42 protein-coding genes and 1 rRNA gene (1 of these 43 running past the window's edge) are annotated in these 48,375 nt (G+C 72.8%); 16 read left to right on the top strand and 27 right to left on the bottom strand.

Annotated elements, in window-relative coordinates; translation table 11 throughout:
* The 4 genes from LY05_RS08350 to thyX form a co-directional block, all read right to left on the bottom strand.
* Positions 1–146: ribosomal RNA gene (locus LY05_RS08350) — 16S ribosomal RNA — on the bottom strand; the annotation flags it as partial.
* Positions 147–557: 411 nt separating this feature from the next.
* A complete protein-coding gene (locus LY05_RS08345) occupies positions 558–1,391 on the bottom strand; it encodes a glycosyltransferase family 25 protein (protein ID WP_148922808.1) in 834 nt (277 codons plus the stop codon).
* Positions 1,384–2,271, bottom strand: a complete 888-nt coding sequence (locus LY05_RS08340; protein ID WP_148922807.1) for an alpha-1,2-fucosyltransferase — start codon at positions 2,269–2,271, stop codon at positions 1,384–1,386. The genes LY05_RS08345 and LY05_RS08340 overlap by 8 nt, the downstream gene beginning before the upstream one ends.
* A 14-nt stretch (positions 2,272–2,285) precedes the next feature.
* Positions 2,286–3,233 (bottom strand): FAD-dependent thymidylate synthase, encoded by a 948-nt coding sequence (gene thyX, locus LY05_RS08335; protein ID WP_072748285.1) that lies wholly within the window; start codon positions 3,231–3,233, stop codon positions 2,286–2,288.
* 102 nt (positions 3,234–3,335) lie between these two features.
* Here thyX and LY05_RS08330 point away from each other — a divergent pair, with 102 nt between their 5' ends.
* Entirely contained in the window at positions 3,336–3,764 is a 429-nt protein-coding gene (locus LY05_RS08330; RefSeq protein ID WP_211356300.1) for a VOC family protein, read from the top strand.
* A complete protein-coding gene (locus LY05_RS08325; RefSeq protein ID WP_148922806.1) occupies positions 3,748–4,530 on the top strand; it encodes a DUF1194 domain-containing protein in 783 nt (260 codons plus the stop codon). Before LY05_RS08330 ends, LY05_RS08325 begins: the two co-directional genes overlap by 17 nt.
* Here the strand turns inward: LY05_RS08325 and LY05_RS08320 are convergent.
* Positions 4,479–4,862 carry a histidine triad nucleotide-binding protein gene (locus LY05_RS08320; protein ID WP_072748284.1) on the bottom strand — a complete coding sequence of 128 codons (384 nt, stop codon included), beginning with the start codon at positions 4,860–4,862 and terminating at the stop codon, positions 4,479–4,481. The genes LY05_RS08325 and LY05_RS08320 overlap by 52 nt on opposite strands.
* Before the next feature lie 166 nt (positions 4,863–5,028).
* Between LY05_RS08320 and LY05_RS08315 the strand changes: the two genes are divergently transcribed.
* Positions 5,029–5,856 carry a sulfotransferase family protein gene (locus LY05_RS08315; protein WP_148922805.1) on the top strand — a complete coding sequence of 276 codons (828 nt, stop codon included), beginning with the start codon at positions 5,029–5,031 and terminating at the stop codon, positions 5,854–5,856.
* 31 nt (positions 5,857–5,887) lie between these two features.
* Here LY05_RS08315 and LY05_RS08310 read toward each other — a convergent pair whose 3' ends face one another.
* Both LY05_RS08310 and LY05_RS08305 read right to left on the bottom strand, forming a co-directional pair.
* Positions 5,888–7,303, bottom strand: coding sequence for a TadE/TadG family type IV pilus assembly protein (locus LY05_RS08310; RefSeq protein WP_170258901.1), 1,416 nt, complete (start codon positions 7,301–7,303; stop codon positions 5,888–5,890).
* 288 nt (positions 7,304–7,591) lie between these two features.
* Complete coding sequence (locus tag LY05_RS08305; protein ID WP_148922803.1) at positions 7,592–8,572, bottom strand: ABC transporter ATP-binding protein; 981 nt, start codon at positions 8,570–8,572, stop codon at positions 7,592–7,594.
* 223 nt (positions 8,573–8,795) lie between these two features.
* On the opposite strand from LY05_RS08305, the gene LY05_RS08300 reads away from it, so the two are divergent.
* Positions 8,796–8,978, top strand: a complete 183-nt coding sequence (locus tag LY05_RS08300; RefSeq protein WP_072748280.1) for a zinc-finger domain-containing protein — start codon at positions 8,796–8,798, stop codon at positions 8,976–8,978.
* A gap of 4 nt (positions 8,979–8,982) precedes the next feature.
* Positions 8,983–11,835 carry a DNA polymerase I gene (polA, locus tag LY05_RS08295; RefSeq protein ID WP_249041901.1) on the top strand — a complete coding sequence of 951 codons (2,853 nt, stop codon included), beginning with the start codon at positions 8,983–8,985 and terminating at the stop codon, positions 11,833–11,835.
* 20 nt (positions 11,836–11,855) lie between these two features.
* Here the strand turns inward: polA and LY05_RS08290 are convergent, their stop codons facing one another.
* A complete protein-coding gene (locus LY05_RS08290) occupies positions 11,856–13,223 on the bottom strand; it encodes a PleD family two-component system response regulator (protein ID WP_148922801.1) in 1,368 nt (455 codons plus the stop codon).
* Positions 13,224–13,380: 157 nt separating this feature from the next.
* Here LY05_RS08290 and LY05_RS08285 point away from each other — a divergent pair, with 157 nt between their 5' ends.
* From LY05_RS08285 to rpoD, 3 genes are all read left to right on the top strand, one after another.
* Positions 13,381–13,659 (top strand): DUF3572 family protein, encoded by a 279-nt coding sequence (locus LY05_RS08285; protein ID WP_072748278.1) that lies wholly within the window; start codon positions 13,381–13,383, stop codon positions 13,657–13,659.
* A gap of 42 nt (positions 13,660–13,701) precedes the next feature.
* Positions 13,702–15,765, top strand: coding sequence for a DNA primase (dnaG, locus tag LY05_RS08280; RefSeq protein ID WP_148922800.1), 2,064 nt, complete (start codon positions 13,702–13,704; stop codon positions 15,763–15,765).
* A 109-nt stretch (positions 15,766–15,874) separates the two neighbouring features.
* Positions 15,875–17,803 carry an RNA polymerase sigma factor RpoD gene (gene rpoD, locus LY05_RS08275; protein ID WP_148922799.1) on the top strand — a complete coding sequence of 643 codons (1,929 nt, stop codon included), beginning with the start codon at positions 15,875–15,877 and terminating at the stop codon, positions 17,801–17,803.
* Between the two features lie 33 nt (positions 17,804–17,836).
* On the opposite strand, the gene LY05_RS08270 is transcribed toward rpoD, so the two are convergent.
* The 7 genes from LY05_RS08270 to LY05_RS08240 all read right to left on the bottom strand — a co-directional run bounded on the left by LY05_RS08270 (position 17,837) and on the right by LY05_RS08240 (position 23,800).
* On the bottom strand, positions 17,837–18,883 hold the full coding sequence (locus LY05_RS08270; RefSeq protein ID WP_148922798.1) for a GGDEF domain-containing protein: 1,047 nt from the start codon (positions 18,881–18,883) through the stop codon (positions 17,837–17,839).
* Between the two features lie 79 nt (positions 18,884–18,962).
* Positions 18,963–19,727, bottom strand: a complete 765-nt coding sequence (locus LY05_RS08265; RefSeq protein ID WP_072748274.1) for a glycosyltransferase family 2 protein — start codon at positions 19,725–19,727, stop codon at positions 18,963–18,965.
* A gap of 8 nt (positions 19,728–19,735) precedes the next feature.
* Positions 19,736–20,797 carry a threonine aldolase family protein gene (locus tag LY05_RS08260; protein WP_072748273.1) on the bottom strand — a complete coding sequence of 354 codons (1,062 nt, stop codon included), beginning with the start codon at positions 20,795–20,797 and terminating at the stop codon, positions 19,736–19,738.
* Positions 20,797–21,270, bottom strand: coding sequence for a YcgN family cysteine cluster protein (locus LY05_RS08255; RefSeq protein WP_148922797.1), 474 nt, complete (start codon positions 21,268–21,270; stop codon positions 20,797–20,799). Before LY05_RS08255 ends, LY05_RS08260 begins: the two co-directional genes overlap by 1 nt.
* Before the next feature lie 70 nt (positions 21,271–21,340).
* On the bottom strand, positions 21,341–22,285 hold the full coding sequence (locus tag LY05_RS08250) for a bifunctional riboflavin kinase/FAD synthetase (protein WP_148922796.1): 945 nt from the start codon (positions 22,283–22,285) through the stop codon (positions 21,341–21,343).
* A gap of 35 nt (positions 22,286–22,320) precedes the next feature.
* Positions 22,321–22,764, bottom strand: coding sequence for a MaoC family dehydratase (locus LY05_RS08245; RefSeq protein WP_072748270.1), 444 nt, complete (start codon positions 22,762–22,764; stop codon positions 22,321–22,323).
* A gap of 199 nt (positions 22,765–22,963) precedes the next feature.
* Positions 22,964–23,800, bottom strand: coding sequence for a protein-disulfide reductase DsbD domain-containing protein (locus LY05_RS08240; protein WP_148922795.1), 837 nt, complete (start codon positions 23,798–23,800; stop codon positions 22,964–22,966).
* Between the two features lie 560 nt (positions 23,801–24,360).
* Between LY05_RS08240 and LY05_RS08235 the strand changes: the two genes are divergently transcribed.
* Positions 24,361–24,999 carry a YqgE/AlgH family protein gene (locus tag LY05_RS08235; protein WP_282957560.1) on the top strand — a complete coding sequence of 213 codons (639 nt, stop codon included), beginning with the start codon at positions 24,361–24,363 and terminating at the stop codon, positions 24,997–24,999.
* Positions 25,000–25,067: 68 nt separating this feature from the next.
* Here LY05_RS08235 and LY05_RS08230 read toward each other — a convergent pair whose 3' ends face one another.
* From LY05_RS08230 to cysQ, 7 genes are all read right to left on the bottom strand, one after another.
* Positions 25,068–25,760, bottom strand: coding sequence for an SDR family NAD(P)-dependent oxidoreductase (locus LY05_RS08230; protein ID WP_249041900.1), 693 nt, complete (start codon positions 25,758–25,760; stop codon positions 25,068–25,070).
* Between the two features lie 35 nt (positions 25,761–25,795).
* Positions 25,796–27,304: a phosphomannomutase/phosphoglucomutase gene (locus LY05_RS08225; protein ID WP_249041899.1), complete on the bottom strand. Its 1,509-nt coding sequence runs from the start codon at positions 27,302–27,304 to the stop codon at positions 25,796–25,798.
* A 43-nt stretch (positions 27,305–27,347) separates the two neighbouring features.
* Positions 27,348–28,208 carry a 3-deoxy-8-phosphooctulonate synthase gene (gene kdsA / locus LY05_RS08220; protein WP_072748267.1) on the bottom strand — a complete coding sequence of 287 codons (861 nt, stop codon included), beginning with the start codon at positions 28,206–28,208 and terminating at the stop codon, positions 27,348–27,350.
* Between the two features lie 79 nt (positions 28,209–28,287).
* A complete protein-coding gene (gene galE, locus LY05_RS08215; RefSeq protein ID WP_072748266.1) occupies positions 28,288–29,271 on the bottom strand; it encodes a UDP-glucose 4-epimerase GalE in 984 nt (327 codons plus the stop codon).
* 4 nt (positions 29,272–29,275) lie between these two features.
* A complete protein-coding gene (gene galU, locus LY05_RS08210) occupies positions 29,276–30,172 on the bottom strand; it encodes a UTP--glucose-1-phosphate uridylyltransferase GalU (protein ID WP_148922794.1) in 897 nt (298 codons plus the stop codon).
* A gap of 61 nt (positions 30,173–30,233) precedes the next feature.
* A complete protein-coding gene (locus LY05_RS08205) occupies positions 30,234–31,031 on the bottom strand; it encodes a 3-deoxy-manno-octulosonate cytidylyltransferase (protein WP_148922793.1) in 798 nt (265 codons plus the stop codon).
* Positions 31,028–31,810, bottom strand: a complete 783-nt coding sequence (gene cysQ, locus LY05_RS08200) for a 3'(2'),5'-bisphosphate nucleotidase CysQ (RefSeq protein WP_072748264.1) — start codon at positions 31,808–31,810, stop codon at positions 31,028–31,030. Before cysQ ends, LY05_RS08205 begins: the two co-directional genes overlap by 4 nt.
* A gap of 317 nt (positions 31,811–32,127) precedes the next feature.
* Here cysQ and ileS point away from each other — a divergent pair, with 317 nt between their 5' ends.
* Positions 32,128–35,031, top strand: a complete 2,904-nt coding sequence (gene ileS, locus LY05_RS08195) for an isoleucine--tRNA ligase (protein ID WP_072748263.1) — start codon at positions 32,128–32,130, stop codon at positions 35,029–35,031.
* A gap of 303 nt (positions 35,032–35,334) precedes the next feature.
* On the opposite strand, the gene LY05_RS08190 is transcribed toward ileS, so the two are convergent.
* Positions 35,335–36,528: a pyridoxal-phosphate-dependent aminotransferase family protein gene (locus tag LY05_RS08190; protein ID WP_148922792.1), complete on the bottom strand. Its 1,194-nt coding sequence runs from the start codon at positions 36,526–36,528 to the stop codon at positions 35,335–35,337.
* Positions 36,529–36,777: 249 nt separating this feature from the next.
* Here LY05_RS08190 and LY05_RS08185 point away from each other — a divergent pair, with 249 nt between their 5' ends.
* Both LY05_RS08185 and recR read left to right on the top strand, forming a co-directional pair.
* Positions 36,778–38,550, top strand: coding sequence for an ABC transporter ATP-binding protein (locus LY05_RS08185; protein ID WP_148922791.1), 1,773 nt, complete (start codon positions 36,778–36,780; stop codon positions 38,548–38,550).
* 45 nt (positions 38,551–38,595) lie between these two features.
* Positions 38,596–39,228 (top strand): recombination mediator RecR, encoded by a 633-nt coding sequence (gene recR, locus LY05_RS08180; RefSeq protein ID WP_148922790.1) that lies wholly within the window; start codon positions 38,596–38,598, stop codon positions 39,226–39,228.
* 84 nt (positions 39,229–39,312) lie between these two features.
* Here recR and LY05_RS08175 read toward each other — a convergent pair whose 3' ends face one another.
* From LY05_RS08175 to LY05_RS08165, 3 genes are all read right to left on the bottom strand, one after another.
* Positions 39,313–41,334 (bottom strand): asparagine synthase-related protein, encoded by a 2,022-nt coding sequence (locus tag LY05_RS08175; protein ID WP_148922789.1) that lies wholly within the window; start codon positions 41,332–41,334, stop codon positions 39,313–39,315.
* A complete protein-coding gene (locus LY05_RS08170) occupies positions 41,331–41,843 on the bottom strand; it encodes a PqqD family protein (RefSeq protein WP_148922788.1) in 513 nt (170 codons plus the stop codon). The genes LY05_RS08175 and LY05_RS08170 overlap by 4 nt, the downstream gene beginning before the upstream one ends.
* 68 nt (positions 41,844–41,911) lie before the next feature.
* Positions 41,912–43,015, bottom strand: coding sequence for a hypothetical protein (locus LY05_RS08165; protein WP_148922787.1), 1,104 nt, complete (start codon positions 43,013–43,015; stop codon positions 41,912–41,914).
* Positions 43,016–43,171: 156 nt separating this feature from the next.
* Between LY05_RS08165 and LY05_RS08160 the strand changes: the two genes are divergently transcribed.
* From LY05_RS08160 to LY05_RS08150, 4 genes are all read left to right on the top strand, one after another.
* Complete coding sequence (locus tag LY05_RS08160; RefSeq protein ID WP_148922786.1) at positions 43,172–44,638, top strand: hypothetical protein; 1,467 nt, start codon at positions 43,172–43,174, stop codon at positions 44,636–44,638.
* 112 nt (positions 44,639–44,750) lie between these two features.
* Positions 44,751–44,891 carry a hypothetical protein gene (locus LY05_RS15120; protein WP_170258900.1) on the top strand — a complete coding sequence of 47 codons (141 nt, stop codon included), beginning with the start codon at positions 44,751–44,753 and terminating at the stop codon, positions 44,889–44,891.
* 37 nt (positions 44,892–44,928) lie between these two features.
* Complete coding sequence (locus tag LY05_RS08155) at positions 44,929–47,133, top strand: ABC transporter ATP-binding protein (RefSeq protein ID WP_148922785.1); 2,205 nt, start codon at positions 44,929–44,931, stop codon at positions 47,131–47,133.
* A complete protein-coding gene (locus LY05_RS08150; RefSeq protein WP_148922784.1) occupies positions 47,130–47,576 on the top strand; it encodes a lasso peptide biosynthesis B2 protein in 447 nt (148 codons plus the stop codon). Before LY05_RS08155 ends, LY05_RS08150 begins: the two co-directional genes overlap by 4 nt.
* 48 nt (positions 47,577–47,624) lie before the next feature.
* Here the strand turns inward: LY05_RS08150 and LY05_RS08145 are convergent, their stop codons facing one another.
* A protein-coding gene (locus tag LY05_RS08145; RefSeq protein ID WP_148922783.1) for an NAD-dependent epimerase crosses the window boundary here: on the bottom strand, positions 47,625–48,375 show its 3' portion. The gene runs 293 nt beyond the window's last position; 751 of the gene's 1,044 nt are visible here — the last part of the coding sequence; its start codon lies beyond the right edge, outside the window; its stop codon occupies positions 47,625–47,627.

The following is a 48,375-nucleotide window of genomic DNA, read 5'->3' as shown; positions in this document are numbered from 1 at the left end:
AGTTTCCCGGGGCTATTCCGAACCGAAAGGCACGTTCCCACGCGTTACTCACCCGTCCGCCGCTGACCCCGAAGGGCCCGCTCGACTTGCATGTGTTAGGCCTGCCGCCAGCGTTCGTTCTGAGCCAGGATCAAACTCTCAAGTTGAAACGTCGCTCACGCGACGTCCTTGACGTTCGAACCTCTGCACATCGTCACTCTCGACATGCTCAAGTCCCCTCACGGAAAACCCGAGCCGCCAAGCGTGAAGCTGACACCTCATCATCGAGCCAGCCAAAAGCCAGCCCTAGAGGCCGATATCCAGACGTCCGGTCGTCGAAACAACCCAGCCGTCCGCATATCCCTTCCAGTCATAATGTCAAAGAGCGTGGCCCCTTGGGCCGGTCCGCCGGGTCGGTCGCTGCCGCGTCCTCGCCGCCGGTGAGCGCGGTGTATATGGAGGTCCGCGGTCGGCTGCAACAGGAAATTTCCGCCCGTCGCCGATTTTCTGCGCGAAAGGTCGAAATGGAAGAAAAAACAAATGGATAGGCGGTGTTCGCGATGCGGATGCGCGCGCCCTCAGCGGCGCAGGAGGTGGTCTTCGGGCCGCGCTCGGCGACCGCTGACGCGCTTGCGCAGACTCAGCGCGATTCCGCGCCCCATGGCGCGCGCCGCGCCCGCCAGGCCCCATCGGCGCAGCTGCCAACGCCAGGCGGGTTCGCCGCCGAGCCGTCTGCGCGCGGCCTCGAAGCGCCGGCGCGCGGGGGCGTCGCCGCGCGCGCCGGCGGCGTCGATGCTCGATTCGAAGATGTTGAGCTCGGCCAGGCGGGGCAGGGCGACGTAGGAGACGCAGCCATGCTCCCACACGCGGCGCATGTCCTCGTCGATCGGGCGCAGGCGGCGCGGATACGCCGCGATGAAGCGGCGCGCGGCGGCGGGGTTGACCAGATAGGCGCCGGCGTTGTTGGGCACGCGCCAGCACTCGACCAGCGCCAGGGCGCCGTCGCGCGCGACCTCGCGGCATGCGCTCTTGGGCGCGTTGCTCAGGCGCAGAAAGCCCCAGTCGGCCGGCGCCGCGGCAAGAAGCCGGGCGAGCTCGGCGAAGCCGGGAGCGAGGCGCAGGTCGTCCTCCATCACCAGGCCCGGGCGGCCGCTTTCGGCGATCAGGGCCATGACGCTCAGATGCGAGGCGTAGCAGGCGATCTCGCCCGGGCGCAGGGGGGCGTGGGGCGCGCCGGCCTCGTCGAAGAAGGCCGGGCGCAGCGCGGGCGGAATCGCGTCGGGGGTCAGCGCCGCAAAGCGCCGCCAGGCGATGCCGGCGGCGGCAAGCTCGGCGCGCATGTGCGTAAGGCGGCCCGAGTCGCGGTCGAGGTTGATCAGCCAGGCGTCGAAGGGCTGCGCGCGGTCAGACACGGATCCACCCTTCGGGGAACAGGTCGGACAGGTCCATGCCCGCCTGCTTTTCGGGCGCGAACCATTGGCGCGGCGCGACGGTGATCCCGCCCGGCCCCATCCACGCGCCCCACCAGCTGAAGGTCGAGTTGGCGATGACATGGTGCCGGCAGCGCGCCATCAGCGCCAGGTCGGCGGCGCGCGAGCCGCCCTCGACGACGGTCAGATCCAGCCCCGACAGGCGCGCGCGCGCCTCGCGCGGCTGGTCCGAGAAGAGGAAGAAGCGCGCGTCGGGGCGCGCCTCGCGAATGCGCGCGCAGGCGGCGGCGAAATACTTGGCCGGCAGGACGCCGTGGATGCGCGCATTGGCCGGGTCGGCGTAGTCGCCAAGGCGCAGATGCACCGAGACGCTGTCGCCGCTCAGATCCGGCAGCTCGGCGTCGCGGGGCAGGGCGGCTTCGGCGCCGGCGCGCAGATCGGCGCGCAGCTCGTCGGCGATGGCGGCGAAATAGCGCCAGGACTGGAAATACCCGGCCAGATACCAGCTGCCCTGCAGCGTCTCGAAGACGGGATCGTAGGCGAAGCCGCGCTCGCGATGGATGCGGCCGCGCCAGCCCGGCGGCGTCTTGACCACGTCGCGTCCCAGCGCGCGGGCGATCGGCTTGGCCAGGTTCAGCGCCGCGCGCCGCAGCGGCCCTCCATGGCCCGTGCGCATGCGCGGCGTCAGGCCCAACTCGGCCAGGCCCACCGCCTTGATGCCCGCCGCGCCGCGCGCGCGCGGATGCACGCTGAGCTCGGCCCCGAGCCGCGCGGCCAGCGCCCGCCCCGCCGCATACTGGAACAGCTGGTTGCCGAGCCCGCCCTGAAGGCCCGCGCAGATCTCGGGGCGCGTGGGCGCCATCGGCGCGGCGCGGCTCAGGGCAGGCGCCCTTCGGGATCGAGCGCGGCGCGGAACTCGCGCCACTCGCCGGGGCTCATGCCGGAATTCTCCTGCGTCACCCGCTCGCCCGCCAGCATGCGGCGCAGGCACGCCATGCCGGTGCGCGAGAACTGCGCCCCGTGCAGGCGGTATTCCTCGAAGGCGGCCCAGGCCAGCGGCACCCAGTCGCGCACGATGTCGCAGATCGCTTCGGCATAGACGCGGATCTCGTGCTGGGCGTGGGGGTCGGCGCGCAGGCGCAGGAAATGGAACAGGTTGTGAAGATCGGTCTTCCAATACCACTGCGTGTAGATGTTCTGCGTCAGGTTCATGCGCGCCAGCTCGCGCGCCAGCCCCTTGCGCGCCGGGTCCAGGACGCGGCCGTCGATGGTCTGGTTGAGCATGCGCTCGTAATCCTCGTAGCAGCGCGCCGCGTCCTCGCGCAGCAGGCGCAGCACCTCGGCGGCCTCCTCGCCCTCGAGCGCCTCGCCCCGCCCCTGCCGGTTCGTCGCCGCCTGCGCCGCCAGGTGCTCGGGGGCGGGGATGTAGAACTCGCGGTCCATCACCGAATAGCGCGCCGAGTATTCGTTCACGTTCGCCGTGCGGTGGCGGATCCACTGGCGCGCGACGAAGATCGGCAGCTTCACATGCAGCTTGATCTCGCACATCTCGAAGGGCGTCGAGTGCCAATGCCGCATCAGGTAGCGGATCAGCCCCGCATCGTCGCGCGCCTTGCGCGTGCCCGCGCCGTAGCTGACCCGCGCCGCCTGGACGATCGCCGCGTCGTCGCCCATGTAGTCGACCACCCGCACGAAGCCGTGGTCAAGCACGGGCGTGGCCTGATACAGCCTTGCCTCGAGCCCCGGCGCCACGGCGCGCAGCGTCTGGTTCGGGCGCGCGCGCGCCGCGTCGATCTGGGCCTGTTGTTCGGGCGTCAGGGGCATGTCGTGTTCCGCTCGGTGGCTGCCGCGTGTCGGGCCAAGGCATAATGCACATCCGCCCGACGGGCAACGCCGCGCAGGGGCCGCGCGAAAGAGGAGAAGAGAATGAAGATCCGCTACCTGCACGCCATGGTGCGCGTGCGCGACATCGAAGAGTCGAAGCGCTTCTATTGCGACCTTCTGGGGCTGGAGGAGATCCGCCGCATCGAGAACGAGGCCGGCCGCTTCACGCTGGTCTTTCTGGCCGCGCCCGGCCAGCACGACGTGGCGGTCGAGCTGACCTACAACTGGGGCTCGGACGAGGTCTATTCCACCGGCCGCAATTTCGGCCATCTGGCCTTCGAGGTCGAGGACATCTACGCCATGTGCGCGCGCCTGCAGGAAGGCGGCGTGACCATCAACCGGCCGCCGCGCGACGGGCGCATGGCCTTCGTCAAGAGCCCGGACGGCATCTCGATCGAGCTGCTGCAGGCGGGCGGCGCCAAGGAGCCGGCCGAGCCCTGGGTCAGCATGCCCAATGTCGGGACGTGGTGAGGGTGCGCGGCGCCTGATCCGCTGGGCCTCGGCGGCGCTGCTTGCGGCGGCGTCGCCGGCGGCATCGCAGGCGGCGGGGCAGGAGGCGTGCCGCCTCGCCCTGGCGCTGGCGATGGACGTGTCCTCGAGCGTCGATGCCGGGGAATACGCGCTTCAGTCGCGCGGGCTGGCGGCGGCGCTGCGCGACGAGGCGGTGCGCGCGGCCATGTTCGCGCCCGGTCAGGGGCCGGTCGCGCTGGCGATCTACGAGTGGTCGGGCCGCGACCGCGCCGCCATGGTCGCCGGCTGGACGCTGATGCGCGCGCCCGCCGACGCCGACGCCCTGGCCGCGCGGGTTCTGGCCCATCCGCGCTCGCAGACCGAGTTTCCCACCGCGCTCGGTCATGCGCTTGGCGTCGGGGCGGTGCTGCTGCGGCGCGCGCCGCCTTGCGCGCGGCGCACCCTCGACATCGCCTCGGACGGGATCAACAACGCCGGCTTCGGCCCCTCGAGCGCCTACAAGGCCTTCGACTTCGGCGGCGTCACCGTCAACGCCCTGGTCATCGGCGACGATCCGCCGGGCCTGGCCGAGTATTACCGCGCCGAGGTCATCCGCGGCCCCGACGCCTTCGTCGAGACCGCGCGCGACCATGGCGACTTCGCCCGCGCCATGCGCCGCAAGCTGCTGCGCGAGCTGGCGCCGCCGCTGCTGCTGGGCGACGCCGGCGCGGCCGCTCAGTCGGGCACGCGGATCATCCGCCCCAGGAAGCGCCCGGCGAACAGGTGAACATGCAGGTGGGGCACCTCCTGATGGGCGTCGGGGCCGGCGTTCGACAGGATGCGGTAGCCGTTCCCGCCCGCCGCCTGCGCGCAGCCCAGCTCGCGCGCCACCTGGCCCACGGCGCGCACGAAGTCCACGATCTCGGCCTCGGACGCCTCGGCGGCGAAATGGTCGTAGTTCACATAGGGGCCCTTGGGGATCACCAGCACATGGGTGGGCGCCTGCGGGTTGATGTCCCGAAAGGCCAGCGAGTGCTCGGTCTCGAGCACCTTCGAGCACGGGATCTCGCCGCGCAGGATGCGCGCGAAGATGTTCTGGGGGTCGTATTCATAGGCCATCTGCGTCTCTCCTCAACGCTTGCGGCGGGCCGCGCCGCGCGGGGACCCTTCGCTCGATAGCCGCTTGGGGCGCGCCCGTCCACCGGGCCGGCGCGTTGCGCGCGGCGCGCGGTTGCGCTATCGCCAAGGCGCCGCGCCGCCGGGGCGGAGTCCGGAAGGAAGCCCGATGTCCGAACCCATCCATTTCTTCGTGCATGTGCCCAAATGCGCGGGCACCACGGTCGAGCGGCACTTCGACCGCACCCTGGGCGAGGGGTTCATGATCGCCCCGCGCTGGAACAATCCGCTGCGCGACGTGCTGGGCAACCGCGCGCGCATCGACCCCGAGCGCGCGGCGCGGGTGCGGGTGATGTCGGGCCATTCGCTGGCGCGGTCGATGCGGCGCTTCTTTCCCGGGCGCGAGCTGCGCGAATCGGTGCTGCTGCGCGATCCGGTCGGCTATCTGCTGTCCTTCTACAACTACCGCGTCTCGCGGCACCTGGATCACGGCCAGCCCGCCCCGCCGCCTTTCGACGACTGGCTGGCGGCGCAGCGGCGCAACCCGATCAGCCGCTTTCTGCTCATGCGCTATTTCGAGATCGGCTATCCGCGCATCTACGCCATGTCCTCGCGCGCGCGCTTCGCCTTCCTGGACGACGCGCTGCGCGGATTCCACTTCGTGGGCGGCCACAAGCGCTGCGACGAGGTCGTGGGCGCCATCTCGCGCGAGCTGGGGGTGGATGACGCGGTCGCGCCGCAGAATGTCGGCCGCCGCCGCGTCCTGCGCGCCGAGGATCTGAGCGAAGAGCAGCGCGCGCGCATTCTCGAGCGCAACGACGTGGATGCGGCGCTGTTCGCCCGCTGGGCCGATCGCGGCTTCGGCCCCGGCGCGCCCGCCGGCGGCGAGGAAGAGCGCGAGGCGCTGCTCGAATCCCTGTCCGGCGCCGATCAGCCGGATTACCTGGTCTCGGACCTGACGAGTCTGGCGCGCAAGAAGCTCTGGCGCCCGTTCTGAACCGCGCCGGCGCCCGCCGGCGCGGCCGCCCTCACATGATCAGCCGCAGGCGCTGGATCGTCGTCGCGATGTGGCTGAAGACCTGCCCGATGTTCAGCTGGTCCGCCTCGTAGAAATGCGCCTTGGTCGAGGCGCAGTTCTCCATCTCGTCCTTGTAGGGGGTCATGAAGGCGATGGTGAACACCGTCACCCCGTGATCCTTGGCAAGCTGACACTGGTTGTAGAAATAGCTCACCCCGGTCGAGCGGCCGAACAGCCGGTCCGCCGACAGCTTGTCGGTCTCGAGCACCGCCTTCTCGGCCATCAGCTCGACCTTCGCCTTGTCGTTCTTTTCCCGCGGATCGTATTGCTCGGTGATCTTGCCGTCCGTCATGAGGACGATGAACTTCTTCGTGTCCTCGGCGTTCCAGGCGGCCGGGCGCCCGTCATAGGCGGGGTCCACCAGGCCGTCGAGCACCATCTGGTGCACGATGCCCTGCGACGAGGGGTTGAGCAGCGCCACCGCCCATTTCATGGCGTTGTAGGTGCCCGTGCCGTCGTGCAGATTGCCTTCGTCGCCGTTCTTGCCGCCCGGACGGATCTTGGCGATCTCGTTCACGAGCGTGGCGTAGTCGTTGACCAGATAGCGGATCTGCATCTCGTCCGAGGGGCACCAGCCCCATTTCATCCAGTCCTTGGCGATCGCCCAATACATGAAATGCGGCACCTGCTGACGGTCCTGCCGCCGCGGCAGATCGGCGTGCGAAAAGTCGCCGTCCGACGAGGTGTCCATGTAGAAGCAGTGCGAGTTGTCGTGGCTCCAGACCGCGTCCTTCTTGCCGCCCAGCTTCTCGAACATCCAGGAGCCCGGGTTGGTCTGGCCGGCGTAGCGGATCAGGTTGACCGTGACGTTCCTGTTCGCGCCGGACTGGGTGACGACGTTGATGAAGTTCTGCGCCGCCGGGATCAGGTCCAGCACGCGCTCGTCGAAGCGCATCGAACCCGAGATGTCGAGCACGAGCGAGATCTCGACGTTCGTCACGCTCTGCACCGCGCGCGAATCCGCGCCCACCATCATGTCGGACAGGCCGACGAAGCGCAGGAAGGTCGTGTTGACCGGGAAGTAGGCCTTGGCCGTGACGTCGCGCTCGTTGATCGAGATCTTGGGGTCCACCGTCACGGTCGCGTCGGTCTTCTTGAGGTTGCGCAGCTCGACATATTCGTCGATCAGCTCGTCGAGCTCCTCCTTGGGGACCTCCTGATTGAGCGAGGTCGCCGCCAGCACGCCGCGGTCGAGCGCGGCCTGAAGATCGGCGCGCTCGGCCTCCTGCCGGGCGATGTCGATGGCCGCGCCGGTGGCGACGATGATTCCCAGAAACAGAAGCACCATCAGGGCGGTGATCGCGCCGCTTTCGTCGCGCGCGAATTCCGCCCGCCTGCGGCCGAGCCGCTTCAACATGCCGTTCATGGCCATTTCTCCCCCAGCGCCGGCAGCAGAACGCGAACGCCCGGCGCATGATACGCTGATCACTCTGAAAACCCGTCCGCACCCCCAATAATGCGAAACGGACGATTTACCACCGGTGAATGATAACAATTCATCACCCCAGAGTCCATTTGAACCCCGGCGGCAGCTTCGGGCGGCGCCGTTTCGCGCCCTTCGCGCGGATGCCGAGGCCCTCGCCGCGATCGCGGCGTCAGGCGCGGGGGCGCGGCGAACGCGCAGGCGCGGCGAGAATCGGTCCGCGCGGGCGCCTCAGCCGGCGCGGTCGCGCGCTGCGCCCGCCTCGCGCAGAAGGCTCATGAACACGTCCTCAAGATCAGGCTCGCGCGTGGCCAGGTCCACGATCCGGCCCTGCGCGCGCTCGATCCGCGCGATCAGCGCGCCCGGATCGGTCGCGCCGCGCCGATAGGCGATCTCGAGCCAGCCGTCCGCGCGCAGATGCGCGCGCGCGCCGCCGGGCAGGTCCAGACGGGCGGCCTGCGCGCGCGCCTCCTCCGGCTCGATCCGCACGGCCAGAACGCGCTCGTCCAGCCGCGAGAGCAGCGCCGCCTTGTCGTCGCAGGCGATCAGGCGCCCGTCGCCGATGACGGCGATGCGGTCGCACATCTCCTCGGCCTCCTCGAGGTAATGCGTGGTCAGGATGATCGTCACCCCGCGCGCGTTCAGCTCGCGCACATAGTCCCAGAGCATGCGCCGCAGCTCGATGTCCACGCCCGCCGTCGGCTCGTCCAGAACCAGAACCGCCGGATCGTGCACCAGCGCCTTGGCCACCAGCAGCCGCCGCCGCATGCCGCCCGAAAGCGTGCGGGCATAGGCTTCGGCCTTGTCCGCCAGACCGACCTTGGCCAGGATCTCGTCGGTGCGCCGGCGCGCGCGCGGCACGCCGTAAAGCCCGGCCTGCACCTCGAGCGCGGCGCGCGGCGTGAAGAAGGGGTCGATGTTCAGCTCCTGCGGCACCACCCCGATGGCGGCGCGCGACTGGCGCGGGTTGCGGTCCTGATCGAAGCCCCAGATGCGCACCTGCCCGGCGGTCTTGATCGTCAGCCCCGCCAGAATGTTGATGAAGGTCGACTTGCCCGCGCCGTTCGGCCCCAGAAGGCCGAAGATCGCCCCGCGCGGCACGTCCAGATCGATGCCGCGCAGCGCCTCCTTGCCGCCGCGATAGACCTTGCGCAGGCCGCGCACGGAAATGGCGGCGTCTGGTGCGGCGTCCGGGGCGGCGGGCGAGGTCATGCGATGCGGCTCCATGGCGGCTGCGGGGCGGGCGGCCCGGCGTCGATGCGCCCGGCGGGCGGCCCCGCGTTGATACGCCCGCCGGGCCAAGCGTTCAACCGCGCCGCGGGCGCTTGCCGCGCACGCGCGCATCGCTATCATGCGCGCGCGCACCCGCCGGAGCGCGCGCCGCCGCCATCCGCACGGGCTCGCGCCGAGCCCCGCAACCGCACGAGGACACGCCATGCCCATCGAAGCCCCCGAAGTCGAGATCGTCGAGACGACCCGCGTCAGCTGCGACGGCGGCGCCGGCCCGCTGGGCCATCCGCGCGTGTGGATGACGATCCCCGAGGACAAGGGCTATGTCGAATGCGGATATTGCGACAAGAAGTTCGTCCTCAGGGGCGGCCCCGCGGACAAGGGCTGAGCCGGTGAGCGGGCAGGGCCGCCCCCTGGGCCCCGGCGACCATCTGGAGCTGGTGGACGGCTCGGGCTTCATCTTCCGCGCCTATCACGCGCTGCCGCCGCTCACGCGCCGCTCCGACGGGCTGCCCGTCGGCGCGGTGGCCGGCTTTTGCAACATGATCCAGAAGATGATCGCCGAGCGCGCCGCCGATGGCGACGCCTCGGGCTGCCCCGTGACGCATGCGGCGGTGATCTTCGATCATCCGGGCAAGACCTTCCGCAACGACATCTTTCCCGAATACAAGGCCAACCGCCCGCCGCCGCCCGAGGATCTGGTCCCCCAGTTCCCGCTCGTGCGCGAGGCGGCGCGCGCCTACAACCTGCCGGTCATCGAGGCCGAGGGCTGGGAGGCGGACGACATCATCGCCACCTACGCCCGCCTCGCGCGCGAGGCGGGGGCCAAGGTCACCATCATCTCGTCCGACAAGGACCTGATGCAGCTGGTGGACGAGCGCGTGCGCCTCGTCGACGGGATGAAGAACCAGGTCATCGGCCCCGAAGAGGTCGAGGCCCGCTTCGGCGTCCCGCCCGAGCGCGTGGTGGACGTGCAGGCGCTGGCGGGCGATCCGGTCGACAACGTGCCGGGCGCGCCGGGCATCGGCGTCAAGACCGCGGCGAAGCTGATCCAGGAATACGGCGATCTGGAGAACCTCCTCGCCCACGCGCAGGACATTCCCCAGCCCAAGCGCCGCCAGACCCTGCTCGAGAACGCCGAGCGCATCCGCATGTCGCGCCGCCTGGTCGAGCTGGCCCGCGACGTGCCGCCGCCCCTGCCGCTCGAGGAGCTGGCCCTGCGCAAGCCAGATCCGCAGGCGCTGCTCGACTTCCTGTCGCGAATGGAGTTCCGCACCCTTCTGCGCCGCGCGGCCCAGAAGCTGGGCGTCGAGCCGCCCGCCGCGCCTGCGCCGCGCCCCGCCGAGGCCGGGTCCGACGCCGGGTCCGGCGCCGCGCAGGCCGATCCGCCCGCCGCCATCGATCGCGACGGCTACGAGGTGGTGCGCGACGCCGCGGCGCTGGCGCGCTGGATCGAGATGATGAGCGAGCGCGGCGAGGCGGCGATCGACGTCGAGACCACCTCGCTGGACGAGATGCGCGCCGATCTGGTGGGCCTGTCGATCTGCGTCGCGCCCGGGCGCGCGTGCTACGTCCCCTTCCGCCATGTCGAGGGCGACGGCGACCTGCTGGGCGCCCGCAAGCCCGCGCCGGGCCAGATGGACCGCGACGAGGCGCTGCGCATGCTGGCGCCGACCCTGGCCGATCCGGCGGTGCTCAAGATCGGGCACAACATCAAGTATGACATGAAGGTGCTGGCCCGCCACGGCGCGCCGGTCATCTGTCACGAGGACACCATGCTCATCAGCTACGCGCTCGACGCGGGGCTGCACGGGCATGGCATGGACGAGCTGTCGCGCCTGCATCTGGGGCATGAGCCGCTGGGCATCAAGGAGCTGATCGGCTCGGGCAAGTCGGCGATCACCTTCGACCGCGTGCCGCTGGACAAGGCCGCGCCCTACGCCGCCGAGGACGCGGACGTGACCTGGCGCCTGCGCGACGCCCTGCGCGGGCGGCTGCCGCGCGAGGGGCTGGCAACGGTCTACGAGACGCTCGAGCGGCCCCTCGTGCCGGTGCTGGCGCAGATGGAGATGACCGGCGTCAAGGTCGACGTGCCGCGCCTCAACCGCCTGTCGAACGAGTTCGCGGCCCGCATGGCCGAGCTCGAGGCCGAGATCCACGCCCTGGCGGGGCAGAGCTTCAACGTCGGCTCGCCGCGCCAGCTGGGCGAGATCCTGTTCGAGAAGATGGGCCTGCCCGGCGGCAAGAAGGGCAAGTCCGGCGCCTGGTCCACCCCCGCCGACGTGCTCGAGACCCTGGCCGCCGAAGGCAACGAGCTGGCCGCGCGGGTGCTGGACTGGCGCCAGCTGGCCAAGCTCAAATCCACCTACACCGACGCGCTGCCGGGCCATGTGAACCCCGAGACGGGGCGCGTGCACACCAGCTTCTCGCTGGCGGCGACGACGACGGGGCGCCTGGCCTCGACCGATCCGAACCTGCAGAACATTCCGGTGCGCACCGAGGCCGGCCGCGCCATCCGCGAGGCCTTCGTGGCCGAGGAGGGCTCGGTCGTCGTCTCGCTCGACTACTCGCAGATCGAGCTGCGCATCCTGGCGCACATCGCCGACGTGCCGGCGCTGAAGGACGCCTTCCGAAAGGGAATGGACATTCACGCCATGACCGCGTCCGAGGTCTTCGGCGTGCCCGTCGAGGGCATGGACCCCATGGTGCGCCGACGCGCCAAGGCCATCAATTTCGGCGTGATCTACGGCATCTCGCCCTTCGGCCTGGCCAATCAGCTGGGCATCTCGCGCGACGAGGCCAAGGCCTTCATCGACGCCTACTTCCAAAAGTTCCCCGAGATCCGCGTCTACATGGACCGCACCGTCGAAGAGGCGCGGCGCGACGGCTTCGTGCGCACCATCTTCGGGCGGCGCATCCACACGCCCGAGATCAACGCCCGCGGCCCGCGCGCGGGCTTTCAGCAGCGCGCGGCCATCAACGCGCCCATCCAGGGCTCGGCCGCCGACGTCATCCGCCGCGCCATGATCCGCGCACCCGCCGCGCTGCGCGAGGCCGATCTGCGCGCGCGCATGCTGCTGCAGGTGCATGACGAGCTGCTGTTCGAATGCCCCGAGGACGAAGCCCCGCGCCTGATCGAGGTCATGCGCGCGGTGATGGAGGGCGCGCCCGAGCCGGCGGTGGCCATGTCGACGCCGCTCAAGGTCGATGCCGGGGTGGGGCGGAGCTGGGCCGAGGCGCATTGAGGGGCGCCGGGGCGCCCCGCTCAGGCGGCGTCGCGAAAGGTGACGCGGTTGCGCCCGCCGTTCTTGCTGGCGTAAAGCGCCGCGTCGGCAGCCTCGATCAGGCTTTCGGCCCCGTCGCCGGGCGCATACATCGCCACGCCGATGGACACGGTGACCGGAATCTCGCGATCGCCGATGTCGAACGGAGGTTCCTGGATGGCCGCGCGCACGCGCTCGGCCGCCGCGGCCACGGCTTCGCGGCGCGCATCGGGCATGGCGACCAGGAACTCCTCGCCGCCAAGGCGCGCCGTCAGATCCGCGCCGCGCACATTGGCCTTCAGCCGGCGCGCGAACTCGCGCAGCACCGCGTCGCCGGCGGCGTGGCCGTAGGTGTCGTTCACCTGCTTGAAGCGGTCGATGTCCATCATCATCACCCCAAGCTCGCCGTCGCGCGCGTTTCTGATCAGCCCTTGCAGGTGCGTGGCCGCGTAGCGCCGGTTGAACAGCCCCGTCAGCGGATCGGTCACCGCAAGGCGCAGGCCGTCGAGCAGCGTGTCGCGCAGCTCGTCCGCATAGCGCTTGCGCCGAAGCTGCGAGCGCATGCGCGCGACAAGCTCGGCCGCGTCGACGGGCTCGAACAGATAGTCGCCTGCGCCAAGGTCCAGGCCCTTGGCGGCCGAGGCCGCGTCGCCCTCGGGCGCGACCAGCACGATCGCGCTTGCGCGCGTCGACTGGCGCGAGCGCAGGGCCGAAACCAGCCGCAGCCCGTCGCCGCCGGCAGGCAGGCGCCGGTCGATCAGGAACGCGTCGGGGGGCGCGGCTTCGGCCATGGTCAGCGCCTCGCGGTCGTTGGGCGGAATGCGCACGCTAACGTCCAGCGCCTTGCGCAGGATGTCGGCGCGCCGGCGCGCGCTGTCGGGCTCCGCCGCGACGATCATCACATTGGCCCCCGAAACATCCACGTCCAGCTCGGCCCGGACGGCTTCCAGCCCCAGCGACTGGGTCGTCTCGACGCGCAGGCGCATCTCGTCGATCATCATCTTCATGCGCAGCAGGTTGCGCACGCGCGCGTTCAGCTCCAGCTCGTTCACAGGCTTGGTCAGGAAGTCGTCCGCCCCGGCCTCGAGCCCGCGCACCCGCTCCTCGGGCTCGTTGAGGGCGGTGATCATCACCACGGGGATGTGGTGCAGCAGCGGATCGCTCTTGATGCGGCGGCACACCTCGAACCCGTCGAGCTCGGGCATGACCACGTCCAGCAGCACCAGATCCGGCGCCTCGCGCGCGCAGATCTCGAGCGCGTCGCGGCCGTTGGCGGCGGTGGTGACGTCATAATAGTCTGCGCCAAGGCGCGCGGCGAGCAGCATGCGGTTGGTCGCCACGTCGTCGACGACGAGGATTCGTCCGCTCATGCATTTTCTCCCGCACACGAAATCGGCGCCCGCGCCGGGCGGCGATCGAGATTTGCGAAGCGCGGCGACGCTCCGCTTCCGCTCACTTCACGATATAAGCGTTAACGAAGGGTTTCGGCCACCGGTCGAGATCGCGAGAACATCGGAGGAACCTGGCATGAACCGAGACGCGGCCGAGGCGTTGGCGCTTGAGGCGCTGGCATGGATGGCGTCGGACCCGGACCGGCTGGGGGCCTTTCTGGCCGCCGCCGGCGCCGATGCGGACACCGTGCGCGCGCGCGCGGCCGATCCCGAATTTCTGGGCTTCGTGCTCGACATCCTGCTTGGCGACGAGGGGGCGGTGATCGCCTTTTGCGACGCCGCCGGCCGGCCCTATGACGCGCCCCTGCGCGCACGCGCGGCGCTGCCGGGCGGCGATCTTCCGCATTGGACCTGAGCGCCGCTTGGAGAATCGGCCCCCGCGCGCGATAGTCCCCGCATGTCCCTGCCGCCCGGTTTCCTCGATGAGCTGCGCACGCGCGTGAGCCTGTCCGACGTCGTCGGGCGCAAGGTCGCGTGGGATCGGCGCAAGTCCAATCCCTCCCGCGGCGACTGGTGGGCGCCGTGCCCCTTCCACCAGGAGCGCACCGCCTCGTTCCATGTCGACGACCGCAAGGGCTTCTACTATTGCTTCGGCTGCCAGGCGAAGGGCGATGCGATCGGCTTCGTGATGGAGAGCGAGAACCTGTCCTTCATCGAGGCGGTCGAGCTTCTGGCCGCCGAGGCGGGGCTGACCATGCCCGCGCGCGATCCCGAGGCCGCCCGCCGCGAGGACCGGCGCAAGACGCTGGTCGAGGTGATGGAGCTGTCGGCCCGGTTCATGCGCATGCAGCTGCGCGGGGCGCGCGGCGCGCAGGCGCGCGAATACCTTCGCCGCCGCGGCCTGGACGAGGCCGCGATCGAGCGCTTCGGGATCGGATTCGCGCCCGACGACCGCGGCGCGCTGCTCGCGCATCTGACGAACAAGGGCGTTTCGCAGGAGCTGATCGTGGAATCGGGCATGGCGATCCGCCCCGACGACGGCTCGGCGCCCTATGACAGGTTCCGCGGGCGCGTCATGTTTCCCATCCGCGACGCGCGCGGGCGCTGCATCGCCTTCGGCGGGCGGGCGCTGCGCGAGGACGCGCGGGCCAAGTATCTCAACAGCCCGGACACGCCGCTTTTCGACAAGGGAAGCACGCTCTACAACATCGGCCCCGCGCGCGAGGCCGCGGGCCGCGCCGGGCGGCTGCTGGTGGCCGAGGGCTACATGGACGTCATCGCCCTGGTCCTGGCGGGGTTCGAGGCGGCCGTGGCGCCCCTGGGCACGGCGGTGACCGAGCGCCAGCTGCGGCTGATGTGGCGGCTGGCGGACGAGCCGGTCATCATGCTCGACGGCGACGCGGCGGGGCTGCGGGCGGCGCGGCGGCTGGTCGACCTGGCGCTGCCGCTGCTCGAGCCGGGAAAGACGCTGCGATTCTGCCTGCTGCCCGAGGGCAAGGACCCCGACGACTTCCTGCGCGATTCGGGGCCCGAGGCGCTCGAGCGGCTGATCGCCGAGGCGCTGCCGCTGGTCGAGATGCTGTGGCGGCGCGAGATCGAGGGCAGGGTGTTCGACGCGCCCGAGCGCCGCGCGGCGCTGGACAAGCGCCTGTCCGAGGCGCTTGCGCGCATCCCCGACCGCGGCTTGCGCGGGCACTACGCCGACGCGCTGCGCGAGCGGCGCGATGCGCTCTTCGGCCGCCCGGCGCGCCGATTCCGCGCGCCCGAGGACGACCCGCCGCCTGCCGCCGAACCGCATCAGGATTGGGGGCGCGCGCCGGGGGGGCGGCGCGGCGGCTTCGGCGCCCGGCGCGGCGGCTGGAAGGACGCGGCCCGGCGCGAGGCGGGGCCCTCGGCGCAGCTGCGCGCCTCGCAGCTGGCCTCGCGCGCCGGCGCCTCGCCCGCGCGCTGGCGCGAGGCGGCGCTGCTTCTGGGCGTGCTCAACCACCCGCCGCTGGCCGAGACCTTCGAGGCCGAGCTCGACGTGCTGCGCTTCGAGACGCCCGAATTCGAGGCGGTGCGCGATGCGATCCTGGCCGAGCTGGGCCCCGCCCTCGAGGCGCCCGAGGCCGAAGCCCCCGACATCCTGCGCGCGGGCGTGGCGCGGCGGCTGGGGCGCGATCCGCACGCGCTTCTGGCGCAGGGCGTCGCGCCGCTGACGCCGGCGCTGGCGCGCGGCGCCCCGCGCGCCCGGGCCGAGGCGGTGCTGCGCGAGGCGCTGGCCATTCACCTGGCGCGGCAGGCGCAGGCGGCCGAGATCGAGGCGGCGCGGCGCGACCTCGGCGCCGAAGGCGCGTTCGATCTGCTGATGCGCCGCCTGGCGCAGGCCGCGCAGGAGCGCGAGCGCGCCGCCCGCCCCGCGCCGGGCGCCGAGGCGCTGGGCGACGAGAACGAAGAGGCGCTGCGCGCGCAGCTGCGCGCATTGCACGAATCGCGAATCTGGGCGAGGAAGCGGCGAAAAAATCGGCCCGACGGGGCGTGATTCGAATCGCGAATCACCTATATATCCCGGTCTGACGGACTCGGGATCTCAATCGCGGGCCGTTCCCGGGCGCCAGCCTGGCGGAACGGTCGGCCAAGCGGAGACGTACATGGCGGCCAAGGACACCGAAAACGACAAGCCCGAAGATCAGGACGACGCCGAAGGCCCGATGCTCGACCTGAGCCAGGCGGCGGTGAAGAAGATGATCGCCGCCGCCAAGGCGAAGGGCTTCATCACGATCGACGAGCTCAACCGCGTGCTCCCGCCCGAGCAGGTCTCCTCCGAGCAGATCGAGGACGTGATGGCGCTGCTGTCCGAGATGGGCGTGAACGTCGTCGAGGAGGAAGAGGCGGAGGCCGAGGAGGAGGAGGAGAAGGGCGGCGAGGTGGCCGTCGCCGCGACGCCCTCCGAGACGCTCGACCGCACGGACGACCCCGTGCGCATGTATCTGCGCGAGATGGGCTCGGTCGAGCTGCTGTCGCGCGAGGGCGAGATCGCCATCGCCAAGCGCATCGAGGCCGGCCGCTCGACAATGATCGCGGGGCTTTGCGAAAGCCCGCTGACCTTCCAGGCCATCACCATCTGGCGCGACGAGCTGCTGGAGGAGAAGATCCTTCTGCGCGACGTCATCGACCTTGAGTCCACCTTCGGCGCGCATATGGAGGAGGACGAGGAAGAGGACGTGGAGGCCGCGCCCGCCGAGGGCGCCGCCTTGCCCGCCGCGGCGTCGGGCGACGACGACGAGGAGGACGAGGACGAGCGCGCGAATCTGTCGCTGGCGGCGATGGAGGCGCAGCTCAAGCCGCGCGTGCTCGAAACGCTCGACCGCATCGCCGAGGACTACAAGCGCCTGCACGAGATGCAGGTGCAGCGCATCTCGGCCGCTCTGTCCGAGCAGAAGACCTTCACCCCCCAGCAGGAGCGGGAATACCAGCGCCTGCGCGCCGAGATCGTGCAGCTGGTCAACGAGCTGCACCTGCACAACAACCGCATCGAGGCGCTGGTCGACCAGCTTTACGGCATCAACCGCCGGCTGATGACGCTGGAAGGCTCGCTGATCAAGATGGCGGACGCGGCCAAGATCGACCGCAAGGCCTTCATCGAGGAATACCGCAACTCCGAGCTCGATCCGGGCTGGATCGACCGCGTCGCCACGCTCAAGGGCAAGGGCTGGGCGCAGTTCGTCGAGCGCAACCGCGACCGCATCGAGGCCGTGCGCCGCGAGATCGGCGAGATCGGGCGCCATGTGGGCGTGGACATTCCCGAGTTCCGCCGCATCGTCCAGACCGTGCAGAAGGGCGAGAAGGAAGCGCGCATCGCCAAGAAGGAGATGGTCGAGGCGAACCTGCGGCTGGTCATCTCGATCGCCAAGAAATACACCAACCGCGGCCTTCAGTTCCTGGACCTGATCCAGGAGGGCAACATCGGCCTGATGAAGGCGGTGGACAAGTTCGAGTATCGGCGCGGCTACAAGTTCTCGACCTATGCGACGTGGTGGATCCGCCAGGCGATCACGCGCTCGATCGCGGATCAGGCGCGCACGATCCGCATTCCCGTGCACATGATCGAGACCATCAACAAGCTGGTGCGCACCAGCCGGCAGATGCTGCACGAGATCGGGCGCGAGCCCACGCCCGAAGAGCTGGCGGCCAAGCTGCAGATGCCGCTCGAGAAGGTGCGCAAGGTGATGAAGATCGCCAAGGAGCCGATCTCGCTCGAGACCCCGATCGGCGACGAGGAGGACTCGCAGCTGGGCGATTTCATCGAGGACAAGAACGCGATCCTGCCGCTGGACGCCGCGATCCAGGCCAACCTCAAGGACACGACGACGCGCGTTCTGGCCTCTCTGACCCCGCGCGAGGAGCGCGTGCTGCGCATGCGCTTCGGCATCGGCATGAACACCGATCACACGCTCGAGGAAGTCGGCCAGCAATTCTCGGTGACGCGCGAGCGCATTCGCCAGATCGAGGCCAAGGCGCTGCGCAAGCTCAAGCATCCCAGCCGCAGCCGCAAGCTGCGCAGCTTCCTCGACGGCTGAAGCGGGCGCCGCGCCCCAGCCGGGGCGCGGCCCTCAGGCGGCGCTCGCCACGCGGTTGCGTCCGGCTTCCTTCGCCTTGTAGAGCAGCTCGTCGGCACGCTTGATCAGCGCGGCGGCGTCCTCGCCTTCGCGCAGCTGCGTGACGCCCACCGACACGGTCACCGTCCCGAGGCGCTCGCGGGTTTCGGCGACGACGAAGCTTTTCGCCGCCAGCTCCTGCCGGATCTTTTCGGCGATGTGGCGCGCGCCCATCAGGTGGGTCGCCGGCAGGACCATGGCGAATTCCTCGCCGCCGAAGCGGGCGGGCGTGTCCTTTCCCTTGAGGTTGAGCTTGAGGATGCGGCCGAATTCCTTGAGCACCGAGTCGCCCACGGCGTGACCGTATCGGTCGTTGAGCTGCTTGAAGCGGTCGATGTCGGCCAGCGCGAAGCACAGCGGGCCGCGTTCGGGCGCCGCGGCGATTTCGGCCTCGAGCACGGCGTCCAGCCGCCGGCGGTTCGGGAGCTGGGTCAGATGGTCCAGATAGGCCGCTTCGCGCAGATCCTTCAGATCGCGCGACAGATCCTCGATCTTTCGCCGGGCGGCGCGAAGCTGGGAGGTCAGATCGCTGGTTTGCGCGGCGTGGGCGCCGGTGACGTCGATCAGCGACTCGGCGGCCTCGCGCACGGTCGAGGCGCGCGAAAGCAGGTTCACCCCTTCGCGGATGCGGGTGAGGGCGCCCATGAAGCGCGCATCCTCGGTCTCGCGCCGCGCCAGGCGTTCGACCACCTCGCCCATTTCGCCGTCCAGCGTCTGGCCCAGCGACAACAGCCGCACGGGGGCCGCGCCAAGGGCGAGATGCTCTTCATAGATGCGCTCGATCGCCGACAATGCGGGGGATTCGTCGCGTTCCAGCAGCGCGCCGACGGCGTTGCGCAACCCTTCGGGCTCGCCGCGCACATAGCCATAGAGCACCTCGAAGACGCGCGGCGTGGGGGGCAGCCGCCTTGCGTGGGCAAGGTCGAGGGCCTTGCGCGCCAGGGCCTCCTGCGCCTCGAAATCCTCGTCGAAGCCGGTTTCGCTTTTGACCAGCGCCGCCATGTCGATCCTCCGTCGCACCCCGGGCCGCGCGGGGCGCGGCATCCGATTCGCAGGGTAGGGCGGCTTTTCTTACGCGCGGTTAATCGGCGCTCTCTTCGCGTTCGATCAGCTTGACGATGCGCAGGAAGCGCGCATGCGCCAGCGCAACCGAGAAGGCGAAGCCTTTCCAGCCGCCCAGCGCATGGCCGCGCAGCAGATAGGTCTTGAGGAAGACGTAGGGGAACTCGACCGCCAGGCGGGCCTTGAGCAGCCACAGGGGTCGGCGCCGCGCCGCCTGGGCCTGGAAGGTGGTGTAGGCGTTCTGCTTCTGGATCAGCGCGTGCCAGGTCAGGAACGGATAGTGCCACAGCGCGCCCCGAAGCTGGCGCGGCGGCGCCAGGGTCTCGACCCGGTCGAAGAGCGGGTGGTCGCGGTAGCGCCCGGCCTCGACATGGTAAAGGCGCACGACGTTGTAGTCGTTGGCCAGCGGGCGCGGGCGCGCGTCGCCCGGATAGACGTTGAGGATGCGCACCTTCCACGCCGAGGGCGGCTCTTCGCGCACCACGCGGCGGATCTCTTCGGCCAGCTCGGGGGTGACCACCTCGTCCGCGTCGACGTTGAGCAGCCAGTCATGGCGGCATTGCTCTTCGGCGAAGCGCTTTTGCGGGCCGTAGCCGCGCCAGTCGCGCACGAAGACGCGCGCGCCCAGCCGCTCGGCCAGTTCGGGCGTGCCGTCGGTCGAGCCCGAATCGACCACCACCACCTCGTCCGCCAGGCCGCGCAGGGCCTCGATGGCGCGAGGCAGGCGCGCGGCCTCGTTCTTGGCGATGATGAAGGCCGAGAGGCCGGGGCGTTCGCGCGCCATGGGCCGCCTCACCCGCGCAGGGCGGCCAGAAAGGCGTCGATGTCCTCGTCGGCGGTGTTCCACGCGCAGACCAGGCGGCAGCCGATGGGCTCGTCATCGGGGCCGTCGGGGGCGGGTTCGTGCGGCCAGGGATAGTAGCGCGCCCCCGCCGCCTGCAGCCGCGCATGCACCGCGCGCGGAAGGGTCGGAAAGACCATGTTCGCCTCGACCGGATGCGGGATCTGCGCCAGCCCCGAGGCGCGCAGCCCCTCGGCCAGGCGGTCGGCCGCCGCGTTGGCGCGGGCGGCCAGCTCGAGCCACAGCCCGTCTTCCAGCCAGGCGGCCAGCTGCGCCGAGGCGTAGCGCATCTTGGACAGAAGGTGGCCGCCGCGCTTGCGCCGCAGCTCGAACTCCCAGCCGCGGCGCTCGGCCTCTTCGCCGAAGAAGACGACCGCCTCGACCCCCAGCGCGCCGTTCTTCGTCGCGCCCAGCGACAGCGCCTGAACCCCCGCCTTCCAGGTCAGCTCGGCGGGGCTGACGCCCAGCCGCGCCGCCGCGTTGGCGAAGCGCGCGCCGTCCATGTGCAGCGGCAGATCCCACGCGCCGGCGATGTCGGCGATGCGGCGCAGATCCGCCGGGCGGTAGAGCGTGCCCAGCTCGGTCGCCTGCGTCACCGTCACCGCGCCGCGCTGCACGTTGTGCACGCCCGCATGGCAGGCCTGCGCCAGCCGCCGCTCGAGCGCCTCGGGGTCGATGCGCGCATGCGCGCCGGGGATCAGCCACAGCGTCGCGCCGCCCGTGTAGAAGATCGGCGCGCCGCACTCGTCCTCCTGCACATGGGCGTGTTCGTGGCAGCAGATGGCCGCCCAGGGCGGGCACAGCGTGGCCAGCGCCAGGCTGTTGGCCGCGGTGCCCGTGACCACCGGCAGGACGACGGCCTCGGGCGCCTCGAAGATCTCGCGCACAAGGGCCGTGGCCCGCGCGGTCCACGGATCGGCGCCGTAAGAGCCGGCGGGGCCTTCGTTGGCGCGGGCCAGCGCCTCGAGCACGGCCGGGGCGGCGGGAGCGGCGTTGTCGGAGCTGAACCACATCACAGCATTCCTTCGATCAGGTGGTCGGGCAGATCGTCTTCGTCCACCTCGTATTCGGGAACCGAGCCCTGCACCGCCACGCCCGCCCGGCGCACCGAGTCGGGATCGCCCGAGATCAGCGGGTGCCAGTCGAACAGCGGCTTGCCCTCGGCCAGAAGCCGATAGGCGCAGGTCGCGGGCATCCAGTCCTTGATCTCGTCGATGGTCTGCGGCGAAAGGATCACGCAGCCGGACACCAGCGCCTTGCGCCGCGCATAGGCGCCGCAGCGGCGGGTTTCGGGGTCGAACAGGCGGCAATGGACGTTGGCGTAGGCGACGGTCCCGTCGTCTTCGTCCTCGAGCTTGAGCAGGCAGCAGCGCCCGCAGCCGTCGCACAGCGATTCCCACTGCGCGCGCGTCATGCGCGCAAGCGGCGTCGTGCGCCAGAAGGGTTCGGCGTCGGGCGCGGCGGGCGAGGGGCGTTCTGCGGTCATGGGCGGCAAACGAGCACAACGCGCGCCGCAGGTCCAGAGGGCTTGCGGCCCCCGTTCGGACGCGCGCGCCTCAGCTTGCGGCGGCGCTTGCCGCGGCAAGGCGGCGGCGCGCCTCGGCGCAGTCCTCGCGCATGCGGGCGATCAGCGCCTCGACGTCGTCGAACTTCTCTTCGGGGCGGATGAACGAGACCAGCGCCACCGAGATCTGCGCGCCGTAAAGATCGCCCGAGAAATCCAGCAGATGCACCTCGAGATTGGGCGCGTTGACGCCGAAGGTCGGGCGCACGCCGATGCTGGCCGCGCCCTGCCGGACGCCCCGGAACGGGCCGTCCAGCACCTCGACCAGCACCGCATAGACGCCATGGCGCGGAACCAGCAGCCTTTCGAGCGACAGGTTCGCCGTGGGAAAGCCCAGCTCGCGCCCGCGCTTGTCGCCGTGGCGGACCTCGCCGTCGATGCGGTGCCAGTGGCCCAGCATGCGGCGCGCATCCTCGGGGCGGCCCTCGAGCAGGGCGCGGCGGATGGCGGTCGACGAGATCTCTTCGCCCGCAGGGCCGCGCACCAGCCCCGCGGCGCGCACCTCGAAGCCCAGCTCGTCGCCCAGCCGGCGCAGGGTTTCGGCGTCGCCCGCGCGGCCCTTGCCGAAGCGGAAATCGGCCCCGACCACCACCCGCTTCACGCCCAGAGCCTCGGCCAGCACCTTGCGCGCGAACTCCTCGGCGCTCAGCGCGGCAAGGGCGGCGTCGAAGCGCAGCTCGAACAGGCGCTCGACGCCCAGCTTCTCGAGCCGATGGGCGCGCGCGGCCGCGTTCATCAGGCGAAAGGGCGGCGCGTCGGGGGCGAAGAACTCGCGCGGGTGGGGCTCGAAGGTGATCACGCCCAGCGGCGCGTCGGGCGCGCGCGCCAGGTCGATGACCGCCTGGTGGCCCAGATGCACGCCGTCGAAATTGCCCAGCGCCGTCGAGGCGCCGCGATCTTCGGGCCGAACCTGCTCGAGGCCGCGGATGATGCGCATGAAATCCCCCGCCGGGGCGGGGCGAGCCCGCCGCTTCAGTCGAACTTGCGGGACGGCGCCAGCACCAGCGCCTCTCCCTTCAGCACGACCGTATCGCCCACGCGGCAGACGCAATCAAGGGTGACGCGGCGCCGCGCATGGTCGATGGCAAGGACGGTGACGCGCGCCTCGACCGTGTCGCCGGGGCGCACGGGGGCCAGGAACTTGAGCGTCTGGCCCATGTAGACGGTGCCGTGGCCGGGCAGCTGCTCGCCGATCACGGCCGAGATCAGGCCCGCCGTCAGCATGCCATGGGCGATGCGCCCGCCGAAGATCGTGTCCTGCGCGTAGGACTCGTCCAGATGCACGGGGTTGCGGTCGGTCGAGACCTCGGCGAACAGCTCGATGTCGCGATCGGTCACCGTCTTGCGCAGGTGGCGCGACATGCCGATCTCGAGATCCTCGATGCAGATCGTGCCGCGGGGCAGGTTGTCGAGCATGTCGGTCTCTCCTGACATGGGTGGCGGCCCTTGGGCGGCGAGGCGCCGCGTTGGAATGCTGCGATGCACAAGGGATAGCGCGGGGCGGCCGCGTTTGCAAGAATATTGCGCAATATTGCGTCACCAAATCACCGGGTGCGGCAATTTTGTTGCCGCGGCGGGGCAGGCGCGCGGTTCGGTCCCGGTCCTGGTCCGCCGCTCAGCTCGCCGGGCAGCCCGTCAGCTCGAAAAAGCCCGAGCCCGCCAGCACCGTCACCCGCACCGCCGAGCGCGCCACCCACAGCGCCGGATCGTCCAGCCAGGCGTCGGCGGCGATCTCGATTCCCTCGGCGGCGGGGCTGACGCGCGGCGGGTCGAACCACACGCCTTCGGGGCCCTCGACGACCACGGCCGGCGCATGCGCGCGCATCGCGGCGGGCAGGCGCAGCAGCGCGGTCAGGCGCCGCTCGCCGCCCGCGCCCTCGAGGGCGCAGCGCGCCATGGCGACGCCCGCGCGCGCGGCGTCCTGCGGCCCGTCGGCCAGCGCCGCCGACAACCGCGCGGCCACGGCCTCGGGGGCCGGCGCGCCGCCCGCGGGCAGCTCGAGCGACAGCTCGGCGCTGCCGGGCATGCAGATATCCGAGCACACGCCGTAATCGATCCGCATGCGCAGCCGCATGGGGTGGTCCGCGCGCTCGGGCGCCAGCGCCAGGGGCAGGGTCATCGCGTGCTTGTAGCCCAGCGTGAGCATGCCGAAGCTCTCGAACGCGTCGGGCCGCGGCCACAGGGCCTCGGCGCGGGCCAGGTTCTCGGACCCGCTCCAGTCGATGCGCGGCGGCACGCCCGCCTCGCCCGGCGCGCGCCAGTAGGTCTTCCACCCATCGGCCAGGTCCATCAGCAGCGCCGCCATGGGTCGGCCGTCGGCCGTGCGCCCCGCGGGCACAAGGCGCAGCGTCGCGGGCGCGCCCTGCTCGGCGCGGGCGGCGGGGGGCGGCGGCGCGGCGGCGGCCATCGCGGCGACGGCCAGCCCGAGCGCGAGGCGCGCGGCGCGGGCCATGGGCCAAGGGGCGGATCCTGGGGCGGAGCGGGGCGGACGTCGCGTTCTCATGCGACAGAGATAGCGCGCCGCGCCGCCGATCGCGAGGGCGCCGCGCGCACAATGAAGTGAGCGGGGCAGTGAGCGGGGCGGCGAGCGGGGCGGTGCGCGGGGCGGTCGGCTAGCGCGCGCCGGGGCGATCTTGCGCCGCCCGCCCAAGGGGGCGCCTTCGGGACGGGCAGCGGCCGCAGGGGCCGTGAGGCGGCCGACGGCGCGCGGGCAGGCGGCGCCGTTCCCGCGTCGGCCGCGACCGCGGGGCGGCGAGCGGTTGCCGCCCGAGCGGGCGCGCCCCGACAGGGGCCGCGACAGGCGCCGCGGCTGCGCCCATGGGCGGCCGGCGCGGGAGCGTCGAGCCCAAGCCTTGCGGGTGCTCAGGCGCGGCGCCCGAAGCCGGCGCGAAGCCGCGCCGCCCTGGCCGTCGGTCCGGGGAGCGGGCGCGCAGGCGCGCCGCACGGGCGTTCGGGATGGGCGCATGGGGCGGCAATTTTCGCGCGCACAAGCGTTGACCATTGATTGCGGGCGTGCGCGACCCCATCATCAAGGGCATGAACACGAACCCGCATGATCCCGCCGCGCCCGCAAGCGCCACGGCCCGCTCGGACGCCGACAGTCTGGAGGGCCGGATGCTTCTGGCCATGCCCGGCCTGGCCGATCCGCGCTTTTCGCACGCGGTCATCTACATGTGCGCGCATAACGAGGACGGCGCCATGGGCCTGATCGTCAACAAGCCCGCGCCGGATCTGAAGTTCGCCTCGCTGCTCAAGCAGCTGCGCATCGCGCCGGGGCCGCGCACGCGCGATCTGAAGGTGCATTTCGGCGGTCCGGTCGAGATGGGCCGCGGCTTCGTGCTGCACAGCGACGACATGCGCCTGCCCGAGGGCACGCGCGAGCTGTCGGGCGGGCTTTGCCTGACCGCCAGCGTCGAGATCCTGGAAAGCCTGGCCAATGGCGGCGGCCCGCGCGAGGCGCTGCTGGCGCTGGGCTATGCGGGCTGGGGGCCGGGGCAGCTCGAGGCCGAGCTGGCGCAGAACGGGTGGCTGGAATGCCCGGCCGATCACGACCTCATCTTCGATCCCGACGACGCGCGCAAATGGGAAGCGGCCATGCGGCGCATCGGCGTCGACCCGGCCCTGCTGTCCAGCGAGGGCGGCCACGCCTGAGCCGGGCGCCGAGGCGGGCGCTGCGCCCCGCCCCGCAAACGCCCCGCACGCATATCCCCCATGGCCCCTCAGAACGGAATAGGCCGCCCTTCGTGATCCTCGAACAGGCCGGTGCGCGCCAGGGTCAGCGCGTCGAAGCGCGCCAGCAGATCGCGCGCGCTGCGCTCGGGCGTCAGCGCCGCGCGCGGGCCGCCCATCTCGGTCGCCACCCAGCCGGGATGCCACACGCCCACGGCCAGCCCCTCGGGCGCCAGCTCGCGCGACAGGTTCAGCGCCAGGTTCGCCGCCGCCGCCTTCGACGCGCGATAGGCGTAGGCGTCGCCCGACGCCGCCGCGCTCGAGCCCATGCGCGAGCCGATCACCGCGATCTTCCCGCCGGGGCGGCGCATGCGCGCGCGAAAGGCCCGCACGACGAAGAAGGGCCCGGCGACGTTGGTCATCAGCGTCTCGCGCCAGGCCCGGGCGTCGAGCGCCGGATCGTCCAGCCCGCCGCGCCCGATGAACACGCCCGCATTGCACACCAGAAGATCCGCCTGACGCGCGCCCAGCTCGCGCGCCGCGCGATCGCACGAATCGGGGTCCGTCACGTCCAGCGCCGCCGCGCGCACCCGCCCCCCCGACCGCTCGCACAGCGCCGCAAGCGCGGGCGCCGCGTCGGGGCGGCGCGCGCAGGCCAGCACCTCGTCGCCGCGCGCGGCGGCCTGCCGCGCCAGCTCAAGCCCGATCCCGCGGCTTGCGCCGGCGATCACCATCAGCGCCATGTCGTTTCCTCCGCAATGCGCGCCGGCGGCGGCGCTCAGATCTTCTGGTCGTAGTCGCCGATCTCGGGCTGCTCGGCCAGGATCGCGTCCAGATCGGCGAAGATCGCGCGCATCTCGTCCTCGCTGTCGGGGCTTTCGCACACCACCACCAGGTTCGGCGTGTTCGACGAGGCCCGCACCAGCGCCCAGGCGCCGTTCTCGAGCATGGCCCGCGCGCCGTTCACCGACACGATGTCGGCGATGCGCCGCCCGCCCAGCGCGCCGCCCGACGCGGCCAGGGCCTCGAGCCTCGCGCGCACGCGCGCGACCACGTCGTATTTGACCTCGTCCGGGCAGAAGGGCGACATGGTCGGCGTGCTCCAGGTGCGCGGCAGCGAGCGGCGCAGATCGGACATCGACGCGTCGGGGCGACGGTCGAGCATGCGGCAGATCTCGATCGCCGCGCGCAGGCCGCAGTCATAGCCGCGGCCGATGGGGTCGGCGATGAAGTAGTGGCCCGATTTCTCGAACCCCGCCAGCGCGCCCAGCTCGCGCACGCGGCGCTTCATGTGGCTGTGGCCGGTCTTCCAATACTCGGCGCGCGCGCCCAGCTCGCGCAGCTCGGGATCCGAGACGAAAAGGCCCGTCGACTTCACGTCCGCCACGAACACCGCGCCCGGATGCGCGCGGGCGAATTCGCGCGCCAGCAGCACGCCCACCTTGTCGGCGAAGATCTCTTCGCCCTCGTCGTCGACCACGCCGCAGCGGTCGCCGTCGCCGTCGAAGCCCAGCGCCAGATCGGCGCCGCTTTCGCGCACGGCGGCGGCCATGTCGCGCAGCATTTCGAGCGCCTCGGGGTTGGGGTTGTAGTTGGGAAAGTCGTAGTCGAGCGTGCAGTGGCGCTCGATCACCTGCGCGCCGATGCGCCGCAGCGCCTCGGGCGCGAAGGCCGAGGCCGTGCCGTTGCCGCAGGCGCACACCACCTTGAGCGGCCGCGTCAGGCGCAGGTCGGCGGTCAGATCGTCCAGATACGCCTCGCGCAGCCCGTCGACCCGCGTCAGCCGCCCGCCCGGCCGCTCGACGCCCTGACCCTCGAGAACGATCCGCCGCAGGCGCGCCATCTCTTCGGGCCCGTGGGTCAGGGGGCGGTCGAAGCCCATCTTGACCCCGGTCCAGCCGTTGGGGTTGTGGCTGGCCGTGACCATGGCCACGGCGGGCGCGTCCAGGTGGAACTGGGCGAAATAGGCCATGGGCGTGACGGCGGGGCCGATGTCCAGCACCTCGACCCCCGCCTGCATCAGCCCGATGCTGAGCGCCTGCTTCACCGCCAGCGAGTAGCTGCGGTAATCGTTGGCGACGACGATGCGCGGCGCCAGGCCCGCTTCGTGCATCTGCGTGCCGATTCCCAGCCCCAGCAGCTGCAGCCCCGGCAGGTTGATCTGGTCGGGATAGCGCCAGCGCACGTCGTATTCCCGAAACCCGGCGGGGTCGATCATGGGCTCGCGCAGCTCGTCCCAGGTGTTGCGCGCGACCTCGGGGCGGGGACGAGGGGATGAGTCGGTCATGGCGGCTCCTGCGCGAATGGGCGGCGGGATCGAGGGACGGGGTTCAGGGGCGCGGGATCGGCCGCTCCTTGGCCATGCGGTCGAAGGCCGCGAGGTCGGCGATCAGCTCGGGCATGCGCGCGAGCGGGATCATGTTCGGCCCGTCCGAGGGCGCGGCGTCGGGGTTCTCGTGCGTTTCGACGAACACCGCCGCGACGCCGACGGCGACGGCCGCGCGCGCCAGCACGGGCGCGAACTCGCGCTGCCCGCCCGAAGCGCCGCCCAGCCCGCCGGGCTGCTGCACCGAATGGGTGGCGTCGAACACCACCGGATAGCCCGTCGCCGCCATCTGGGGCAGGGCGCGCATGTCGGTGACGAGGGTGTTGTAGCCGAACGAGGTGCCGCGCTCGCACAGCAGGATGTTCTCGTTGCCGGTGGCGGCGATCTTGGCGGCCACGTTGGGCATGTCCCACGGCGCCAGGAACTGGCCCTTCTTGACGTTGACGGCGCGGCCCGTGCGCCCGGCCGCGATCAGAAGGTCGGTCTGGCGGCACAGGAAGGCGGGGATCTGTAGCATGTCCACCGCCTCGGCCGCGGGCGCGCACTGGTCGGGCAGGTGCACGTCGGTCACCACCGGGCAGCCGATGCGCGCGCGCACCGCGGCCAGGATCTCGAGCCCGGCCTCCATCCCCACGCCGCGCCTGCCCGAAAGCGAGGTGCGGTTGGCCTTGTCGAAGCTGGCCTTGAACACGTAGCCCAGCCCCGCATCGTCGCAGATGCGGGCCATGCGCTCGGCGATCATCAGCGCGTGGTCGAGAGATTCGAGCTGGCACGGCCCGGCCAGCACCGCCAAGGGCAGCGCGTTGCCGATGCGCACATTCGCGACCTGCACCACCCTTTGTTCTGCGCCTGTCCCTGCGGTCATGTCGTCCCCATCAGCGTGAATGCGTTCGCGTGTCGCGCGCGGCGGCGCGCCGCCGCCCCCGCGGACGAAGGCCCGGCGGTCAAGGGCCGAAGCCCCCCGAGCAGCGCCAGCGCCAGGCGTCGGCGATCATGCGCTCGAGCGTGGACAGGCGCGGCTCCCAGCCCAGCTCGGCGCGCGCGCGCGATCCGTCGCACACCAGCCGCGACGGATCGCCCGGCCGGCGCGGCGCGTCGCGCACCGGCACGCGGCGGCCCAGCACGCGCTCGGCGGCCTCGATCACCTCGCGCACCGAGTGGCCGCGCCCGACGCCCAGATTGAGCCGGATGCCCCGCGCGCCGCCCATCAGCCGCTCGAGCGCCAGCAGATGCGCCTCGATCAGGTCCCACACATGCACATAGTCGCGCACGCAGGTGCCGTCGGGCGTGTCGTAGTCGCGCCCGAAGATCGACAGCGCCTCGCGCGCGCCGGCGGCCGCGTCCAGCACCAGCGGGATCAGATGGGTCTCGGGCTGATGGCGTTCGCCGATCTCGGCCTCGGGATCGGCGCCGGCCACGTTGAAATAGCGCAGCGCCGCCGTGCGCAGCCCGTGGGCGGCCTCGAAATCGTCCAGCATCCGCTCGACCGCCAGCTTGGACGCGCCGTAGGGGTTGATGGGGCGCTGGGGCTGGTCCTCGTCGATCAGCTCCACATCCGGCTCGCCATAGGTGGCCGCGGTCGAGGAGAAGACGATCGCGCGCACGCCCGTCTCGACCATCGCTTCGAGCAGGTTGAGCGAGCCGCCAACGTTGTTGCGCCAGTAAAGACCCGGGCTGCGCACGGATTCGCCCACATTCGAGAGCGCGGCGAAGTGCATGACCGCGTCCGGCCGCGCCTGCGCCAGCGCCGCGCGGGTGGCGTCGAGATCGTTCAGATCCGCCTCGATCAGCGGGCCGAAGCGCACCGCCTCGCGCCAGCCCGTGCGCAGATCGTCCAGCGCCACCGGCTCGTGGCCGGCCGCGCGCAGGGCCTTGCAGGCATGCGCGCCGATATAGCCGGCGCCGCCCGTCACCAGGATCCGCGCCATGGCGTCACTCGGCCGCGTCGGCGCGCGCGACGCCGTCGCGCAGGAAGGCGGTCAGCTCGTCGCGGAATTCGGGGCGCGCCAGGCCGAAGGCGACCGTGGCCTGCAGGAAGCCCAGCTTCGAGCCGCAATCGTAGCGCCGCCCCTCGAACATGAAGCCATGCACCCGCCCGCCGCGCAGCGCCTCGGCGGCGATGGCGTCGGTCAGCTGGATCTCGCCGCCCGCGCCCACGCGCTGTTCGTTGAGGATGTCGAGCACCGAGGGCGTCAGGATGTAGCGGCCGATCACCGCCAGGTTCGAGGGCGCGCGCTCGGGCGCGGGCTTTTCGACCATCGAGCGCACCCGCGCCAGCCGTCCGTCGCGCGATTCGACGTCCAGAACGCCATAGGCCGAGATGGCCGCGCCCTCGACCTCCATCGCCGCGACCATGCAGCCGCCGGTCTCGCGATGCGCCTCGACCATCTGCTGCAGGCAGGGCGCGCCGGGGGCGTCGATCACGTCGTCGGGCAGCAGCACGGCCACGGGCTCGTCGGCGATCAGGCGGCGCGCGCACCACACCGCATGGCCAAGGCCGCGCGCCTCGGTTTGGCGCACATAGGCGATGGCGCCGCTGTCCATGTTCGACTTCTCGACCTCGGCCAGAAGGTCGAACTTCTTCTTCAGCCGAAGGGTGCGCTCAAGCTCGGGGGCGGCGTCGAAGTAATCCTCGAGCGCCGACTTGCCGCGCGCGGTGACGAAGATGAACTCCTCGATCCCGGCCGCGCGCGCCTCGTCGATCGCATACTGGATCAGCGGCTTGTCCACCAGCGGCAGCACCTCCTTGGGGATGGCCTTGGTCGCCGGCAAAAATCGCGTGCCCAGTCCCGCGACGGGAAAGATCGCCTTGGTCACTCGCTTGCGCATCTCGTGCTCCAAATTGCGCGGCCGCGGCCGCATGGCCCCCTGCGCCGGGCGCGGGGCGAAATCATTCGATCCCGGCTTGCGCCAGCGCGCGCTCGACGCGCTCGACGTCCGCGGGGTTGTTCAGCTCCCAGAATACGCGGCCGCGGGATTCGACTTCGACGCACAGCATGCGCGCGCCGTTCTCGAGAAAACGAAGCTGCTCGAGCCCCTCGCACCTTTCCAGCTCGCCCTCGGGCCAGGCGGCGTATCGGCGCAGCGCCTCGGGAGTGTAGGCGTAACAGCCCACATGATGAAAGACGGGAATGCGCTCGTCGGGCGCAAAGCTGCGCCCGGTCCAGGGGATGACCTCCTTGGAGAAGTAGAGCGCGTTCATCGCGCGGTCGAAAACCGCCGTCGTGCCGCCCACGCGCCCGGCCATGCGGTCCTCGAGAAAGCTGCGATGGGCGGCCGCGTCGCAGCGCAGCACCGGGGTGGCGGCCTCGGCGCCCGAGCGCAGCATGGCCGCGATCAGCGCCTCGACGAACCAGGGCGGGGTCAGCGGCGCGTCGCCCTGAAGGTTGACGACGATGTCGGGCGCGGCCAGCTGCCCGAGGGCGGCGGCGCAGCGCTCGGTGCCGTTGCGGCAGTCGGCGGGGGTCATGGCCACGCGCGCCCCGAAGCCGCGCGCCGCCTCGGCGATGCGCGCGTCGTCGGTGGCGACGACGACCTCGGTCGCGCCGCGCACCTGCATCGCCGCCTCCCAGCTGCGGCGGATCAGCGGCTTGGCCTTGCCGCCGGCGCCGCGCAGCGGCTGCAGCGGCTTGCCCGGAAAGCGCGACGAGGCGTGGCGGGCGGGAATGACGATCGAGACGCGCGTCACAGCGGCTTCACCTCCACCCCCGGGGCGTAGCAGATGAAGAAGGGGTTCTCGTAGCCCGGCTTGCCGTAGGCGAGCGGGCCGCTTCCGTCCAGCCGGTCGACCCTGGCGCCGGCGGCGGCGGCCACGGCGTGGCCGGCGGCGGTGTCCCACTCCATGGTGCGGCCGAGGCGCGGGTAAAGGTCGGCCTCGCCCGCCGCCACCAGGCAGAACTTCAGCGACGAGCCCGCCGAGACGAAATCCTTCACCGCGTAGCGGGCGATGTATTCGTCGGTGGCCGCGTCGCGGTGCGACTTGGACGCCACCACGCGCAGCGCCGCGTTGTCGGGCGCGGCGACCGAGATCTCGCGCGCAAGGCCCTGCGCGGGGCGCGCCTCGACGGCGCGGCCCTGGGCGTCGACGTAGAACATGCGGTCGAGCGCCGGCGCGTAGACGACGCCGCGCGTGGGCGCGCCGTTCTCGACCAGGGCGATGTTGACGGTGAACTCGCCGCGGCGCTTGACGAATTCCTTCGTGCCGTCGAGCGGATCGACGATGAAGAACCGCTCGGCGCTCAGCGCGTGGCTCTCGGTCAGCTCCTCGGTGACGACGGGGATGTCGGGAAAGGCGTCGCGCAGCCCGGCGCGGATATGCGCGTCGGCGCGCTCGTCGGCGATGGTGACGGGGCTGTCGTCGGCCTTCAGCGCGACCTCGAATTCGGGGCCTTCGTAGACCTGCATCACGATCCGCCCGGCCTCGGCGGCCAGGCGGTTCAGCGTCGCGGCGACGGCGGCGTAATCCATGCTCTGCGCTCCGTTTCGTTTCGCGGCCCTTTTTACCCGGATCGCGGCGCAAGTCCATGGCCGCCGCCGGCGCGCGCGCAACCTTCGCGCGAAAGGCGGGCGCGCCGGCGGCGGGGCTTTGCAAGCGCGCCCGCGCGGGTCTATAAGCGCGCGCATGAGCCAGCTTCACACGCGCGATCCGGCCCTGGCCGTCCGAATTATCCGCCCGGCCTCCTGATCGATCGGGAGAGCCGGGACAAGGCGCATGCGAGACGCGCGCCGCCCTTGCCGGAAGACGGCAAGGCCTCAGCCCCCCTTCATGACGACGGACGATCAAGATGTGCGCAGACGACGCAAGCCCCGCGGCGCCCGACTACAAGTCCACCCTGTTCCTGCCCCGCACCGACTTTCCCATGCGCGCCGGCCTGCCCAGGCGCGAGCCCGAATGGCTGGCCCGCTGGGAGCGGCTGCGCATCTACGACCGCCTGCGCGAGAAGAAGGGCCGCCAGCCCTTCGTGCTGCATGACGGCCCGCCCTACGCCAACGGCCATCTGCATATCGGGCACGCGCTGAACAAGGTGCTCAAGGATTTCGTCGTGCGCTCGCAGCAGATGATGGGCCGCGACGCGCGCTACGTGCCCGGCTGGGACTGCCACGGCCTGCCCATCGAGTGGAAGATCGAAGAGCGCTACCGCGCCGCGGGCATGAACAAGGACGAGGCGCCGGTCAACGAGTTCCGCGCCGAGTGCCGCAAGTTCGCCATGCAATGGGTCGAGATCCAGCGCGAGGAGTTCAAGCGCCTCGGCGTCGCCGGCAAGTGGGACGACCCCTATCTGACCATGGATTTCGAGGCCGAGGCGGTCATCGCCGAGGAGTTCATGAAGTTCGTCATGAACGGCGCGCTCTACCAGGGCTCGAAGCCGGTCATGTGGTCGGTGGTCGAGAAGACCGCCCTGGCCGAGGCCGAGGTCGAGTATCACGACCATGTCAGCCCCGCGGTCTGGGTGCGCTTTCCCGTCGCGCGCGGCGCGCGCGAGGACGCGGCGGGCGCGGCGGCGGTGATCTGGACCACCACGCCCTGGACCATCCCCTCGAACCGGGCGGTGGCCTACAACCCGTCGGTGGAATACGGGCTTTACCGGGTGGACGAGGCGCCGCAGGACAACTGGGTCAGGGCGGGCGATCTGCTGCTGCTGGCCGACGCGCTGGCCGAAGAGACCATGCGCGCCGCGCGCGCCGGCGCCTGGACGCGGCTGCGCGCGGTCGCGGCCGACGAGCTGGCCGGGATGGTCTGCGCGCATCCGCTGCGCGGCGCCCCCGGCGCGGCGGGCGAGTGGGACTACGACGTGCCCATGCTGCCGGGCGAGCACGTCACCGACGACGCCGGCACGGGCTTCGTGCATACCGCGCCCAGCCACGGCGCCGACGACTATCTTCTGGGCCTGCGCCACGGCCTGCCCATGACCCACAACGTCGAAGAGGACGGCACGCTGCGCGCCGACATGCCGCTGTTCGGCGGCGCCGTGATCTTCGACCAGAAGGGGCGCGAGGGCGACGCCAACCGCCGCGTGATCGAGGCGCTGGCCGCGCAGGGCGCGATGGTGGCGCGCGGGCGGGTGACGCACTCCTACCCGCATTCCTGGCGCTCGAAGGCGCCGCTGATCTTCCGCAACACGCCGCAATGGTTCGTGGCCATCGACCGCCCGCTGGACGACGGCAAGGGCGAGCTGGGCGACACCATCCGCCAGCGCGCCCTGGCCTCGATCGACCGGCTGGTGCGCTTCCGCCCCGAGACGGGCCGCAACCGCCTGCGCGCGATGATCGAGACGCGCCCCGACTGGGTGCTGTCGCGCCAGCGCGCCTGGGGCGTGCCGCTGACCTGCTTCATGCGCCGCCTGCCCTCGGGCGAGGTCGAGCTGCTGCGCAACCCCGAGGTCAACGCCCGCATCGCCGCCGCCTTCCGCGCCGAGGGCGCCGACGCCTGGTTCCGCGACGACGCCAAGGAGCGCTTCCTCGGCGGCGTCGAGGGCGTGAACCCCGACGAGTGGGAAAAGGTCGAGGACATCCTCGACGTGTGGTTCGACTCGGGCTCGACCCACGCCTTCGTGCTGCGCGACCGCCCCGACGGCGTCTGGCCGGCGGATCTTTACCTCGAGGGCACCGACCAGCATCGCGGCTGGTTCCAGTCCTCGCTGCTGCAGGCCTGCGGCACCGTCGGGCGCGCGCCCTACAAGGGGGTGCTGACCCACGGCTTCACGCTGGACGAGAAGGGCATGAAGATGTCCAAGTCGCTCGGCAACACCGTGGCGCCCGAGGACGTGATCAACCAGTATGGCGCCGACATCCTGCGGCTGTGGGTGGCGCAGTCCGACTACTCGGCCGATCTGCGCATCGGGCCCGAGATCCTCAAGAACGCCGCCGACAGCTACCGGCGCCTGCGCAACACCATGCGCTTCATGCTCGGCGCGCTCGACGGCTTCGACGAGGCCGAGCGCGTGGACCCCGCCGAGATGCCCGAGCTCGAGCGCTACGTGCTGCACCGTCTGGCCGAGCTGGACGAGGAGGTGCGCGCGGGCTACGAGGCCTACGCCTTCTCGACCGTGTTCCAGAAGCTGTTCCACTTCTGCACGGTCGATCTGTCGGCCTTCTACTTCGACATCCGCAAGGACGCGCTCTATTGCGATGCGCCGGACAGCCTGCGCCGGCGCGCCTGCCGCACCACGCTCGACCTGCTGTTCCACCGGCTGGTCACGTGGCTGGCGCCGATCCTGTGTTTCACCATGGAAGAGGTCTGGCTGGCGCGCTTCCCCTCCGAGGACGACTCGGTGCATCTGCGCGACTTCCCCGACGCGCCCCTGCCGCGCGACGAGGCCCTGGCCGCGCGCTGGGCGCGGGTGCGCGCGGCGCGGCGCGCGGTGACCGGCGCGCTCGAGGTCGAGCGGCGCGAGAAGCGCATCGGCGCCAGCCTCGAGGCGGCGCCGCGGGTGCATGTGGCCGACAATGACCTGGCGGCGTTGCTGGAATCGCTCGATTTCGCCGAGGTCTGCATCACCTCCGGGATCGAGCTCGTTCCCGGCGAGGGGCCGGCCGACGCCTTCCGCCTGCCCGACGTCCCCGGCGTCGCCGTCGAGCCGCGCCGCGCCGAGGGCGACAAGTGCCTGCGCTGCTGGAAGATCCTGCCCGATGTCGGCCGGCACGCCCATCCGGGCGTGTGCGGGCGCTGCGACAAGGCGCTGGGCTGAACGCGGCGCGCGCGGCGCCGCCGGCCCGCCTCGACCGGCGCGGCGCGGGACCGGCGGCGGAGCGGCGCCGGGGCGCGTTCGGGGGCGTCGGGGGATGACGAAAGCGGCCGGCGGCGTCGGTCGTGGCCGGTCGGGAACGGCGCCCCTGCGCCGCGCCGCCGCCCAGCCGCCCGAGGCCGGGCCGCCTCCGGGTCGGCCCTTGCGTGAAGCCGCGCCCGCCTTGGCGGCCCGCCCCGCCCCCCATCGACGGCCCCCATCGGCACGACCGGCGGCCCTCGTCACGCCCCGGCGCTGGGCCGCGCGTCAGCGGCCGTCCTTGTCCATGTGGCGCGCGATGGTCTCGGCCGCCGCCGCCAGGCCGCTGCGCAGCGGCGCGCCCTGGGCGATCAGCGCCGCCTCGGCCGCGCCCAGCGCCCCGAGGATCATGGGCGGGTTCAGGTGCCCCATATGGCCGATGCGGAAGGCCTGCCCGGCGAAGGGCCCCAGCCCCACCCCCAGCACCAGCCCCAGCTCGCGATGCGCGCGCAGGCGCATGGCCTCGGCGTCCACCCCGCGGGCGAGGATCGTCGTCACCACGTCCGAGCGCTGCTCGGGCGCCAGCACGTTGAACTCGAGCGCGCCGCCCTCGGCCCATCCCGCCACGCAGGCGCGCACCGCCTCGGCCAGCGCGCGATGGCGCCGCCAGGCGGCCTCGAGCCCCTCTTCGCGCAAGAGCATGGTCAGCGCCTCGCGCAGGGCGAACAGGTGATGGGTGGGGCAGGTGCCGCAGAAGCGTTGGTAGAAGAGCTCGGGCTCGGCGCGCGCGCGCCAGTCCCAGTATTGGGTGACCAGATCGCCCTGCGCGGCCCAGGCGCGCGGGCCGACCCAGACGAATCCCAGCCCCGGCGGGGTCATCAGCCCCTTCTGCCCGGCGCCCACCATCACGTCCACGCCCCAGGCGTCCATCTCGAAGGGGATCGAGCCCAGGCAGGCGATGCAGTCCACGCAAAGCAGCGCCGGATGCCCCGCCGCGTCGATCGCCGCGCGCAGCGCCGCGACGTCGTTCAGCGCCGAGGACGCGGTGTCCACCTGCACGGTCAGCACCGCCTTGATGCGCCGCTCCTTGTCCGCGCGCAGCCGGTCCTCGAGCGCCTGGGGGTCGACCGCGCGCCGGCCGTCCGTGGCGATCAGCTCGACCTCGACGCCCATGCGCGCGGCCATCTCGCCCCAGCCGGCGGCGAAGCGGCCCGCGTCGAGGACCAGCGCCCGGTCGCCGCGCGAGAAAAGGTTGGCGATCGCCGCCTCCCACGCGCCATGCCCGTTGGCCACATAGATCACGGGGCGCGCCTGGCGCGTGCGCGCCAGCTCGGCCAGATCGGCCAGCACGCTTTCGGTCAGGGCGATGATCTCGCCCTCGTAGATGTTCGGGGCGGGGCGGTGCATGGCCGCCAGAACGCGGTCGGGAATGACCGAGGGGCCGGGAATGGCGACGAATTCTCTGCCGAAACGGAGGGACATGACGGGCCTTTCGCATTGCGGGTCTGGCGTTCGCGCTCCAGCTAGGCCATTTTCGGCGCCCGCGGCAAGGCGCGCGGAACCCGTCCGGCCGCAGGACCCGGCGCGGGCGCCGCATCCGGGCGCCGCGGCGGTCGGCGGCGACGGCCCGCGGGCCCCGCGCGCGGGCGCGGCGCCGACCGCAGGGCGGGACGGGCCGCGGGCGCGGGCCGGGGCATCAAGGGTCGGGCGCGATCGGCGCAGGAGCGAGGCATGGCGGGCGAAAAGACGCAGGACAAGGCGCGGGCCGAGGCGCGGGTGTGGCCCATCCTGCGCCGGCTGTGGCGCGACTGGCTGGCGCCGCGGCGCGGGCGGCTGGCGCTGAACCTGGCGCTCATCGCCATGGTGGCGGGCGCGACGGCGACCTATCCGGTGGTGATCCAGTGGGCGCTCGACGGGTTCGAGCGCCGCTCGCGCGAGATCATCGCCATGGCCCCGCTGGTGGTGGTGGCGGCGGTGCTGCTCAAGTCGGGGGCGCTTTACGCGCATCGCATGCTGACCAACTCGGTGCTGGCCGAGATCGAGGCCGACATGCAGCGCGCCATGTATGCGACGCTGGTGCGCGCCGACCTTGCGCGCCTCGATCGCGAGGCGCCGGCCGCCACGGCCAGCCGCTTCACCGTCGATGTGTCCTATGTGCGCTCGGCGCTCGAAAGCCTGATCACCTCGCTGGTGCGCGACGGGCTGACGGTGGTCGGGCTGCTGGCCTCGCTGCTCTGGATCGACTGGGAGCTGACGCTCTACGCCCTGGCGGCGCTGCCCATCGCCGCCGCGCCCATCGCCGCGATCGGGCGGCGGCTGCGGCGCATCGCGCGCCGCTCGCAGCAGGAGGCGGGGCAGATGACCGCCCGCGTCAACGAGGGGCTGGGCGGCATCCGCCTGGCCAAGACCTACCGGCTCGAGGACTACCTGACCCGCCGCGCGGGCGAAAGCTTCGAGACGCTGCGCAAGCTCAAGGTCAAGGCCGCCGACCAGCGCGCGCGCATCGATCCCGCGCTCGAGGCGCTGGCCGGCATCGGGCTGGCGGTGGTGTTCTACGTCATCGGCATGCGCATCGCCGAGGGGCGCAACACCATCGGCGACTTCATGGCCTTCGTCTCGGCCTTTCTCATCGCGGGGCAGCCGCTGCGCGCCTTCGGCAATCTCTATGCCCAGGTGCTGCAGGGCGCGGCGGCGGCCGAGCGCATCTACGAGCTGCTGGACGCCCGCCCGACCATCGCCGACCGCCCCGGCGCCGAGCCCCTGCCGCGCGCGCGCGGCGAGATCCGCTTCGAGAATGTCGGCTTCGTCTACGAGGACGGCTCGCGCGCGCTCAGCGAGGTGAACCTGACCGTGCCGGCGGGCGCGCGCGTGGCGCTGGTGGGGCGCTCGGGCGCGGGCAAGAGCACGATCTTCAACCTCATCCCGCGCCTTTACGACGCCACCGAGGGGCGCGTGCTGATCGACGGGCGCGACGTGCGCGACGTGACGCTGGACAGCCTGCGCGACCAGATCGCCGTGGTCAGCCAGGAGCCGGTCATCTTCGACGACACCGTGGCGCGCAACATCGCCTTCGGCCGCCCGGGCGCGAGCATGGACGAGATCCGCGCCGCCGCCCGCGCCGCCAACGCCGCCGACTTCATCGAGGCGCTGCCCGAGGGCTACGAGACCATGGCGGGCCCGCGCGGGGGGCGGTTCTCGGGCGGCGAGCGCCAGCGCCTGACCATCGCCCGCGCCATCTTGCGCGACGCGCCGATCCTGCTGCTGGACGAGGCGACCTCGGCGCTCGACGCCGAATCCGAGGCGCTGGTGCGCGCCGCGCTCGACCGGCTGGCGGCGGGGCGCACGACCTTCGTCATCGCCCACCGCCTGTCCACGGTGCGCGACGCGGATCTGATCGTGGCGCTGGACCGCGGGCGCGTGGTCGAGCAGGGCCGCCATGAAGAGCTGATCGCGCGCGGGGGGCTTTACGCCGAGCTCCACAGGCTCCAGTTCAATGAGGATTGACCCCGCGCCGCCCGACGGGCCGGGCGCGGGCGCAGGGGAGGTCGCATGAGCAACGAGATTGGGAATCGCCCCGGCGGCGCGCCGGGCCTGGGGGGCGAGGGCGTCGATCGGCTGATCGAGATGCTGGCCAGGCTGCCCGGGCTGGGCCCGCGCTCGGCGCGGCGCGCGGCGCTGCATCTGCTCAAGCGGCGCGAGTCGCTCATGGCGCCGCTGGCGCAGACCATGGCCGAGGTCGCGCGCACGGTGCGCCCCTGCGCCGAGTGCGGCGCGCTGGCCACGGCCGAGCGCTGCGCCATCTGCGCCGATCCGCGCCGCGACGCGGGGCTGATCTGCGTGGTCGAGGACGTCTCGGATCTGTGGGCGATGGAGCGCTCGGGCGCCTATGCCGGCCGCTATCACGTCCTGGGCGGCGTGCTGTCGGCGCTTGACGGGATCGGGCCGGACGAGCTGCGCATCCCGGACCTCGCGCGGCGCGTGCGCGAGGGCGCGGTGCGCGAGGTGATCCTGGCCCTGCCCGCGACCATGGACGGGCATACCACGGCGCATTACATCGCCGCGCAGCTCGAGGGGCTGAGCGCCGTCACTTCGCTGGCGCAGGGCGTCCCGGTCGGGGGCGAGCTGGACTACCTGGACGACGGCACCATCACCGCCGCGCTGCGCCAGCGGCGCGGCCTGTAGGCGCGCGGCCGGGCGTGCGGCGAGCCCGCGTCCAAGCGGGCGCGCGGCCTGGTCATCCTGCGCGGCGGGGCGCGCGCCGCCGCGTCAGGGCGCGCCCGCGCGGCGCAGGAAGTCGCCCAGCTGCCAGGGCAGCAGGATGGGATGCGCCAGCGACAGCAGCGCCGCATCGGGCGCGCGCCCGGCCTCGTCCAGCGCGGCGCGCCAGCGCTCGGCGTCGATCAGCGCGCGCCAGATCTCGCTGCGCGCCAGTTCGGGCGCGTCGGCGCGGATGCGGGGCAGGGCGGCGCGCATCAGGCGCCCGAAATCGGGCTGGAACAGGTCCTTGTCCTCGCGCTCGGCGATGGCGGGCGGAACCAGGGGGCGCAGCAGCGCGCGGATGAGCGCGCGGTTGCGCCATCGGCCGTCCGGCCCGCGCCCCAGCTTGAGCGAGACGGGCGCGGCCAGCACGGCGCGCAGCAGTCGCGCGTCCAGAAGCGGCAGGCGCTGCGCGATGCGCCGACCGCCCGGCAGGTCATGCGCCTGCCCCGTCCAGGCCGGCAGGGCGGCCAGCGCCGCGGCCTCTTCGGCGGCGACGGTGCGATGATAGCGCAGATGCGCGCTGCACCCGGTCTGCGCCAGGCGCGCGGCTATGGCCGGATCCGTGCGCAGGATGGCCGGCAGCTCGCGCGCGGCGGCGTCCGGGCGCAGGCGCCGCCAGGCCTCGTAAATCGGCAGCGGCTTGACGAAGCCGCCCAGCAGGATGTTGCGCCAGCGTCCGCCCGCCGCGCGCCGGCGCGCCAGCTCGGGCGCCAGGGCGCGCCAGCGGCCGGTGACCAGGAACTCGAACAAGGCCGGCTCGCCATGCGAGGACAGCGCGAAATCGCCGCCGAAGCCGCTGAACAGCGCATCCGCGCCCAGATCCGCGGCCGCCTGCGCCAGCAGCAGCTGCGTCGCGTGCATCACGTCCGGGTTCGGCGAGGCCGCCTGCCGCCACCAATGCGCCGAGGGCGCCAGCAGGTCCAGATCGCCCGCCGGCGTCTCGTGCAGGCGCAGCCCGGGCAGGGCTTGCGCCAGCGCGCGTTGATGGGCGCGCTCGTCGGTCAGGGCGGGGTCCGCGCCGGGGCCCAGAACCGAGGCGAACGCCTCCACCGGGCCGCGCGCGGCCAGATGCGCCGCGATCAGCGCCGAATCGAGCCCGCCCGACAGCATCATCGCCGCCGGTCCCGATCCGGGCGCGCGCGCCAGCGTGGCCGTGCGCGCGCGCTCGGCCACGGCCTGCGCGATCTCGTCCGCCGAGCGCCCGGCAAGCGCCGGATCGGGGCCCAGCGGGGCGACGGCGCGGCGCGATTCGCCCTCGGGCCCAAGGCGCAGCGCCGCGCCCGGCGGCGCCTGGGCGATGTCGGCGAAGTAGGCGTGCTCGGGCCCCGGCTGGCGCGCGGCCAGGAACAGCGCGCAGGCGGCGAAATCGGGCGTGCGCGAGACCCCCGGCGCCGCCAGCAGCATGTGGGGCGAGCTGGCGAACAGCGTCGCGCCCCCCGCCAGCCGCGCGATCCAGAGCGGCCCGTGGCCCCAGCGATCGCGCAGCAGCGTCAGCGCCGGGCGCCGGGGATCGTGCATGAGCGCGGCGAACACGCCCTCGGCCTCGTCCAGCCGGCCGGCGGCGGCCAGCGCCGCCAGGCGCCGCAGGTCGCGCGCGGCCCGAGGCGCGGCGGCCGCGTCGCGCGCCGGATCGGTCGGGCGGAAACCCGGGACGAGCGTCTGGCCGAACCCCGGGGCGAAATCAGGGTCGAACGCCTGGTCGAACGTCTGGTCGAACTCCGGGGCGAACTCCGGGGCGAACAGCGTCGCGTCGCCGGCGGCGAACAGGGCGGGCCCGCCATCGGGCGCGGGGGCGGCGGTCATCATCGGCGCGGGATCGGCCCCGGCCGCCGCCGCGGCCACGCGCAGGAAGGGGCTGGGCGCGGCTTCGCGCCAGCGCAGGCCCGGGGCGTCGGCGACGGGCGGGGCGGCGCGCATGGCGCGCATCGCCGCCTCGAGCAGATCGGCGCGTCCGCGCGGGTCGAAGGCGCCGGCGAACCAGCGCTGCGCGCGCTCGAACGCGTCGGGATCCTCGGTCGGGCCGCTCATGCGCGGCCGGGGGCCCCATTTGAGTCGCCCGTATCCGCGCCGCCCCGGCCGGCGTCGCCCGCATCCGCGCCGGGCTCGTCCGCCGCCGCGCCCGCGTCCGCGCCGCCCTCATCCGCGCCGCCCGCATCCGCCATGGGCCGGCCCGCGGCGCCCTGATCGCTTGCGCCCCGATCCGCCGCGCCTTCGCCCACCTCGCCCGCATCCGCGGCCGGCAAGGGGCCTGCGATCAGCTCGAGCGCGCCCTCGGCGACCAGCTCGGCCAGAAACGGACCGATGTCCGCGGCGATGCGCTCGGGCGCCGCGTCGAAATCGCGCGCAAGGTCCCGCGCCAGATCGGCCGGGCGCATCGGCCTGGCCAGGCGCTCCCAGATCTCGGCGCCGATGCGGTCAAGGTCCAGATAGACGCGCCCATCCGCGGCCAGCAGCACCAGCTCGTCCGCGCTCATGCGCGCTTCGAGCACGCCCCGAGCGCGGCGCAAGAGCATGTTTTCCGCATCGTCGAAGATCATCGGCCCTCCTTTCGCGTCAGGGGCCGCGCCCCTCGCCTGCGCCCGCGCCGCCGCCCCCGGGGCGGGCGTCAGGACGCGTCGCCGATGATGCAGTCCGCGATCAGCTTTGCAACCTCGGGCATCGCGCCATAGCGGCGCGGGCGCGCAAGGCGCAGCGCCGGGATGCGGCCGGCCAGGGCCGCCAGCCGCGCCAGGATCTCGCCCTCGCGCCCAAGCGCGCGCGCCAGAGCCGGGCGCTGGATTGCGCCGCGCAGGGCGTCGAGGGCTTCGATGCGGTTCATCTCGCTGGTCTCGGGGGCGGCCTCGGGCGGATGCAGCCAGTCGAGGACGACGATCGCCCGCAGCGGCGCCGGCGCCGGCGCGTTCTCGCGCGTGCGCAGGATCGTCTTGGACATGCCCTCGACCGGCACGCGCGCGCCCGGGCCACCCAGGGCCCTGGCGCTGTCGGGCCAGAGCTTGACCGTGCCGATGGCGGGCTGAACCAGCGGCCCGCCGGGCGCGCGGTCATCGAGCGCGGTCAGATCGTCGGCCAGCATGGCGAATCCCATCCCGCCCAGCGCCGCGGCCAGGGTCGACTTGCCCGCCCCCGCCGGGCCCAGCAACAGCGCCGCGCCCCGAGGCAGGGCGACGGCGGCCGCGTGCAGCGGCAGCCCGCCGCGCTGGTGCAGCAGCACCGCGCTGGCGCCGTAGCCCAGCAGCAGCCGCGCCGCCTGCGGGCCGAAACCCGCGCCCGCGCCGGGGCCGGCGGCGGGCGAGGGGTCGATGGTGATGCGCGCGCCCTCCTCGATCAGGGCGCGGAAGGCCGCGTCCTCGATGGCGACCCGGCCCGGCCCCAGAATGCGGCAATCGCCCGCCAGCGGCGCGCGCGCCAGCGCCGCGGGCGCAACCGCCCCGAGGCGCGCGGTCACGTCGGCCCGCGCTCCGGGCGGCGCCGGGGCCATGCCGGGCACGTCGAAGGGGCAGGCGAAGACCAGGCCGTGCGCGCTCAGAAGACGGGCGGGCGCCGGATCGGTGGGGCCCGGATCGGGGCCGCCGGTCAAGGGCCCGGGGGAATCGGGGTGGGAATCGGGGTGGGAATCGGGGGCGGAATGCCGGGCGGCGCTCCGTCGGGCCTTGCGGTCGGGGTTCCGCTCGGGGCTCTGCGCGGGGTTCTGCTCGGGGGGCTCGGTCATGGCATCCTCGGCGCTCGTCCGCGGCCCGGGCGGCCGGCCCGGCTTGCCGGGCGCGGGCGGCTTGCGTAATGGTCGTCGCACAACCGCAGGCCCGCCGCAACGGATGGACATGACCGCAAGCGCCTTCATCACGCCGCCTCCGGGCCGCGCGCGCCCATGAGCGCGCCGCCGCATGTCGCGGGCGCGGCCTCGCACTGGGCGCATCTGCCGATGGCCGAGCCCGCGCGCCTCGAGGCCGCGCTGACCCTGGCCGGCGCGCCGTTCCGCCCGTTGCGCCGGGCGCTGCATGTCGATTGCGGGCGCGGCGTGACGCCCGCCATCCTGTCCGCATGCGGCGTCGAGGCGCACGGCCTTGTCCTGCGCGAGGACGAGGCCGCGGACGCGCGCGCGCTGGCCGCCGCGTCGGGCGCGCGCGTGCATTCCGGCTGGCGCGAGGCCGAGGCGGCGTTCGGTCCCGGCGCGCTCGACCTGATCGCGGTTCCCGAATGCTGGGAGGAGCTGGACGAGGCCGCGCGCGAGGCCCTGATCGCGCTGGCGGCGCGGGCGCTGGCGCCGGGCGGCGCGTTGATGCTGACGCACGAGGTCCTTCCCGGCGCGGCCGAGGAGCTGCCCCTGCGCCAGCTGGCCCGCCTGTGCTGGGCGCGGACGGATCCCGGGGCCTCCGAGGCCGCGCGCGCCGCGCAGGCGCTCGCGCTTCTGGAAGAGGCGCTTGCGCTCAGCCACGCGCTGTTTCGCGGCTATGGCGGGTTCGACGCCCAGATGGCCGAGCTGCGCGCCCTGCCGCCCGAGCTGGCCGCCCGGCGCTGGTTCCGCCGCCCGGCCGCGCCCGAGGGGGTGGAGCGGCTGTGCGCGCGGCTTGAGCGGGCGGGACTGCGGCTGGCGGCGCCGGCCGACCCGGCGCGTCTGCTGCGCGATCTCGATTTCACCCCCGAGCAGCAGGCCCTGATCGCGGCGCGCATCCCGCAGGGCGGCCCGGCGGCCGAAGAGCTGGGCGACATCCTTGCGCGCCGCCTGCGGCGTGCGGATCTGTTCGTCAAGCCCGGCGGGCGCAGGGCCGATCCGGCGGCGCTGCGCCTTGCGGCGCGGGGGCCGGCCGGGGCGCCGCCGGGGCGGGTCGAGGGTCTGCTGGGCTCGGCGGCGCTGTCGCGGCGCGTGCACGGGCCGATGCTCGAGGCGCTGCGCGCCGACGGCCCGGCGCGGCTGGGCGCGCTCGCCGAGCGGCTGGGCATGACGCTCGAGGCCGCGCGGCGGGCGGCGGCGGCGCTCTTGTCCTCGGGCGACCTCGCCCCCGCGCCCGAAGAGCCGCCGGCCGCGCCGCCGCGCGTGCGGGCGGTCAACGCCGCATTGGCCGCGCTGGCCGATGGACGCGGCGGGCCGCGGGCGCTGGCCGCGCCGGCCATCGGCGGCGCGGTCGAGCTCGACGCCGAGGGCATGCGCCTTGCCGGCGCGGCGCTGGGCGGCGCGGACGAGGACGTCGATTCGCTGATCGCGGCGCTGGGCGACGCGCAACCGCCGGAGCAAGGGGGGGCGGCGGCCTCGCCGGCCATGGCGGCGCTGCGCCGGCGCGCTGAACGCTTCGTTCACCAGGATTTCAGCATTCTGCGCGCCCTCGGCGCGATCTGAACGGCCCGAGCCGGGCCGCGCGCCGGCTTCTGGGCGCTTTCATTCATCGCCGCAGGGTGCTATCTTGCGCCCGAGCGCAAAGACATTGGCGTAGGCATTGCGAGGACAGGACATGAACGAGAAGCAGGCGTGGCAGGCCCCCAAGCTGACCAAGGTCGAGGTCAAGGCCGCGACTCAGGGCAACGGCAAGCCCAAGAACCCGGGCGACGCCTGCGGCTACGCGGCGCTGGGCAGCACGGCGAAGTGCTCCTGACGCACGCTCGCGCCGCGGCCCCGCGCCGCGCGACGGCATGACCATTCTCCGCTTCGCCCGGATCCTCTGGACGCTCGAGCGTCGGCGCATCGCGCCGGCGCTCGTTCTGCTTGCGCTGGTCACGGCGACCGAGGGGCTCGGGCTGCTCAGCCTTGGCGGCCTGCTGGCGCAAAGCGGGCTCGAGGGCGCGGCCGTGGGCGGCCCCTTCGGCTGGCTCGAGCGCGCGCTGGGCGCCGCGCCGGGCTTCGAGGCGCTGCTGGCGTTGTTCCTGGCCGCGGTGCTGGCGCGGGCGGGCGCGGCGTATCTGTACGGCGAGCTTGCCGCTCGCATCATGGCCGGGCTGATGCACAAGCTGCGCATGCGCCTTTATCGCGCGGTGGCCGGCGCGCGCTGGCCGCAGGTGCAGGGCGCGCGGCGGGCCGACCTGCACCATGCGCTGACCATGGCCCCGAACGAGCTGGCCCATGGCGCGGACGTGGCCATGCGCCTTGCCGTGGCGTGCTGCGTGGCGCTGACGGCGGGCGCGCTGGCGCTGACGGTCGAGCCGCGCGTGGTGCTGGCGGCGGCGGGCGTGGCCGGGGCGCTGGCGCTGCCGATGCTGTGGATCGACCGCCTGATCGCGCGCGGCAGCCGCGACGTCTTTCGCCGCACGGCGCGGCTCTACGACCATGTGGCGCGGTATCTGGACAATCTGAAGCTCGATCGCTTCCTGGCGCGGCCCGGCGCGCAGGGCGCAACCGGATCGGCCGCGTTCGAGGACGCCTCGCGCCGGCAGGCGCAGATGGCGCGGCGGGTGCGGCGGCTGGGGCTGCGCTCGGATCTGGCGCATCAGGCGGGCGGCGCGACGGCGCTGGCGGCGATCCTGTGGATCGCGGCGCATTCGGGCATGACGGCGGGCGAGGGCGCGCTGATGGCGGTCCTGTTCATGCGCCTTCTGCCGCGGCTGATGTCGGCGCATGAGCTGCTGCAGGAGCTGATCTCGGTCGCCGCCGCCTTCGCCGAATACGAGCGCCAGGTGCGCGACTTCGCCGCCGCCGCCGAGCCGCGCGGCCCCGCCGCCGCGCTGGCGCGCGCGCGCGGCCCCGCGCGGGTGAGCGTGCGCGCGCTGTCGCACACGCATCCGGGCGCGCAGACGCCGGCGCTGCGCGACGTGACGCTGGACCTGCCCGCGGGCACGGCGACGGCGCTGATGGGCCTGTCGGGCGCGGGCAAGACGACTCTCGCCGACCTCATGTGCGGTCTGATGGCGCCGAGCGCCGGGCAGGTGCTGGTCGATGGCGCGCCGCTGGCCGAATCGGACCTGGCCGCTTGGCGCGCGCAGGTGGCGCTGGTCAGCCGCGACGATTTCCTGGCGCCGGACACGCTGCGCGCCAATCTGGCCATGGGCGCCGCCGAGGCCGACGAGGCGGCGATGTGGCGCGCGCTCGAGCTGGTCGGCTTCGCCGAGCGCGCCCGCGCCATGGGCGGGCTGGACGCCGAGGTGGGCGACCGGGGCGATCGCCTGTCGGCGGGCGAGCGCCAGCGCATCTGCCTGGCGCGCGCGATCCTGCGCCGCCCGCGCTTTCTTGCGCTGGACGAGGCGACCTCGGCGATGAACCCGCTGGACGAGGCGCGCATCGTCGGGCGGCTTGCCGCGCTGCGGGCCGAGACGACCATCCTCGTCGTCGCGCATCGGCTGTCCTCGGTGGCGTGGGTCGACCGCATCGCCGTGATCGAGGAGGGGCGCCTGGCCGCCGCGGGCCCGCGAGCGCAGATGGCCGCGCATGGCTTTCTGGGGCGCATGGCCGCGGCCGAGGCTCCGGCGGGACTGGACGAGGCGCCCGCGCGGCGCGCGCATCCGGGCGACGTCGCCGAAGCCTCGGATCGGCGGGATGATGAGACGATCCCGCGCGCGGCCGAGGTCGAGGCCGAAGGCGCCGCGCAGGCGCCGGGGTCCGGCGGCGCCGAAGCCTCGGATCGGCCGGGCGATGAAACGAACCCGCGCCCGGCCGGGGGCGTCTCGGGTGAAGGCGCGGCGCAGGCGCTGGGGTCCGGCGGCACCGAAGACTCGGACCGGCCGGGCGACGAAGCGAACCCGCGTCCGGCCGAGGGCGATGCGCGCGAAGGTGCGCCGCCGCGGCCAGGGCGCGGCGGCGTCGCCCAGCCGTCTGGCGCGCCGGACGCCCGGACCCCGCCAGCGACCGGCCGCGGCGCTTGCGGCGCGCCGGCGCCGGCCCGCGCGGCCGGCTCGTCCGGGCGATGAGGCGCGCGCGCCGCTTCCCCCCCACGGCGCGCGAGCTGCGCCTGTTCTGCGCCGCCTGGGCGCGGCTGGCACAGGCGCGGATGATGCATGCGCGCATGGACGCCCCCGCCGTGCTGCGCCGCCTGCGCCAGCCCGCTCGCGCGCCGGGCCGCCCCCGCGCCGGCGCCCCGACGGCGGACGAGATGCGCTGGGCGCTGGCGGCGGCGGCGCGGCGCGCGCCCTGGCGGGCCGATTGCCTGGTGCAGGCGCTGGCGGGCAAGCTGTGGCTCGAATCGCTGGGGCGCGACGCCGAGCTGCGCCTTGGGGCTCTGCGCGGCGCCGACGGCGCGCTGACCGCCCATGCCTGGCTCGAGCTGGACGGCCTGCCGGCGACGGGCGGCGCGCTCAGCCCCGAGCTTGCCGCCTTCGCGCCGGCCGCGGATCCGCCCGCCGCCCCAGACTAGCCGGCCGCCGACGACCGGCCGCGCCGCGAGCGCGCCGGGCGGGGGCGCTCAGACCGCGTAGCGCGCCCGATACCAGTCGACGAAGCGGCGCAGCCCGACCTCGAGCGGCGTGTCGGGGCGGAAGCCCACCTCGCGCTCAAGCTCGGTCACGTCCGCCCAGGTCGAGCGCACGTCGCCCGGCTGCATGGGCAGGAACTGCTTGATCGCCTCGCGCCCGGCCGCCTCTTCAAGGATGCGGACCATGTCCATCAGCCGCTCCTTGCGGCGGTTGCCGATGTTGTAGACCCGGTGCGGCGCCCAGCTCGAGCCGGGATCGGGGTTCATGCGGTCGAAATCGGGGTTCGGACGGGCGATGTGCGGAATCAGCCGCGCGACCCCCTCGACGATGTCGTCCACATAGGTGAAGTCGCGCTCCATCTCGCCATTGTTGTAGATCTGGATGGGGCGGCCCTCGAAGATCGCCTTGGCGAACTTGAAATACGCCATGTCCGGCCGCCCCCACGGCCCGTAGACGGTGAAGAAGCGCAGACCCGTGGCGGGCAGCCCGTAAAGGTCGGCATAGGCATGGGCCATCAGCTCGTTGGCCTTCTTGGTCGCGGCGTAGAGGCTGACCGGGTGATCGACGCTGTCGCGCACCGAGAAGGGCGCCTTGACGTTGCCGCCATAGACCGAGCTGGACGAGGCGTAGACCAGGTGGCGCACCTGCGTGCGGCGGCACTCTTCGAGCACGTTGAGAAAGCCGGTCAGGTTCGATTCGGCGTAGGCGTGCGGATTGTCGATCGAGTGGCGCACCCCCGCC

It is taken from the genome of Oceanicella actignis (genome assembly GCF_008124525.1).
Taxonomy (GTDB): domain Bacteria; phylum Pseudomonadota; class Alphaproteobacteria; order Rhodobacterales; family Rhodobacteraceae; genus Oceanicella; species Oceanicella actignis.
This window is presented reverse-complemented; position numbering and strand designations above follow the sequence as displayed.

Bases quoted from the DNA above. Each gene is read 5' to 3' on its own strand.
- LY05_RS08340 (WP_148922807.1), bottom strand. From the start codon at position 2,271: ATGGCGCCCACGCGCCCCGAGATCTGCGCGGGCCTTCAGGGCGGGCTC.
- thyX (WP_072748285.1), bottom strand. From the start codon at position 3,233: ATGCCCCTGACGCCCGAACAACAGGCCCAGATCGACGCGGCGCGCGCG.
- LY05_RS08330 (WP_211356300.1), top strand. From the start codon at position 3,336: ATGAAGATCCGCTACCTGCACGCCATGGTGCGCGTGCGCGACATCGAA.
- LY05_RS08325 (WP_148922806.1), top strand. From the start codon at position 3,748: ATGTCGGGACGTGGTGAGGGTGCGCGGCGCCTGATCCGCTGGGCCTCG.
- LY05_RS08320 (WP_072748284.1), bottom strand. From the start codon at position 4,862: ATGGCCTATGAATACGACCCCCAGAACATCTTCGCGCGCATCCTGCGC.
- LY05_RS08315 (WP_148922805.1), top strand. From the start codon at position 5,029: ATGTCCGAACCCATCCATTTCTTCGTGCATGTGCCCAAATGCGCGGGC.
- LY05_RS08310 (WP_170258901.1), bottom strand. From the start codon at position 7,303: ATGAACGGCATGTTGAAGCGGCTCGGCCGCAGGCGGGCGGAATTCGCG.
- LY05_RS08305 (WP_148922803.1), bottom strand. From the start codon at position 8,572: ATGACCTCGCCCGCCGCCCCGGACGCCGCACCAGACGCCGCCATTTCC.
- LY05_RS08300 (WP_072748280.1), top strand. From the start codon at position 8,796: ATGCCCATCGAAGCCCCCGAAGTCGAGATCGTCGAGACGACCCGCGTC.
- LY05_RS08290 (WP_148922801.1), bottom strand. From the start codon at position 13,223: ATGAGCGGACGAATCCTCGTCGTCGACGACGTGGCGACCAACCGCATG.
- LY05_RS08285 (WP_072748278.1), top strand. From the start codon at position 13,381: ATGAACCGAGACGCGGCCGAGGCGTTGGCGCTTGAGGCGCTGGCATGG.
- dnaG (WP_148922800.1), top strand. From the start codon at position 13,702: ATGTCCCTGCCGCCCGGTTTCCTCGATGAGCTGCGCACGCGCGTGAGC.
- rpoD (WP_148922799.1), top strand. From the start codon at position 15,875: ATGGCGGCCAAGGACACCGAAAACGACAAGCCCGAAGATCAGGACGAC.
- LY05_RS08270 (WP_148922798.1), bottom strand. From the start codon at position 18,883: ATGGCGGCGCTGGTCAAAAGCGAAACCGGCTTCGACGAGGATTTCGAG.
- LY05_RS08265 (WP_072748274.1), bottom strand. From the start codon at position 19,727: ATGGCGCGCGAACGCCCCGGCCTCTCGGCCTTCATCATCGCCAAGAAC.
- LY05_RS08260 (WP_072748273.1), bottom strand. From the start codon at position 20,797: ATGTGGTTCAGCTCCGACAACGCCGCTCCCGCCGCCCCGGCCGTGCTC.
- LY05_RS08255 (WP_148922797.1), bottom strand. From the start codon at position 21,270: ATGACCGCAGAACGCCCCTCGCCCGCCGCGCCCGACGCCGAACCCTTC.
- LY05_RS08250 (WP_148922796.1), bottom strand. From the start codon at position 22,285: ATGCGCATCATCCGCGGCCTCGAGCAGGTTCGGCCCGAAGATCGCGGC.
- LY05_RS08245 (WP_072748270.1), bottom strand. From the start codon at position 22,764: ATGCTCGACAACCTGCCCCGCGGCACGATCTGCATCGAGGATCTCGAG.
- LY05_RS08240 (WP_148922795.1), bottom strand. From the start codon at position 23,800: ATGGCCCGCGCCGCGCGCCTCGCGCTCGGGCTGGCCGTCGCCGCGATG.
- LY05_RS08230 (WP_249041900.1), bottom strand. From the start codon at position 25,760: ATGGCGCTGATGGTGATCGCCGGCGCAAGCCGCGGGATCGGGCTTGAG.
- LY05_RS08225 (WP_249041899.1), bottom strand. From the start codon at position 27,304: ATGACCGACTCATCCCCTCGTCCCCGCCCCGAGGTCGCGCGCAACACC.
- kdsA (WP_072748267.1), bottom strand. From the start codon at position 28,208: ATGACCGCAGGGACAGGCGCAGAACAAAGGGTGGTGCAGGTCGCGAAT.
- galE (WP_072748266.1), bottom strand. From the start codon at position 29,271: ATGGCGCGGATCCTGGTGACGGGCGGCGCCGGCTATATCGGCGCGCAT.
- galU (WP_148922794.1), bottom strand. From the start codon at position 30,172: ATGCGCAAGCGAGTGACCAAGGCGATCTTTCCCGTCGCGGGACTGGGC.
- cysQ (WP_072748264.1), bottom strand. From the start codon at position 31,810: ATGGATTACGCCGCCGTCGCCGCGACGCTGAACCGCCTGGCCGCCGAG.
- ileS (WP_072748263.1), top strand. From the start codon at position 32,128: ATGTGCGCAGACGACGCAAGCCCCGCGGCGCCCGACTACAAGTCCACC.
- LY05_RS08190 (WP_148922792.1), bottom strand. From the start codon at position 36,528: ATGTCCCTCCGTTTCGGCAGAGAATTCGTCGCCATTCCCGGCCCCTCG.
- LY05_RS08185 (WP_148922791.1), top strand. From the start codon at position 36,778: ATGGCGGGCGAAAAGACGCAGGACAAGGCGCGGGCCGAGGCGCGGGTG.
- recR (WP_148922790.1), top strand. From the start codon at position 38,596: ATGAGCAACGAGATTGGGAATCGCCCCGGCGGCGCGCCGGGCCTGGGG.
- LY05_RS08175 (WP_148922789.1), bottom strand. From the start codon at position 41,334: ATGAGCGGCCCGACCGAGGATCCCGACGCGTTCGAGCGCGCGCAGCGC.
- LY05_RS08170 (WP_148922788.1), bottom strand. From the start codon at position 41,843: ATGATCTTCGACGATGCGGAAAACATGCTCTTGCGCCGCGCTCGGGGC.
- LY05_RS08165 (WP_148922787.1), bottom strand. From the start codon at position 43,015: ATGACCGAGCCCCCCGAGCAGAACCCCGCGCAGAGCCCCGAGCGGAAC.
- LY05_RS08160 (WP_148922786.1), top strand. From the start codon at position 43,172: ATGAGCGCGCCGCCGCATGTCGCGGGCGCGGCCTCGCACTGGGCGCAT.
- LY05_RS15120 (WP_170258900.1), top strand. From the start codon at position 44,751: ATGAACGAGAAGCAGGCGTGGCAGGCCCCCAAGCTGACCAAGGTCGAG.
- LY05_RS08155 (WP_148922785.1), top strand. From the start codon at position 44,929: ATGACCATTCTCCGCTTCGCCCGGATCCTCTGGACGCTCGAGCGTCGG.
- LY05_RS08150 (WP_148922784.1), top strand. From the start codon at position 47,130: ATGAGGCGCGCGCGCCGCTTCCCCCCCACGGCGCGCGAGCTGCGCCTG.